Origin of the sequence: Blautia sp. MCC269 (genome assembly GCF_018785655.1) — a bacterium.
Classification (GTDB): domain Bacteria; phylum Bacillota; class Clostridia; order Lachnospirales; family Lachnospiraceae; genus Blautia_A.
Genome location: NZ_WQQE01000029.1, coordinates 1 through 57,671, shown reverse-complemented (window position 1 = coordinate 57,671; position 57,671 = coordinate 1). Strand labels below are relative to the sequence as shown.

The 57,671-nt window shown below is 45.9% G+C and carries 45 protein-coding genes and 2 tRNA genes (1 of these 47 running past the window's edge); 41 read left to right on the top strand and 6 right to left on the bottom strand.

Annotation, left to right across the window (positions count from 1 at the left end; genetic code table 11):
- From GPK88_RS10235 to GPK88_RS10220, 4 genes are all read left to right on the top strand, one after another.
- Window positions 1-129 carry the 3' portion of a putative Se/S carrier protein gene (locus GPK88_RS10235; protein WP_148448822.1) on the top strand. 108 nt of this gene lie to the left of the window's left edge, so the window shows 129 of its 237 coding nt (coding positions 109-237); the start codon falls outside the window, past its left edge; it ends in the stop codon at window positions 127-129.
- A 182-nt stretch (window positions 130-311) separates the two neighbouring features.
- Window positions 312-1,067, top strand: a complete 756-nt coding sequence (locus GPK88_RS10230) for a formate/nitrite transporter family protein (protein ID WP_021975775.1) — start codon at window positions 312-314, stop codon at window positions 1,065-1,067.
- A gap of 1 nt (window position 1,068) precedes the next feature.
- The gene (locus tag GPK88_RS10225; protein WP_174096111.1) at window positions 1,069-3,120 is read left to right on the top strand and encodes a DNA topoisomerase; all 2,052 of its coding nucleotides are present in this window, start codon (window positions 1,069-1,071) and stop codon (window positions 3,118-3,120) included.
- Window positions 3,117-3,785: an LbetaH domain-containing protein gene (locus GPK88_RS10220; protein ID WP_173762583.1), complete on the top strand. Its 669-nt coding sequence runs from the start codon at window positions 3,117-3,119 to the stop codon at window positions 3,783-3,785. The genes GPK88_RS10225 and GPK88_RS10220 overlap by 4 nt, the downstream gene beginning before the upstream one ends.
- A 203-nt stretch (window positions 3,786-3,988) precedes the next feature.
- Here GPK88_RS10220 and GPK88_RS10215 read toward each other — a convergent pair whose 3' ends face one another.
- Window positions 3,989-4,726 (bottom strand): TraX family protein, encoded by a 738-nt coding sequence (locus GPK88_RS10215; RefSeq protein WP_215707759.1) that lies wholly within the window; start codon window positions 4,724-4,726, stop codon window positions 3,989-3,991.
- A gap of 246 nt (window positions 4,727-4,972) precedes the next feature.
- Here GPK88_RS10215 and GPK88_RS10210 point away from each other — a divergent pair, with 246 nt between their 5' ends.
- The 4 genes from GPK88_RS10210 to GPK88_RS10195 all read left to right on the top strand — a co-directional run bounded on the left by GPK88_RS10210 (window position 4,973) and on the right by GPK88_RS10195 (window position 8,291).
- Window positions 4,973-5,665, top strand: a complete 693-nt coding sequence (locus tag GPK88_RS10210) for an iron-sulfur cluster assembly scaffold protein (protein WP_118071121.1) — start codon at window positions 4,973-4,975, stop codon at window positions 5,663-5,665.
- 40 nt (window positions 5,666-5,705) lie between these two features.
- Window positions 5,706-6,716: a GGGtGRT protein gene (locus tag GPK88_RS10205; RefSeq protein ID WP_015525727.1), complete on the top strand. Its 1,011-nt coding sequence runs from the start codon at window positions 5,706-5,708 to the stop codon at window positions 6,714-6,716.
- A gap of 475 nt (window positions 6,717-7,191) precedes the next feature.
- Window positions 7,192-7,485, top strand: a complete 294-nt coding sequence (locus GPK88_RS10200; RefSeq protein WP_021976274.1) for a phage holin family protein — start codon at window positions 7,192-7,194, stop codon at window positions 7,483-7,485.
- A gap of 41 nt (window positions 7,486-7,526) precedes the next feature.
- A complete protein-coding gene (locus GPK88_RS10195) occupies window positions 7,527-8,291 on the top strand; it encodes a peptidoglycan recognition protein family protein (RefSeq protein ID WP_021976273.1) in 765 nt (254 codons plus the stop codon).
- A 173-nt stretch (window positions 8,292-8,464) separates the two neighbouring features.
- On the opposite strand, the gene GPK88_RS10190 is transcribed toward GPK88_RS10195, so the two are convergent.
- Window positions 8,465-9,748 carry an O-acetylhomoserine aminocarboxypropyltransferase/cysteine synthase family protein gene (locus tag GPK88_RS10190; RefSeq protein WP_021976272.1) on the bottom strand — a complete coding sequence of 428 codons (1,284 nt, stop codon included), beginning with the start codon at window positions 9,746-9,748 and terminating at the stop codon, window positions 8,465-8,467.
- Window positions 9,749-10,273: 525 nt separating this feature from the next.
- Between GPK88_RS10190 and GPK88_RS10185 the strand changes: the two genes are divergently transcribed.
- From GPK88_RS10185 to GPK88_RS10135, 11 genes are all read left to right on the top strand, one after another.
- On the top strand, window positions 10,274-11,278 hold the full coding sequence (locus tag GPK88_RS10185; protein ID WP_021976271.1) for a Gfo/Idh/MocA family protein: 1,005 nt from the start codon (window positions 10,274-10,276) through the stop codon (window positions 11,276-11,278).
- Between the two features lie 508 nt (window positions 11,279-11,786).
- On the top strand, window positions 11,787-12,620 hold the full coding sequence (locus GPK88_RS10180) for a sugar phosphate isomerase/epimerase family protein (protein WP_118062631.1): 834 nt from the start codon (window positions 11,787-11,789) through the stop codon (window positions 12,618-12,620).
- Window positions 12,621-12,665: 45 nt separating this feature from the next.
- Entirely contained in the window at window positions 12,666-14,771 is a 2,106-nt protein-coding gene (locus GPK88_RS10175) for a cytidylate kinase family protein (protein WP_173762586.1), read from the top strand.
- Window positions 14,768-15,685, top strand: coding sequence for a sugar phosphate isomerase/epimerase family protein (locus GPK88_RS10170; RefSeq protein ID WP_215707758.1), 918 nt, complete (start codon window positions 14,768-14,770; stop codon window positions 15,683-15,685). Before GPK88_RS10175 ends, GPK88_RS10170 begins: the two co-directional genes overlap by 4 nt.
- A gap of 684 nt (window positions 15,686-16,369) precedes the next feature.
- Window positions 16,370-17,269 (top strand): DUF3737 family protein, encoded by a 900-nt coding sequence (locus GPK88_RS10165; RefSeq protein WP_148447546.1) that lies wholly within the window; start codon window positions 16,370-16,372, stop codon window positions 17,267-17,269.
- Between the two features lie 31 nt (window positions 17,270-17,300).
- A complete protein-coding gene (locus GPK88_RS10160; protein WP_215707757.1) occupies window positions 17,301-18,476 on the top strand; it encodes a MalY/PatB family protein in 1,176 nt (391 codons plus the stop codon).
- A 418-nt stretch (window positions 18,477-18,894) separates the two neighbouring features.
- Window positions 18,895-19,800: a quinolinate synthase NadA gene (nadA, locus tag GPK88_RS10155; protein ID WP_148447549.1), complete on the top strand. Its 906-nt coding sequence runs from the start codon at window positions 18,895-18,897 to the stop codon at window positions 19,798-19,800.
- A 19-nt stretch (window positions 19,801-19,819) separates the two neighbouring features.
- Window positions 19,820-21,079, top strand: a complete 1,260-nt coding sequence (locus tag GPK88_RS10150; RefSeq protein WP_118062626.1) for an FAD-binding protein — start codon at window positions 19,820-19,822, stop codon at window positions 21,077-21,079.
- 22 nt (window positions 21,080-21,101) lie between these two features.
- Window positions 21,102-21,956, top strand: a complete 855-nt coding sequence (nadC, locus tag GPK88_RS10145; RefSeq protein WP_148447553.1) for a carboxylating nicotinate-nucleotide diphosphorylase — start codon at window positions 21,102-21,104, stop codon at window positions 21,954-21,956.
- A gap of 136 nt (window positions 21,957-22,092) precedes the next feature.
- On the top strand, window positions 22,093-22,605 hold the full coding sequence (locus tag GPK88_RS10140) for a transcription repressor NadR (RefSeq protein WP_118062624.1): 513 nt from the start codon (window positions 22,093-22,095) through the stop codon (window positions 22,603-22,605).
- A 200-nt stretch (window positions 22,606-22,805) separates the two neighbouring features.
- Window positions 22,806-23,456: a trimeric intracellular cation channel family protein gene (locus GPK88_RS10135; protein ID WP_021976261.1), complete on the top strand. Its 651-nt coding sequence runs from the start codon at window positions 22,806-22,808 to the stop codon at window positions 23,454-23,456.
- Between the two features lie 118 nt (window positions 23,457-23,574).
- Here the strand turns inward: GPK88_RS10135 and GPK88_RS10130 are convergent, their stop codons facing one another.
- On the bottom strand, window positions 23,575-25,299 hold the full coding sequence (locus GPK88_RS10130; RefSeq protein ID WP_173772334.1) for an ammonium transporter: 1,725 nt from the start codon (window positions 25,297-25,299) through the stop codon (window positions 23,575-23,577).
- Between the two features lie 297 nt (window positions 25,300-25,596).
- Window positions 25,597-27,699 (bottom strand): glutamine synthetase III family protein, encoded by a 2,103-nt coding sequence (locus GPK88_RS10125; RefSeq protein ID WP_173772332.1) that lies wholly within the window; start codon window positions 27,697-27,699, stop codon window positions 25,597-25,599.
- 330 nt (window positions 27,700-28,029) lie between these two features.
- Here GPK88_RS10125 and purF point away from each other — a divergent pair, with 330 nt between their 5' ends.
- The 22 genes from purF (at window position 28,030) to selD (ending at window position 55,832) form a co-directional block, all read left to right on the top strand.
- A complete protein-coding gene (gene purF, locus GPK88_RS10120) occupies window positions 28,030-29,424 on the top strand; it encodes an amidophosphoribosyltransferase (RefSeq protein ID WP_148447565.1) in 1,395 nt (464 codons plus the stop codon).
- 282 nt (window positions 29,425-29,706) lie between these two features.
- Window positions 29,707-29,931 (top strand): HPr family phosphocarrier protein, encoded by a 225-nt coding sequence (locus tag GPK88_RS10115; protein WP_118071129.1) that lies wholly within the window; start codon window positions 29,707-29,709, stop codon window positions 29,929-29,931.
- A gap of 359 nt (window positions 29,932-30,290) precedes the next feature.
- Window positions 30,291-31,919, top strand: coding sequence for a CTP synthase (gene pyrG / locus GPK88_RS10110; protein WP_021977863.1), 1,629 nt, complete (start codon window positions 30,291-30,293; stop codon window positions 31,917-31,919).
- A gap of 5 nt (window positions 31,920-31,924) precedes the next feature.
- Entirely contained in the window at window positions 31,925-36,469 is a 4,545-nt protein-coding gene (gene gltB, locus GPK88_RS10105) for a glutamate synthase large subunit (protein ID WP_524536003.1), read from the top strand.
- A 13-nt stretch (window positions 36,470-36,482) separates the two neighbouring features.
- On the top strand, window positions 36,483-37,970 hold the full coding sequence (gene gltD, locus GPK88_RS10100) for a glutamate synthase subunit beta (RefSeq protein ID WP_118062617.1): 1,488 nt from the start codon (window positions 36,483-36,485) through the stop codon (window positions 37,968-37,970).
- Between the two features lie 200 nt (window positions 37,971-38,170).
- Complete coding sequence (glnA, locus tag GPK88_RS10095) at window positions 38,171-39,493, top strand: type I glutamate--ammonia ligase (protein ID WP_118062616.1); 1,323 nt, start codon at window positions 38,171-38,173, stop codon at window positions 39,491-39,493.
- 38 nt (window positions 39,494-39,531) lie between these two features.
- Window positions 39,532-40,086 carry an ANTAR domain-containing response regulator gene (locus GPK88_RS10090; RefSeq protein WP_021977859.1) on the top strand — a complete coding sequence of 185 codons (555 nt, stop codon included), beginning with the start codon at window positions 39,532-39,534 and terminating at the stop codon, window positions 40,084-40,086.
- 168 nt (window positions 40,087-40,254) lie between these two features.
- On the top strand, window positions 40,255-41,586 hold the full coding sequence (aspS, locus tag GPK88_RS10085) for an aspartate--tRNA(Asn) ligase (RefSeq protein WP_021977858.1): 1,332 nt from the start codon (window positions 40,255-40,257) through the stop codon (window positions 41,584-41,586).
- A 14-nt stretch (window positions 41,587-41,600) separates the two neighbouring features.
- On the top strand, window positions 41,601-41,894 hold the full coding sequence (gene gatC / locus GPK88_RS10080; RefSeq protein WP_021977857.1) for an Asp-tRNA(Asn)/Glu-tRNA(Gln) amidotransferase subunit GatC: 294 nt from the start codon (window positions 41,601-41,603) through the stop codon (window positions 41,892-41,894).
- A 15-nt stretch (window positions 41,895-41,909) separates the two neighbouring features.
- Window positions 41,910-43,382 (top strand): Asp-tRNA(Asn)/Glu-tRNA(Gln) amidotransferase subunit GatA, encoded by a 1,473-nt coding sequence (gene gatA / locus GPK88_RS10075; protein WP_173772329.1) that lies wholly within the window; start codon window positions 41,910-41,912, stop codon window positions 43,380-43,382.
- Window positions 43,379-44,818, top strand: coding sequence for an Asp-tRNA(Asn)/Glu-tRNA(Gln) amidotransferase subunit GatB (gatB, locus tag GPK88_RS10070; RefSeq protein ID WP_092069315.1), 1,440 nt, complete (start codon window positions 43,379-43,381; stop codon window positions 44,816-44,818). The genes gatA and gatB overlap by 4 nt, the downstream gene beginning before the upstream one ends.
- Before the next feature lie 6 nt (window positions 44,819-44,824).
- Window positions 44,825-46,048, top strand: coding sequence for an LL-diaminopimelate aminotransferase (locus tag GPK88_RS10065; protein ID WP_173772327.1), 1,224 nt, complete (start codon window positions 44,825-44,827; stop codon window positions 46,046-46,048).
- A gap of 211 nt (window positions 46,049-46,259) precedes the next feature.
- Entirely contained in the window at window positions 46,260-46,586 is a 327-nt protein-coding gene (locus tag GPK88_RS10060) for a cupin domain-containing protein (protein ID WP_118062612.1), read from the top strand.
- Between the two features lie 212 nt (window positions 46,587-46,798).
- A tRNA-Leu gene (locus GPK88_RS10055) sits at window positions 46,799-46,883 on the top strand.
- 190 nt (window positions 46,884-47,073) lie between these two features.
- Window positions 47,074-47,158: transfer RNA gene (locus GPK88_RS10050), tRNA-Leu, on the top strand.
- Between the two features lie 254 nt (window positions 47,159-47,412).
- Entirely contained in the window at window positions 47,413-48,423 is a 1,011-nt protein-coding gene (locus GPK88_RS10045; RefSeq protein ID WP_173763202.1) for a deoxyguanosinetriphosphate triphosphohydrolase, read from the top strand.
- A gap of 19 nt (window positions 48,424-48,442) precedes the next feature.
- Window positions 48,443-50,236 carry a DNA primase gene (dnaG, locus tag GPK88_RS10040; protein WP_173763203.1) on the top strand — a complete coding sequence of 598 codons (1,794 nt, stop codon included), beginning with the start codon at window positions 48,443-48,445 and terminating at the stop codon, window positions 50,234-50,236.
- A gap of 39 nt (window positions 50,237-50,275) precedes the next feature.
- Entirely contained in the window at window positions 50,276-51,403 is a 1,128-nt protein-coding gene (gene rpoD, locus GPK88_RS10035; protein ID WP_148447579.1) for an RNA polymerase sigma factor RpoD, read from the top strand.
- Window positions 51,396-52,133 carry a tRNA (adenine(22)-N(1))-methyltransferase gene (locus GPK88_RS10030; RefSeq protein ID WP_243279025.1) on the top strand — a complete coding sequence of 246 codons (738 nt, stop codon included), beginning with the start codon at window positions 51,396-51,398 and terminating at the stop codon, window positions 52,131-52,133. Before rpoD ends, GPK88_RS10030 begins: the two co-directional genes overlap by 8 nt.
- The gene (locus tag GPK88_RS10025; RefSeq protein ID WP_173763204.1) at window positions 52,120-52,902 is read left to right on the top strand and encodes a Nif3-like dinuclear metal center hexameric protein; all 783 of its coding nucleotides are present in this window, start codon (window positions 52,120-52,122) and stop codon (window positions 52,900-52,902) included. The genes GPK88_RS10030 and GPK88_RS10025 overlap by 14 nt, the downstream gene beginning before the upstream one ends.
- 25 nt (window positions 52,903-52,927) lie before the next feature.
- The gene (locus tag GPK88_RS10020) at window positions 52,928-54,595 is read left to right on the top strand and encodes a nucleoside kinase (protein WP_173763205.1); all 1,668 of its coding nucleotides are present in this window, start codon (window positions 52,928-52,930) and stop codon (window positions 54,593-54,595) included.
- A gap of 202 nt (window positions 54,596-54,797) precedes the next feature.
- Window positions 54,798-55,832, top strand: a complete 1,035-nt coding sequence (selD, locus tag GPK88_RS10015) for a selenide, water dikinase SelD (RefSeq protein WP_330384958.1) — start codon at window positions 54,798-54,800, stop codon at window positions 55,830-55,832.
- A 991-nt stretch (window positions 55,833-56,823) separates the two neighbouring features.
- On the opposite strand, the gene GPK88_RS10010 is transcribed toward selD, so the two are convergent.
- Complete coding sequence (locus tag GPK88_RS10010; protein WP_330626660.1) at window positions 56,824-57,177, bottom strand: transposase; 354 nt, start codon at window positions 57,175-57,177, stop codon at window positions 56,824-56,826.
- On the bottom strand, window positions 57,123-57,482 hold the full coding sequence (locus tag GPK88_RS19775) for a transposase (RefSeq protein ID WP_215707755.1): 360 nt from the start codon (window positions 57,480-57,482) through the stop codon (window positions 57,123-57,125). Before GPK88_RS19775 ends, GPK88_RS10010 begins: the two co-directional genes overlap by 55 nt.
- Window positions 57,483-57,671: the final 189 nt, after the last annotated feature.

Sequence of the window (57,671 nt, the reverse complement as noted above, 5' to 3'; positions counted from 1 at the left end):
ATCCCGTCGGAGATCAGCGCCCAGTGCGGGCTGGCCTGGAGATGTGTGGAACAGTCCGAGGAAGAAGCGGAAGTTTTTCTGAAAGAAAAAGAATTGACCTGGGATGGCATCTATCGTGTTTTAGCATAAAGTGGATATTGTTTGTTGTATATAACAAAACAGAAATTTCTGGAAATTTTCGCATTTTTATTGTGAAATAAATGGTAAAGTGTTACAATATAACAAGCAGATTTCCGGAAAGCGTGTTACTGTGAACAAAGAAGCAGTAACAAAGTGCCACGCTTGCTAAAAAATATGTGGAGGTGCTATTTATGAACAGGGAGGATGTAGAGAAACTGTCAACCGCTGCGAAAGGTAAGATTAATTTACTGAACAGCAATTTCGGAAAATACTTTATGCGGGCGATCATGGCCGGATTTTTTATTGATGTGGCGATGATCTATAGTAATGTAGTAGGAAATGTATTTTCCAAAACATTCCCGGAATGGGGGAAATTCCTCGGAGCCCTGGTGTTCTCTATTGCGGTTCTTCTGATCGTAATGGTAGGAGGAGAGCTGTTTACCGGTAACAATCTGGTAATGGCATTTGGTGCGTATGACAAGAGCGTATCATGGAAAGACGTGGGCAAGGTCTGGGGAATCAGTTACATCGGCAACTTTGTGGGATGCCTGATCCTGGCTCTGATCTTTGTTGGTGCCGGAGCGTCCGGTACAGCAGATTACTTTGCGGGATTTATAAACGGAAAACTCAGTATTCCGGCAGGACAGATGTTTTTCCGTGCGGTGCTCTGTAATTTCTTTGTCTGTCTTGCAGTTCTCTGCGGCATTAAGCTGAAGAGTGAGTCAGGCAAATTCCTGATGATCACGATCTGTATTTCAGGTTTCGTTGTCAGCGGATTTGAGCACTGTATTGCAAATATGGGTATCTTTACAGTTGCATTCTGTATGGTGCCTGGGTTGTCTGTCGGTGCTATGCTTAAGAGCATGGTGATCGTAACATTGGGAAATATAGTTGGCGGAGGCGTGCTTCTGGCATGGCCGCTTAGAAAGATGAGTGCAGATAAATAGTATGGCAAAGGCTTTATACATAGCGGAGAAGCCCAGCGTGGCACAGGAATTTGCGAAGGCTTTGAAGATCAACGGTCAGAGAAAAGACGGATATCTGGAATCAGCAGATTCTGTGGTAACCTGGTGTGTAGGACACCTGGTTACCATGAGTTATCCCGAAAAATATGATATCAAGTATAAAAGGTGGAGTTTTGATACCCTGCCTTTTTTGCCGCGCGAATTTAAGTACGAAGTGATCCCCGGAGTCAAAAAGCAGTTCGAGATCGTAAAAGGACTGCTGAACCGACCGGATGTGGATACCATTTATGTGTGTACCGACTCCGGACGTGAGGGTGAATATATTTACCGTCTGGTAGCCCAGATGGCAGGAGTGAAGGGGAAAGTCCAGAAACGAGTGTGGATCGATTCCCAGACAGAAGAAGAAATTTTAAGAGGGATCCGGGAAGCAAAAGATATCTCGGAGTATGATAATCTGGCAGCGTCTGCCTATCTCCGCGCAAAGGAAGACTATCTTATGGGAATCAATTTTTCCAGGGTGCTGACCTTGCGTTACGGAAGCAGTGTGACCAATTATCTTCATTCCAAATATCAGGCCATTGCGGTGGGCCGTGTAATGACCTGTGTCCTTGGTATGGTGGTGCGTAGAGAGCGGGAGATCCGTGTCTTTGTGAAGACACCGTTTTACCGAGTCTTAAGCAGCATTGCCCTTGCAGGTGAAAGTTTTGACGGTGAGTGGAGGGCTGTGGAAGGCAGCCGGTATTTCCAGTCCCCGTATCTTTATAAAGAAAATGGTTTCAAGAAAAAAGAACATGCCCAGATGCTGATCGATCAGCTGATGGTGAACCAGCCCCTTTCCTGTACCGTGGAGAAAGTGGAGCGAAAAAAAGAAAACAAGAATCCGCCCCTTCTTTTTAACCTGGCGGAGCTTCAGAACGTCTGCTCCAAGCTCTTTAAGATCAGTCCGGATGAAACACTCCGGATCGTGCAGGAGCTTTATGAGAAGAAACTGGTGACGTATCCGAGAACGGATGCCAGAGTGTTGTCTACAGCAGTTGCCAAGGAGATATACAAGAATATTTCCGGCCTTCGAAATTATCAGCAGGCAGGAGCTGCGGCAGCAGAGGTTCTGGGAATGGAATCCTGGAAAAACATTGCGAAGACCAGGTATGTGAATGACAAGCAGATCACAGACCATTATGCCATTATTCCTACCGGCCAGGGGCTGAATGCACTGGGAAGTGTGTCTCTTACCGCACAGAGAGTGTATGAGACGATCGTGAGGAGGTTTTTATGTATTTTTTATCCTCCGGCTGTTTATCAGAAAGTGAGCCTTGTGACGAAACTGGACGGGGAATCATTCTTTTCCTCTTTTAAAGTTCTGAAAGAAGAAGGCTATCTGAAGATCGCCACGAACTCTTTTGCCCGGAAAAAAGCTTCCGACAGTGAGAAAGGCAGCAACGGGGAAGAGGAGGAAGTTTCCTGTGATACCGTGCTTCTGGAGGCGTTGCAGAAGCTGAAAAAGGGTGATATACTTCCTGTGAACGGTTTAAGTATCAAGGAAGGCGAGACTTCGCCGCCCAAACGATACAATTCTGGTTCCATGATCCTTGCCATGGAAAATGCGGGACAGCTGATCGAGGATGAAGAGCTCCGTGCCCAGATCAAGGGAAGCGGGATCGGCACCAGTGCCACCCGTGCGGAGATCCTGAAGAAACTTTTTAACATCAAGTATCTGGCGTTGAATAAGAAAACCCAGGTGATCACGCCCACACTTCTGGGGGAGATGATCTTTGATGTGGTAAACTGTTCTATCCGGCAGCTTCTGAACCCGGAGCTTACGGCAAGCTGGGAAAAAGGCCTCACCTACGTGGCAGAGGGCAGCATCACGGAACAGGAATATATGGACAAACTGGAACATTTTGTGCGGGTGCGGACCCAGCAGGTGGAAGCAAGCAATTATCAGTACAACCTGCGGCAGTTCTTTGACGCGGCCGCTGTAAATTACAGGAAGCCGGAGCGTGCTTCCAGACAGGGAGGAAAAAAATCATCATGATGAAAGATTTTACCATCAGCAATATGCTGGATCTGAATGAGACCATCGCAGCAGAGCTTTTTGAAGGAAAGACTTATCCGTGGGAGGTTCTTCCGGAGATCGGAGATTTTATCATTAAACTTGGAAAAACACTGGATCCTTCTGAATATGAGGAGAAAAGTGAAAATGTATGGATCGCAAAATCAGCCACTGTAGCTCCGACTGCAAGTATTACCGGACCGGCTATCATTGGTAAGGATGCAGAGGTACGTCACTGTGCCTTTATCCGTGGTAAGGCCATTGTTGGCGAGGGAGCAGTTGTGGGAAACTCCACAGAGCTTAAGAATGCGGTGCTCTTTAATAAAGTACAGGTTCCGCATTATAATTATGTTGGAGATGCGGTACTTGGATATAAATCCCATATGGGTGCCGGATCAATCTGTTCTAACGTGAAATCAGATAAGAAGCTGGTTGTTGTGAAAGATGGGGATGAAAAGATCGAGACTGGTCTTAAGAAGTTTGGAGCAATGCTGGGAGACCATGTTGAGGTTGGATGCGGTTCCGTGCTGAATCCTGGGACTGTGATTGGACGGAATTCTAATATTTATCCGTTGTCACCGGTAAGGGGATGCGTTCCGGCGGATTCCATTTATAAAAATGCGAAAGAAATTGTGAAGAAAAAATAGTTTTTTTGTTTTTTGAAATAAGTTCTGCTTGGTAAACAGCGGAAGGTTCGAGGAGGGGAAGCACTCACAGTTGCGAAGGCTTCGCAACTTTGAGTGCTTTCTCCCCTCAGAACTCCCCGTTGGAAAAGTGCAGAACTGAAATCCACAAAAACATCCACATGCAACACACCCATCCACATAAGACAATAAGAAAAATAAAACAATTAAGATAGAAACAAAATCTGTCGAAGTATCACCAGTCCCATAATATGGACTGGATAAAACCAGTAAAAGAAATATTTCGCCGCTTTTCCGCGGATAAATCCCCTCTCCCCATTGTACAGGTTAATGGACAGAAAGGCGAAACAGGCTCTCCATTCATAGTAAAGCCAGCAGCTTCCAAGGATCGCCTGTCCGGGCTTATCGTTTCGCATATAGTACATGATCAGGAGAAAAATATATCCCCGCCATCCGTAATCTGCTTTCAGAAAAATGGAAACAACAAGCAGTCCCAGGATACAGAGAAGCTGTGTCAAGCGCTTATTCTTAAAATATTCGATGGCACAAAACGCCAGGTATCCCAGGAAAAGCGTGAAAAACACATTCTGTCTTTCATAATGCAGTGTGTTTGTGAACATCAGGTTCCAGGGAATCTCTGAGATCAGAGCAAAAAGAAGGAGATTCCGTCCATAACGGAACCGGCTCCTGGTATGTCGGAAACCTTCCAACAGGAGAAAGCAGAAGATGGGAAAAGCCACTCTACCGATATCGCGGAAAATAAGATACACACTGTATTCTCTTCCAAGAAGCGTAAACAGGACTTTCTGTGCAGGCGGATACATGCTTAAAAGCACAGCTCCGGTATGATCGATCAGCATGGTGATGATGGCAATCATCTTCAGGGCGCTTCCGCTGAGAATACGGTATTTTTCTGGAAAAACAGAATCCACAGATGCATTCATGAAAAATATACCTCCAGGGTTAAACTTGATAATATATTATCATATACATCGGACAGTTGCCAGAAATATTTGACAGTTAGGCATGCAATACTGCCAGAATAACTTCCAATATTATGCGTTTTATGGCAAAAATTTATCAAATATGACTGGACGAAACAAAGGTTTTGTGAGAAAATAGCCGTAGGGTGTTATCGAACTTTTTTTCTCAATAACATCGGTCAATCTATACTTGAAAGGAGTTTTAAAATGATTTATTCACGCGAAGTAGAAGAAATGTGTCCAGTGGCACAGGGCGTACATCATGGTGCCGCTCCGATCCCGGAAGAAGCAAAATGGGTTCAGGCAAAAGAAGTAAAGGATATCTCCGGATTCACACACGGTGTAGGCTGGTGTGCTCCACAGCAGGGTGCCTGTAAGCTGTCCCTTAACGTAAAAGAGGGAATCATTCAGGAGGCACTTGTTGAGACAATCGGATGTTCAGGAATGACTCATTCTGCTGCTATGGCTGCTGAGATCCTTCCAGGACTTACTGTAATGGAGGCACTGAACACAGACCTTGTATGTGATGCAATCAATACAGCTATGAGAGAGCTTTTCCTTCAGATCGTTTACGGACGTTCCCAGTCTGCATTCTCCGAGGACGGACTTGCAGTAGGAGCTGGTCTTGAGGACCTTGGAAAAGGACTTCGTTCTCAGGTTGGTACAATGTATGGAACTCTGAAAAAAGGACCTCGTTACCTTGAGATGGCTGAGGGTTATGTTACAGGTATCGCTCTTGATGAGGACGATGAGATCATCGGATACCAGTTCGTAAGCCTTGGAAAAATGACTGACTTCATTAAGAAAGGTGATGACCCGAACACAGCATGGGAGAAAGCAAAAGGTCAGTACGGCCGTGTTGCAGATGCTGTTAAGATCATCGACCCAAGAAAAGAGTAATTACACTTCGTAAGGTAAAAATATCAGGAGGTTACAGGAAATGGCTTTATTTGAATCATATGAGAGACGAATTGACAAGATCAATTCTGTTTTAAACAGCTATGGAATCGCTTCTATCGAAGAAGCTGAGAAAATCACTAAAGACGCAGGTCTGAACGTTTACGATCAGATCAAAGGCATTCAGCCGATCTGCTTCGAGAACGCTTGTTGGGCTTACACAGTAGGTGCAGCAATCGCAATCAAAAAAGGCTGCAGAAGAGCCGCTGACGCAGCAGCAGCTATCGGAGAAGGCCTTCAGGCATTCTGTATCCCAGGATCCGTTGCAGACACACGTAAAGTAGGTCTTGGACATGGAAATCTTGGAAAAATGCTTCTTGAGGAAGAGACAGACTGCTTCTGCTTCCTTGCAGGACATGAGTCTTTCGCAGCAGCTGAGGGTGCTATCGGTATCGCCGAGAAAGCAAACAAAGTTCGTAAAAAACCTCTTCGTGTTATCCTGAACGGTCTTGGAAAAGACGCAGCTCAGATCATCTCCCGTATCAACGGCTTTACATACGTAGAGACAGAGTATGATCCATATAAGAACGAGGTTAAAGAAGTATTCCGTAAATCCTATTCAGAGGGACTTCGTGCAAAAGTTAACTGCTACGGCGCTAACAGCGTTCCGGAAGGTGTTGCTATCATGTGGAAAGAGGGTGTTGACGTTTCCATCACAGGAAACTCCACAAACCCAACTCGTTTCCAGCATCCAGTAGCAGGAACATATAAAAAAGAGTGCAACGAGAAAGGCAAAAAATACTTCTCCGTTGCTTCCGGCGGTGGTACAGGACGTACACTTCACCCGGATAACATGGCAGCAGGTCCTGCTTCCTACGGTATGACTGATACACTTGGACGTATGCATTCTGACGCTCAGTTCGCAGGATCTTCTTCCGTACCGGCTCACGTAGAGATGATGGGTCTCATCGGCGCTGGAAACAACCCGATGGTTGGTATGACAGTAGCAGTAGCTGTTTCCGTACAGGAAGCTGCTGACGCTGGCAAATTCTAATTTCGAATAACGAAAAATATTGGAAAAGGCTGTAAACTCAAGGGTTTGCAGTCTTTTTCTTTTTGAGTGGAAATAAAATGTTCTCAAAAAGTGCGAAAAAACAGGAATAGCTAACATATATCTAACACGTAGCGAACACTCGTAGTTAATACTTTTAAAATATAAAAAAGATACCGTAAGGTCATCAGTCTTGATGAGTTTACGGTATCCTTTTTGAAGTGTAAAGCGGAATGGGAAAGACCGCTTTGTATTACAATTATATTTAAAAAGGAAGGAGACCGGGAGTTTTAACACTCCCGGTTAAAAGTATGAAAAAGAAAAAGTTGTTTAGCAGTTGCATTTACTTGCTTGCTGTTTACAGGTAATAATATATCGAAAAAATGTGAGCAAATCGTGATGCAATTTTGAAGAATCTGTGAAACAAATTTCGGAGCAGTTCATAAAATAAAACAAAGCTGCAAGGGGGAGAAGGTTTATGGAAGCGCTTGTGAATTATATTAAACCGGAACTGCTGATCACAGCAGTTGCTTTGTATTTTATGGGAATTGCGCTGAAGGAAGCCCAGGCTGTGAAGGATAAATATATTCCACTGATACTGGGAGGTGTGGGGATCCTTGTATGCGGGATCTATGTTTTTGCAACCTGTTCCTGTAATACGGCACAGGATATCGCAATGGCTGTATTTACTTCCATGACACAGGGAGTTCTGGTGGCGGGGCTTTCTACATATGTAAATCAGCTGATCAAACAGCTGGAAAAAGATGAATAGCTGCATAGAATAAAGAGAAGACAAAAAACAGGAAATTTTTTATGAATATCATAAAATTGATCAGCAAAAAGAATTGTTATATCGGCCAGAACCGGCCGGCATATATTGTAATTCATGAAACGGATAACTGGAGTAAGGGGGCAGATGCCAAAGCTCATGCCAATGCAATGAAGAATGGCAATCTGGCTGGTACCGTGCATTATTATGTAGATTCAAAATCCGTATATCAGACGTTGGACCACAGCGACGGGGCCTGGGCAGTAGGGGACGGAAAAGGAAAGTATGGAATCACGAACCGGAATTCTATCAATATCGAAATCTGTGTGAATCCGGAAACAGATTATTATACGGCGGTAGACAAGACAGAACAGCTGGCGGCTCTTTTGCTGAAACAGTACGGATGGGGGACAGACCGGCTGAAAAGACATTACGATGCGTCAAGAAAACACTGCCCGAGACGCCTCATGGATGAAGAAAAGTGGCCGGAATTTGTGAAAAAAACAGAATTATATATGAAAAACAAAAACTCACAAAATAAAAATGAAACAGCAGAAAGTAAAAGTACGAAAAAACCAGATACAACAGAGAAGCTGAATGTACAGCTTCCGATCATCAGAAAAAACAGTACCGGGTCTGCTGTTTCCATGTTACAGGCAATGCTGCAGGTAAAAGTGGACGGAATCTTTGGAACACAGACAGAAACTTCACTGAAAGCATTTCAGAAAAATGTAAAGATCACAGTCGATGGAATCTGCGGAGCAGAAACCTGGAAGAAAGTGGCTGAACACATGAATGCAAACCGCTGAAGTATTATAAATGAACTCTGTTTTGGAAATATTGGGCAATGGATTTTAACCAACTAAAATAATTCCAAATAAATTTCCTGTGGGATTGCGAATATCCGCTTAACTCATTTTACAAAAAAATCAAAGGGAAAATCCATAGATTATTTCATGGATTTTCCCTTACTGATTTTTATCTACGCATTTTTCAGTGCCTGATCCAGATCTTTGATAATATCGTCCACGTTTTCAATACCAATGGAGAGACGGATCATTCCAGGAGAAACTCCTGCTTCAACCAGCTGTTCATCGTTCATCTGGCGGTGTGTATGGCTGGCCGGATGAAGAACCATGGTAATGGAAGCAGCAACGTGCGTGGCGATGGTTGCAAGTTTCAGACTGTCCATAAAGCGGACTGCCGCATCACGACCGCCGGTCAGTTCAAAGGAGATAACACCGCAGGTACGGCCGTCCTTCATATATTTCTGAGCCAGTGCATGATATTTATCATCCGGAAGTCCGGCATAATTTACGTGAGAAACTTTTTCGTGTGCATTCAGGTATTCGGCGATCTTCTGGGCGTTGGAGCAGTGGCGTTCAACACGCAGCGGAAGTGTCTCCAGTCCAAGATTCAGAAGAAAACAGTTCATTGGAGACGGAATAGAACCCAGATCACGCATCAGCTGAGATGTAGCCTTGGTGATGTAGGCTTTTTTGCCAAACTGTTTGGTGTAGATCACGCCGTGGTAGGATTCATCCGGCTCGGTCAGGCCGTGATACTTATGGCCGTAAGCATCCCAGTCAAAGTTGCCGCTGTCAACAATGGCGCCGCCTACCTGAACGGCATGTCCATCCATATATTTGGTGGTAGAGTGAGTGACGATATCTGCACCCCACTCGAACGGGCGGCAGTTTACCGGTGTGGCAAAGGTGTTATCCACAATAAGAGGCACGCCATTTTTGTGTGCAACCCGTGCAAATTTCTCAATGTCCAGGACAACCAGTGCTGGATTGGCGATGGTCTCCGCAAAGAGAACTTTTGTGTTCGGTTTAAATGCAGCAGCAATCTCTTCCTCTGTTGCGTCGGTATCAACAAAGGTACAGTCAATGCCAAGTTTTTTGAAAGTAACGGCAAGAAGATTAAAGGTTCCTCCGTAGATCGTAGAAGCAGCAACAACATGGTCCCCTGCTTCACAGATATTAAATACTGCATAGAAGTTGGCTGCCTGTCCGGAAGAAGTCAGGATTGCCGCAACACCGCCCTCCAGATCTGCAATTTTTGCTGCAACGGCATCATTGGTCGGGTTCTGGAGACGGGTGTAAAAATATCCATCTGCTTTCAGATCAAATAACTGGCCCATTTCATCGGTGGTGTCATATTTGTAAGTGGTGCTCTGGCAGATTGGAAGCGCACAGGGCTCGCCTTTGGAAGGAGTGTATCCGGAATGGATACATTTGGTTTCTAAGCTGTAATCGTTCATATTTAAAAATCCTTTCTGTTGTGTTTTTGTATAGAAGTTTTGGATACAGATAAGAGAATATATTTATATACTTTATATAAAACCATATGTAATTATAACTCTTTGTGTGTGAAAATACAACAATATTCTCCATAAACCTTACCGGAGTATACGGGAAATAAAACATTGCGTTCTGGTGCACACATAAAAATGTTAGAAAATTAACAGATTAAAAAACAGAAAATATACTGGAAATGCATAGCTGCGATAAAGAAAAACCACGCATAAACGCTGTAAAATCAATAAAAACTTGTGAATAAAGTAACAAATCGTGAAAAACGCATAAAAACAAAATGGAAAATTTGTATAAAAAAGATATTGCGTTCACGTGCACAAAATGATAATATAACATCATCAAAAAGAACACGAAAACAGAAAACAATAAAAGGAGTCAAGCGGATATTCGCAATCCGCTTCGCTACTTGCTCATAACCGAATAACTGCTTCACAGTTGATTCGGTTAAAAAATGAACGGAGGAATTTAAAATGTTAAGAGTAGGAATTATCGGATGCGGCGGAATGGGAAGAGATCATATCAGAAGACTGACCGAGAAGATCCAGGGAGCAGAAGTAGTAGCTGTTTCAGATGTATTTGAGGAAAGTGCAAAGAAAGCAGCCGAGATCTGCGGCGCAAAAGTTTACACAGACAGCAGGGAACTGATCAACGCAGAGGACGTAGATGCAGTATTTATCGTATCTCCGGGCTTCGCACATGTAGATTCCCTTCTCCAGGCAATTGAAGCCGGCAAGAGGATTTTCTGTGAGAAACCATTATGTACCACTGCTGAGGACTGCCTGAAAGTAGTGAAAGCAGAGGAAGCAGCAGGCAAACATCTCATCCAGCTTGGATTTATGAGACGTTATGACAAAGGCTACCAGCAGATCAAGGAAGCCCTTGCAACCGGAGAGTACGGCGAGCCGCTGATTCTTCACTGTACACATAGAAACCCGGAAGTAGGAACCAATTATAATACTCCAATGGCTGTGCACGATACCGCAATCCATGAGATCGATGTTCTTCACTGGCTGGTAGATGACGAGTATGAATCTGCACAGGTTGTAATGCCAAGAGTGACCAAATATTCTCATTCTGAGCTGAAAGATCCGCAGATCATGATGCTCCGCACCAAAAAAGGCGTGTGCATTGATGTGGAAGTATTTGTAAACTGCAAGTTCGGATATGACATCAACTGTGAAGTGGTATGTGAGGATGGTGCACTGAAAATGGCACAGCCGGCTTACCCGTCCATCCGCAAAAACGCAGCTGTATCCAGTGCCATTGACACAGACTGCTTCGTAAGATTTAAAGATGCTTACGATAAAGAGGTTCAGGACTGGGTTGACAACGCAGAAGCAGGCGTGATCACAGGACCGAACGCATGGGACGGATACCTGGCAGCGATCACAGCGGACGCTCTTGTAAAAGCACAGGAAACCGGACAGATCGAGAAAATCGTTACAGCAGTTGAGAAACCGGAATTCTATAAATAAGTATATTACAGATAAGTAAACCCCACCTTTAAACAGGATCAAGTAAGATCCCAGGCAGGGACATACAAAGAAATAAGCAGCGAATGCGATTGACTTTATCCGCTTGATCCAATAATTTTACAGAACTCCACCTCATCAAGTGTGAGTTATCATACCAGCTTATTGTCGCAGGCTTTCCCAATGAGCCTGTGGCGGCATTCACCGGCAGAGTCCGATTCCGATACGGTTTTATCGAAACTGCAGCGGGAAATCTGCCGGTGAGAGTAACCAGAAAGATCAGGCTGAAAAGAAATGCCTGCATGCTGGCAAATCGAAAATACGGATAACAAAAATACAAAATAGCACAAACACAAAGCAACAGAAAAATAAAAAAGAAAATAAGAACCGGTAAAGTCTGCATGATCCAACAGAAACAGCAGAAACAGGGGCGTTTCCCCTGTACGCAGAAAACAGGACATAGGGATTCAGACAGAGTACACCGGTTCCAGACATATGGAGGGTATCGAAGATGAAATTAGGATTTAATGAAGCAACTGCACTGGAATGTAAAGGACAGTCTCTTATGGCAGATCTGGAGATGTGCGAGAAATATGGATTTGATTACATTGAGATCCGTTTTGACTGCGTAAAAGACTATCTCAAAGAACATACACTGGAAGAACTGGCAGACTGGTTTAAGAATCATCACCTGAAACCGTGGGCATACAACACCCTAATCTTTTTCAACCAGAGAGATGAGGCAGGGGAAAAAGAAATCGATGAAGAAGTAGATTTTATCCTGAAAGTTTCCAAAGCGATCGGAATGAAAATGCTGATAACAGTTCCAAGTTTTGATGTAAAAGACAAATCTGTCAGCGAGATCAAAGAAGAAGCAGTTGCACGTCTTCGCTACCTTTCTGACAAAGTGGGCGCAGATATGAAGATCTCCCTGGAGTTCTGTGGTGCACCGAACTGCTCTATCAACCAGTTTGGAACAGCATACGATGTAGTAAAAGCAGTAGACAGAGACAATGTTGGCGTTACCGTGGACACTTTCCATTTCCATGAGATGTGTTCCCGTCTGGAAGACCTGAAAGCAGCAGACGGTAAGAAGATTTTTGCATACCACTTAAACGATTGTGAGGATCTTCCACTTGGCTCCTGCGGAGACGACAAGAGACTCTGGCCGGGAGAAGGCGTGGTAGATCATGCTGGAATCGCGGCAGCACTGAAAGAGATCGGATTTGACGGTGTATGCACCATCGAAGAGTTCCGTCCGGAGTACTATGCAATGAGCCACGAGGACAATGTGAAAAAAGCAGCAGAAGTTACCAGAGATTTTGTACAGAAATATTTCGGATAATTCATTCAGAAAGGTCCGACCTTAAACCGATAGGAGGTAGATACTATGGCTGGTAAGGGAATCCCCGAATTGTTGAATTATAAGCAGAAGGGTAAAGACTTGAATGAATTCATCAAGGTTCCGGTGTCAGAAAAACTTGCGTACTGTTTTGGCGATCCGGCGCTGACTCTGATGTATACCATGACAACAACTCTGCTGATCTATTTTTATACCAATGTTGTTGGAATTTCAGCAGGAGCTGTTGGAATGATCATGCTTTTGTCCCGCATTTTTGATGGATTTTCCGATGTGTTGATGGGAACCATTATCGACAGGACTCATTCCAAATATGGAAAAGCCAGGATCTGGATCTTAAGACTTGCGGTTCCCTATGCGCTGGCAGCGGTGCTTCTTTTTACCATGCCGCCGCTTGGAAACATGGGAAAGATCATCTATGCTTTTGTGACCTATAACATTATGAACACGGTTGTATACACTGCCATCAGCCAGCCGTTCCACGCACTGGGATCTCTGATGAGCCGTGACCGCCGTGAGCGTGATGTGATCTGTAACATCCGTATGGTATTGTCTATCACGGCAAGTATGATCATTACCGCGTTCACGCTGCCGCTGATCAATATCGTGGCAAATGTTACCGGCAACCAGCAGATGGCCTGGATCCTGGTAACAGCAGGTTATGCGATCATTTCCGTCGGCGTGCTTGTGAACACTTACATGGTCTGTACAGAGCGTGTTTCTGCGGCAAAACAGGAAAAAGAAGATATTCCTTTTGTGGAAGCTTTTAAAGCAACCGTTACCAACCGGTATTTCCTTATCGCCCTGGGGCTGATGATCTTTTATACTGCATATCAGATCATCATTGGAACGGACCTTACCTATTATTGTCAGTATGTACTTGGAAATGTAGACCTTGTTATGCCTCTTTCAGCAGCGGAGAAACTGGCAACTGTGGCAGGAATTGCCCTCCTGCCAAAAGTGCTTCCCCGCTATGGAAAAAGAAATCTCATCTGTGCAGGCTGCATCCTGGGTGTTGCGGGACAGCTTCTGTTCCTGATGAATATTACCAGTGTTTCTCTTGGCGTTGTGACCTGTATCATGAGAGGAATCGGAATCGCACCGTTCTATGGCGTGCAGTATTCTCTTCCAAGTGATGCCATTGAGTATGGCCAGTGGAAAACAGGCAAACGTGTGGAAGGTCTGATGTTCTCATCTATGAGCATGGGCCAGAAAGCCGGTTCCGGACTGACTTCCGCTATCATGGGTGGAATCCTTTCCGCTGCATATTTTGATGGCACCAAGGCAACCGCAGCAGAGCAGTCTGCAGAAGCTATCCGTGTGATCAAAGGTTTTTATCTGTATGTTCCGGTAGCAATCTGGGTAGTGATGTTTGTGATCGCGGCCTGCTATCAGCTGGATAAAGTCTATGACAAGATGATGCGGGAACTGATCCAGAGAGAATCCGGAGAAGGAAACGTTTCTGTACCGGGAGAGATCCAGTCCATGCCAGCACCGGCAGTTTCCGGAAACAGGATCAATGTAGCGATTGGAAGACTGTACGGCAGCAGCGGAAGAAAAATCGCGGAGGATGTTGCAAAAGCATTGGACTGCAGGGTTTATGACCGTCAGATCATCTGTCTCATGGCAGAAAAATTCGGCATGGAAAAAGCAGATCTGGAAAGTGTGAGACAGTATCTGGATTCCTACAATTACGAAGATTCCGAGCTTACGTTTTCCCCGTACGGACATTCATCGGCAGGTGCGGCAGCAGATTATACAGGTGCCCAGATGTTTGAGGTGCAGAGCCGGATCATCCGTGAACTTTCAGAAAGGCGTCCTGGTGTATTCCTGGGAAGATGTGCCAACTATGTGCTTCGTGGAGAACCGCATACATACAGCTTTTTCGTATATGCAGATGATGATTACCGGGAAAAAGAAGGCCGGGAATATTATAAAGGCCAGTCTCTTGACGAGCTGAAGAAGCGTGACCAGATCCGAAATGAATACTATGAAAAATTTACCGGAATCCGCAGAGACGATCCCCATTATTATGATATGGTGATCAATGTTTCCAAAACAGGTGCAGCCGGAGCGGCCGGTCTGATCCTGGATTATATCAAAAATAAAGAAGAAAAAGGAGGGAATGCGTCATGAAGATCGCATTTGATGTAGATGTGCTTGCAAAACAGATGGATATCAATCGTATGGTCCATCAGGTGGCAGACTGGGGATATAAATATATCGAGCAGTCCCCGCATCCGAGGATCAATCCGTTCTATAAACATCCGCTGTTTTCCAAAGAGTGTGAACAGGAATACAGACAGGCTTTGCGGGAAACCGGCGTGGAGATTTCTTCCTTTATCGTTGTATACCGCTGGTCCGGCCCGACAGAGGAACAGAGACAGTTTGCAGTTGCCAACTGGAAACGGATGATCCAGATCGCCGGGGATATGGGCGTGAAGGTTATCAATACGGAGCTTTCCGGGGATCCCAACCAGCAGGAAATCTGCAATGGAATGTGGTTCAAATCCATGGAGGAGCTGCTTCCGCTGATCGAGCGTGAAGGTATCCGTGTGGAAATTCAGTCTCATCCTTATGATTTCTGCGAGTTGAATAATGAGACCTGTGATATGGTAAAATCTTTCCGGTCTCCGAACCTTGGTTATGTGTATTCTTCTCCTCATGGTTTTTTCTATGATGAGGGCAAGGGAGATGTGCGGTCTATGTTGAAATATGCGGGGGATGAGCTGACTCATGTGTTGTTTGCAGATACTTTTAATCAGACTATGGATTGTCGGTATATTTTAAATCCGCCGTGGCTGAATGGTCGTGGAAAAGCGGATGTGACGGTGCATCAGCATCTTGCCATGGGTGAGGGTGATGTGGATTTTGATGGTATTTTTGAAACCTTAAGAGAAATGGATTTTGCGAATAAACAGCTGAGGGCGGATGCGCCGAAGGCTGGTGGTGATAATATTGCCTGTGTTTCGATGTTTGGTTTTCCGGAGAAGATGGATAAGCAAGCACCGGAGGCTCGGGAGAGGATTGAACGGGAATTATTAAAATAGTGGTGGGGAAAAATCTGTCGTGCTGGGTGCGGCGGATTTTTTCTTTTTTGATTAGTAAAACGGACGCCCCGGGCAGCGGAATGGATCTGCGGCTGTTTCGGAGTCTAGTGCTGCTAAGCGTCTGAAAGATTGCTAAAAGCATTCAGAAAAATGCAGAACTCGCTGCGCTCAGACAGCTGACATTTTTCTGAATAACGCAATCTTCCAGGCGCTAAGCAGTACTACGGCTCCTGCAAAGGCCAGCAGATCCATTCCGCTGCCCGGGGCTGTGTGTTCAAAGTGGGAAGTTGGATGGGGGTGTGCGTCCGTACAGATTTTGGGAGGGGTAGGGTGGCTGTGTGACGGTGTGGGCGGAGGTATAGGGTTGTTGAGGATGATAAGTTGAGTGGCTGCTCGGTGGGGGGGGTGGGCCGTCGGGCGCTTCGCTGGACGGCTGCAATGGCTTAGTTTGTATGTGAGATGATGTGTGGGGTATAATGATAACGATTGTTTATATGAAGAGGCGATGTCCGTCCCCCCTAACGTCAGCTACCCAGAATTAAGTCTTACATTGCGGAATTAAACTTTATATTTAACACAATATAATAACGATAATAACAATTAGATACTTGACCTAAAGTAAACTTTAGATGTTAAAATATAAAAAGTAACGTGTGAATGACAGGAATGTAGAGAGGATAGAAAATGAGTGTAGAGAATATAAAAACAGATAAAGAATTAAAGGGTGCGTATCTTACAGGGGAGCGGCCTTTGTTTCATGGGAAGAAGTTGCATATTGAACAGACGATTTTTAATGATGGGGAGTCTCCGCTTAAGGAGAGTCGGGATATTGTATTGGAGAACAGTTCGTTTCAATGGAAATATCCGCTCTGGTACAGCAAAAATATAGAGGCGAGGGATTGTACCTGGCTGGAGATGGCGCGTTCTGGGGTGTGGTATACGGATCATATCCGGATCGAGGATACGTTGATTGAGGCGCCGAAAAATTTCCGCCGCTGTCATGATGTGACTCTTGATAATGTGTATCTTGCCAATGCGGCAGAGACGTTCTGGAACTGTGAGGGTATAAAACTTGCACATGTACAGGCCAGGGGTGATTATTTTGGCATGAACAGCACAGATATCACTATCGATGATTTTAAACTTGTTGGTAATTATGCTTTTGATGGTGCAAAAAATATGGAAGTCCATAATGCCAGAATGTTGTCAAAAGATGCTTTCTGGAACAGCGAAAATGTTACGGTATATGATTCTGTGATTCATGGAGAGTATCTGGGCTGGAATTCAAAAAATCTCACATTTATCAACTGTACCATAGAAAGTCTGCAGGGACTGTGTTATATTGAAAATCTGAAAATGATCAATTGTACCCTTTTGAATACAACTCTGGCTTTTGAGTATTCGAAAGGGATCAATGCACAGATCAACGGCAGGATCAAAAGTGTCATGAATCCGTCAGAAGGCAGGATCCAGGCAGATGAGATTGAAACACTGATTCTGGATCCGGAAAAGATCGATCCGGCTGAAACCGAAATTATCTGTCCCACAGTTGGGGAAAAGCTGGATAAAGCACCGGAAGCATAAAAGCGCTGACAGATAAAGAAAGGAAAAAGAAATGAGCATATTTGACGAAAAAACAGACCGCCGGCATACTGGCTCCATGAAATGGGATGTAACAGAAAAAGAACTTCCTATGTGGGTGGCTGACATGGACTTTCAGACAGCTCCACAGATAACGGAAGCCATTGTAAAAAGAGCACAGCACGGAGTATTTGGATATACCCTGATTGAAGATGAATGGTATGACGCCTATCAGAACTGGTGGAAAACACGCCATGAGTGGTCTATCGAAAAGGAATGGCTGATTTTCTGCACAGGCGTTGTACCTGCAATCTCCAGCATTGTGCGTAAGATGACAACCACAGCAGAAAAAGTTGTGGTCATGACTCCGGTATACAATATTTTCTTTAATTCCATCATCAACAACGGCCGGTTCATCCTGGAAAGCCCGCTGCATTACGAAAATGGTGCCTATGAGATCGACATCACAGACCTTGAGGAAAAACTTTCAGATCCGCAGGCATCCTTACTGATCCTCTGCAACCCACACAATCCCATAGGAAAGATCTGGGACAAAGAAACACTGGCAAAGATTGGCGAATTGTGTGCAAAACATCACGTGCTGGTATTATCTGATGAGATCCATTGCGACCTGACAAAACCAGGCAAAGACTATGTACCTTTTGCCTCAGTATCAGAGACATGCAGAGAAAACAGTATCACCTGCGTGGCGCCTACAAAAACTTTTAATCTGGCAGGTTTACAGACCGCAGCAGTGATCGTCTCGAATCCTGTACTTCGGCATCGGGTCAACCGTGGATTAAATACAGACGAAGTGGCAGAACCAAACGTATTTGCAGCCATCGCACCGGTAGCTGCATTTAACCACGGAGCAGAATGGCTGGACAGCTTAAGAGAATATCTCTGGGAAAACAGACGATATGCAGAAGACTTTATCACAAAAGAAATAAAAGGAATCCATGCAGTCAGAGGAGAAGCCACATACCTGCTCTGGCTGGACTGCCGCGAAGTAACCGACGATGCAACCAGATTCTGCACCTTCATCCGTCAGCACAGCGGACTCTACGTATGCGACGGCAATGAATACAAAAACGGACAAAGCTTCTTACGCGTAAACCTCGCCTGCCCCAAAGAAACAGTAATAGACGGCCTCAACCGCCTGAAAGACAGCACCCAGGCATACTTGGAACAGAAAAACAAAGCTGAATAGATAACAAAACAGAAGCAAATTCCAATAACCCCATCTAACTGAAAAAATCAAGAGACCTGGAGTTTACAGTAATTTCCCGGAATATACATTCCTGGTAATTGTTGTAAACACCAGGCCTTTTTTATTCAAAAAAATGTTAATCACTAAATTTACCAGGTAAAAAAATATCAAGTAATTAATTAACCAAAAATAAATACACACACGAATTCATTTTATTTAAAATTTGAACACCCCTTCGCCATCCATCCCCGTCCGTCTGCAACCAATCCATCCATTCCTTAACAAAAACTTTACAACAAATCAAACAACTGTCTTGTCACATGTAAAGAACTATGGTATTATGTGTAAGATATTTTGAAAAAACCACAAAACAAAAGCAGGAATAAAAGAAAAACCCCCTGCAGGAAAGGTGAAAATAATGACAGTAGCAGAAGAAATCCAGAAATTAAAAAAAGAAAAAGACGCCATCATCCTGGCACACTACTACGTGCGCCCCGAAGTACAGGACGTAGCAGACTATATAGGAGATTCCTTTTACCTCAGCAAAATCGCAGCCAGCGCAAAAGAAAAAACCATCGTATTCTGCGGCGTAGGCTTCATGGGAGAAAGCGCCAAGATCTTAAGCCCCGACAAAACTGTACTCATGCCCGCAATGGACGCAGACTGCCCCATGGCACACATGGCAACTGAAGAAGGAATCCGAAAAGTAAGAGAAGAATACGACGACGTAGCAGTTGTCTGTTACATCAACTCCACAGCAGCCTTAAAAGAACTCTCCGATGTCTGCGTAACCTCCGCAAACGCCGTAAAGATCGTAAAAGCACTCCCAAATAAAAATATCTTCTTCATCCCGGACAGAAACCTGGCCCACTTTATCGCAGAACAGGTACCGGAAAAACACTTCATCTATAACGAAGGCTTCTGCATCGTTCACGAATTTATGGATCCCGAAGAAGTAAAAGAAGCAAAAGAAGCCCATCCGGAAGCGCTTGTGCTGGCCCATCCGGAATGTCCTCAGACAGTCCTGAAACAGGCAGATTATATCGGAAGCACATCCGGGATCATCAAATACGCTCAGGACAGCAACAACAAAGAATTCATCATCTGCACAGAATGTGGCGTACAGTACAAACTGGAAACCACCTGCCCGGACAAAAAATTCTACTTCACAGAAACCGTACCGGTCTGCAAAAACATGAAAAAAGTATTTCTGGAAAAAGTACTTCACGTTCTGAAAACCGGTGAAAATGAAGTTTATGTGACCGATGAAACAAGAGAAAAAGCAAAGAAACCGCTGGAACGGATGCTGGAGCTTGCAAAATAGAGACAGAGAGGCGAAAACAATGAAAATCAAGACAGACGTAGTAATCGTAGGAACAGGCGTTGCGGGAATGTTCAGCGCACTGAAACTTCCAAGAGACAAGAAAATCGTGATTATCACAAAAGAAGATATGCGAAGCAGCGATTCCTTCCTGGCACAGGGCGGGATCTGTGTACTCCGTGATGAAAATGATTATGACAGCTATTTTGAAGACACCATGAAAGCAGGACATTACGAAAACAGAAAAGAATCCGTAGACATTATGATCCGGGGATCCAGAGATGTGATCAATGACTTGGTAGGTTACGGCGTGGACTTCAAAATGGATGGAGATGATTTTGCCTACACAAGAGAAGGTGCACATTCCAAACCGAGGATCCTTTATCATGAAGATATCACAGGAAAGGAAATCTCCGAAAAACTTCTGGGACAGGTCCTGAAACTTGAAAATGTAACTGTTCTGGAATATACTTCCATGCAGGACATCCTTGTAAAAAACGGCAAATGTATCGGATTGAAGGCAGTTTCTGCAGAAGCAAACAAAACACGTCTGGAAGCAATGGAAGCAGGAGAAAACGTAAAAATTCAGGAAGAAATTCAGCCAGGCGGAGAGCTTCCGGTAGAAATCTATGCGGAGGATACCATCCTTGCAAGCGGCGGAATCGGCGGAAGATATCAGCATTCCACCAACTATCCACACCTTACCGGTGATGCCCTGGATATTGCGAAAAAACACAATGTACGTCTGGAACATCTGGACTATGTACAGATCCACCCCACAACACTGTATTCCAAGAAACCTGGCCGCAGATTTCTGATCTCCGAGTCCGTCCGCGGGGAGGGTGCAGTGCTTTATAACAGCAAAAAAGAACGCTTTGTCAACGAACTGCTCCCAAGAGATGTGGTAACAAAGGCAATCCAGGAAGAGATGAAAAAAGAAGGAACCGACCATGTATGGCTTTCTATGGAAAACATTGACAAAGATACCATCCTTCATCATTTTCCGCATATTTACGAAAGATGCCTGGAGGAAGGCTACGATGTAACAAAAGAATGTATCCCGGTAGTTCCTGCCCAGCATTATTTTATGGGCGGTATCTGGGTTGATTCTGACAGCAAGACCAGTATGGACCAGCTGTATGCAGTAGGCGAAACCAGTTGCAATGGGGTACATGGAGCCAACCGCCTGGCAAGCAATTCCCTGCTGGAAAGTCTTGTATTTGCCAAACGTGCCGCAAAAGCAATCTCCACTGAAAAGAAAAGTGCTGCAGGAGCAGCGTGAAAGAAAGAGAAGGTACTGTATAATGAATAAGATCACAATGACACTCCAGGTAGACCACCTGATCCTGGAGGCTTTAAAAGAAGATATTTCAAGTGAAGACGTTACCACCAATTCCGTTATGAAAGAGGCGGTTCCGGGAGAAGTAGATCTGATCTGCAAAGAGGACGGAATCATTGCCGGACTGGAAATTTTCAGCCGTGTATTTACACTTCTGGATGCTGACACAAAAGTAGAATTATTCTGCAAGGATGGCGACGAAGTAAAAAAAGGCCAGAAGATGGGAAAAGTTACCGGTGATATCCGTGTACTTCTCTCCGGTGAGCGTGTAGCCCTCAATTATCTTCAGAGAATGAGCGGAATTGCAACTTATACCCATTCCGTTGCATCCCTTCTTGAAGGAACCGGCATCACCCTTCTGGATACAAGAAAAACCACACCGAACATGCGTATTTTTGAAAAATATGCAGTACGTGTAGGCGGCGGCCAGAACCACAGATATAATCTTTCTGACGGAGTCCTTCTGAAAGACAACCACATCGGAGCAGCAGGAAGCGTTGCGAAAGCTGTAAAAATGGCACAGGAGTATGCTCCTTTTGTCCGTAAGATCGAAGTGGAAGTAGAGAGCCTTGCCCAGGTAAAAGAGGCAGTTGAAGCAGGCGCAGATATCATCATGCTTGATAATATGACTCCGGAAATGATGAAAGAAGCCGTACAGCTGATCGACGGAAAAGCCAAAACCGAGTGTTCCGGAAATGTTACAAAAGAAAATATTGCAAAGATCAGGGATGTTGGTGTAGACTATGTATCAAGTGGTGCATTAACACATTCTGCACCGATCCTTGATATTTCCCTGAAGAACCTTCATCCGCTTTCCTGAAGATCACGGAATTTTACAGAATACCGAGTGCTGTGACAGAAAAATATCCGGAACATCAGAAAAGCAGAAGGATGTATTGCCGGAAGCAGATATCAGGACCAAAAGTACAGGCACAGCCAGGAAAGGGGAAGCTTAAATGACTGGTTCAGAACGCAGGACAGCGATCATGGATCAAATTAAAAACAGTGACCGGCCGGTCTCGGGAAGCGCTCTGGCCAAAACATTTCAGGTCAGCAGACAGGTGATCGTGCAGGATATTGCACTGATACGTGCAGAGGGGAATAATGTGATCTCCACCAACCGGGGATATATCCTCAACGCCCCGCATACAGTGAGCCGGATCTTTAAGGTGCATCATACAGATGCGGATCTGGAGAATGAACTCTGCGGAATTGTGGATCTTGGCGGAAAAGTGATCAACGTAATGGTCAATCACAGAGTTTACGGACACATCGAGGCAGAACTGAATATCGGTTCCAGGCGCCAGGTGGAGAATTTTATGGAGGACATTCGAAACGGTAAGTCCAGTCCTCTGAAGAATATTACATCGGATTACCATTACCATAAAGTAGAGGCAGAATCAGAAGAAATTCTGGATATGATCCAGGATATGCTGAAAAGACGAGGCTTTCTGATCGAAGCAGAATAATAGAAATCGGATACAAAAAGAAAAGATGTACAGAATAGGGAAATTCTGTTAGAATAAGAAAAGTGAAATGAAAGATAAGAGAAGGAATCCTGTATGAACAGGGTTCCTTCTTGCACCCTGTAAAAAATGCACAGGTGGGGGAAAACAGGCTGCAAATATGGGACGAGAAAGAACAGCAGCCGGATATGTATGGAGGGGAAATGGATTCTCAGAGTTTATTTACATTTATTCTGGAAATGGCGGGAACGATTGCATTCGCTGCTTCTGGAGCAATGGTAGGAGCACAGAGAGGAATGGATATTTTCGGGATCTGTGTTCTGGGCGTGGTGACAGCCGTGGGAGGTGGAGCGACCAGAGATATCATTCTGGGAATCGTGCCGCCGGGAATGTTTCAGAATCCCATATATACCATTGTGGCAACTGTGACATCCTGTATTGTGTTCGCCATAATGTACTGGAAACAGGAACTGCTGGAAGGAGAGAACCGGCTGGTCTATGATAAGATAATGCTGGTGATGGACTCTGTGGGCCTGGGTGTGTTTACAGTTATGGGAGTGGATAAAGGGATCACGGAAGGATATATGGGAAGGACGTTTTTTCTTGTATTCCTTGGAACGGTTACAGGCGTTGGCGGCGGACTGATCCGTGATATGATGGCAGGCGTGCCGCCGTATATTTTTGTGCGCCATATCTATGCCTGCGCTTCCATTGTAGGTGCCATTGTCTACGTGTGGATATACCGGTTGTGGGGCAGCGTTCCTGCCATGGTGATCGGAACTGTGGTGGTGATACTGATCCGGTATCTGGCAGCCCATTACCGGTGGAACTTGCCGAGGCTTCGGAGAGAATAAGAGTAGTAATACAGGAAAAGATCCGGAACATTTGAAAGATAATGTTCCGGATCTTTTCTGGCTTTCATTTGGTTTATATTGCGTAGAAAGATTTTTATATGTTTTTCTTATAAAAGGATCATGCGTCTGTATCCTGCAGAGCCAGGAAGCCTTCTTCACCGGTACGGATCTTGACAACGTTTTCGATGTCGTAAACGAAGACTTTACCATCACCGATCTGGCCGGTATGAAGAACTGCTTTTGCAGTGTCAATAACTTTCTGAACCGGTACAAGGCTTACAACGATCTCGATCTTAACCTTCGGGCGGAGGTTCATGTCTACTTCAACACCACGATAGTAGGTTGGAGCACCTTTCTGAACACCACATCCCATAACATTTGTAATAGTGATACCAGTTACCCCGATCTCGTTCATGGCCTGCATAAATTCGTCCAGCTTGTTCTGACGTGTGATGATAACAACTTTTGTCAGTTTGTGTACGCCGTCAGCAGGAATCTCAGGAACAGATTCAGCAGGAGCGGAAGGTGCGTGTTTGATAACCGGATCTTTTACGGAAGTTCCCATTGGAGCCGGAGCTTTTGTCATGGTATCCTGTACAAAGAATCCGTCGTATGCACTTGCAAGACCGTGCTCTTTCATATCCAGACCTGCGATCTCTTCCTCAGCGGAAACACGAAGGCCGATGGTGTGTTTGATCACCTGGAAGATGATTGTCATCGTAACAGCTACCCATGCGATGGTGATGGCCATACCAATGAACTGAACACCGAAGCCGTGGAAACCGCCGCCTGTGAGAAGACCTTTCCATTCTGTGCCAGCACCGTCTGAGAAAAGTCCTACAGCCAGTGTTCCGAAAGCACCGTTAAGGCCATGTACACCGACAGCACCAACCGGGTCATCAATTTTGAGAAATTTGTCAATAAACTCAATACCAAATACTACGATAAATCCGGAAATGATTCCGATGATAGCTGCAGAGGTAGGAGATACGGTATCGCAGCCTGCTGTGATCGCTACCAGTCCTGCAAGGGAACCATTGAGTGACATGGAAACATCTGGTTTTTTGTAGCGGATCCAGGTGATCAGCATAACGGTTACAGTTGCAACAGCAGCAGCAAGGTTGGTTGTCACGAAGATTTTTCCTGCGCTTACGATGGCATCGCCTTCCATGCTGACGGTAGATGCACCGTTGAAACCGAACCAGCAGAACCAGAGGATAAATACACCAAGTGCGCCGACAGTAAGGTTGTGGCCAGGAATGGCTCTGGATTTACCGGATTTGGAATACTTTCCGATACGAGGTCCAAGTATGATGGCACCGATCAGCGCGGCAACACCACCGACCATATGAACGGCACAGGAACCTGCGAAATCATGAAATCCCATCTGGCTGATAAAGCCGCCGCCCCAGATCCAGTGACCGGATACCGGATAAACAACAAGACTGATCAGAAGACTGTAGATACAGTAGGAGATGAACTTGGTACGTTCTGCCATGGCACCGGAGACGATGGTAGCAGAGGTAGCACAGAATACAGTCTGGAAGATGAGAAATGCCCAGAAAGGAACGCCATCCGGAAGCATTGCATTTCCATAGTTTGCCTCTGAGGCGATTCCTCCGATCTTACCGAAGAACCCGTTTCCTGCACCGAACATGATACCGAAACCAACCAGCCAGAAGACCGGGGTACCGATACAGAAGTCCATCAGGTTTTTCATAATGATGTTACCTGCGTTTTTTGCTCTTGTGAATCCTGTTTCGACCATTGCGAATCCGGCCTGCATGAAGAAGACCAGTGCCGCACCGACGAGGACCCAGATTGTGTTTACTGAAGAATACATAGTAACACTCCCTTTCCCAATTTTTTTCTTCCTATTATATAAGGCATATACAGGAAGGATTTTTACAATACCGGATCATAAAACAGATAGAATTTATCCAGTATCAGTATAACGAAAAAGCGCGGGAGAGAGGAAATTCCCTTCCGCGCCTTTACGAAACAAAATTAATATATGTAAAACAGGGGATATCTGTATCGTGTGATTAATGGATGAGGAAATCGATAATGAATTATGAAGTAGAGTTCATAAGGGATATCCCCTGTATTTACTGTATGAAATTGTTTATCTGATCAAGTATCAGATGGAGAATAACAGCTCGTCGTATGTCGGATATGGAAGTAACTCATCCGGGATCAGAGCTTCTGCCTCATCTGCAGATTTTCTTAAAGTATCCATGTCTTCAAGAACAGTTTCCTGATAAGCTTTTGCGCAGGCAAGTACATCGTCGGAAGCGGCGAGAGCTTTTGCTGTGTCAGCTTTTAGTGTCTCCAGATCTTTAGTCATGGTGTCAGCAAGTGTGCTCAATTTGGAGATCAGAGCAGCTTCGCTTGCTACAGAAACATCAGCTACTACGGATTTCTTTACAGCAGCAGTGTCAGCAAGTTTTTCAACATATGTAAATACGGAAGGAATTACCTGCTTCTGGATCATCTCAGCCAGAGTGTTGGACTCAATGTTGATGGTCTTGTAATAGTTCTCAAGCCAGATCTCATAACGGGAGAACAGTTCTTCCTTTGTAAAGATGCCATGTTTTGTGAACAGCTCGATGTTTTTCTCATCAACGAAGTGAGGAAGAGCATCCGGAGTTGTCTTCAGGTTGTAGAGACCGCGTTTTTCAGCTTCCTCAACCCACTCGTCTGTATAACCGTTGCCGTTGAAGATGATTCGTTTATGATCTTCGATGGTTTTCTTGAGAAGTGCATGTACTGCGCTTTCCATCTCTTCTTCCGGAACATCTTTAAGAGCTGCGCTGAACTCGGAGAGAACTTCTGCAACAGCAGTGTTCAGTACGATGTTCGGGTTTGCAACGGATGCTGCGGAACCAAGCATACGGAATTCGAATTTGTTTCCGGTGAATGCAAACGGTGAAGTACGGTTTCTGTCGGTGGTATCTTTTGTGAAGTGTGGAAGTACTTTTGCACCGATATCCATCTGTACGGCATGTTTGTTGTTAAAGAAGGTATCATTCTCAATGGATTTGAGGATATCTGTCAGCTCATCTCCAAGGAAGATGGATACGATTGCTGGCGGTGCCTCGTTTGCTCCAAGACGGTGATCGTTTCCTGCACTTGCAACAGATACACGGAGAAGATCTGCGTAATCGTCAACGGCTTTGATAACAGCTACCAAAAATACCAGGAACTGTGTATTCTCTGCCGGTGTTTTTCCAGGGTCAAGAAGGTTTACACCTGTGTCTGTGCTCATGGACCAGTTGTTGTGTTTACCGCTTCCGTTGATTCCCTCAAATGGTTTCTCATGAAGGAGGCAAACCATGTTGTGCTTGTCGGCAACTTTCTTCATGATCTCCATGGTCAGCTGGTTGTGGTCAACTGCAACGTTTGTGGTATCAAATACAGGAGCCAGCTCGTGCTGTGCAGGAGCAACCTCATTATGTTTTGTTTTGGCCGGAATACCAAGTTTCCAGAGCTCTTCGTCAAGTTCGTGCATGTAAGCGGCAACACGTGGTTTCAGGGCTCCGAAGTAATGATCTTCCATTTCCTGTCCTTTTGGTGCGGAAGCTCCCAGAAGTGTACGTCCGCAGAAGATCAGGTCTTTTCTCTTCTTATAGAGATCTTTGTCAACCAGGAAGTATTCCTGCTCAGGTCCTACCGTTGTATTGATGTGACGGACCTCTTTGTTTCCCAGGATGTGAAGAATACGAACCGCTTCTTTATTCAGAACATCCATGGAACGGAGAAGAGGAGTTTTCTTATCCAGTGCCTCTCCGCTGTAGGAACAGAATGCGGTAGGAATGTAAAGAGTTTTATCTTTGATGAATGCCGGTGAAGTAGGATCCCATGCTGTATATCCTCTTGCTTCGAAAGTAGCACGAAGTCCGCCTGACGGGAAGCTGGATGCATCCGGCTCACCTTTTACCAGTTCTTTACCGGAGAAATCCATGATCACCTGTCCGTCGCCGGTCGGGGAGATGAAACTGTCATGTTTCTCGGCGGTTACGTTTGTCATTGGCTGGAACCAGTGTGTGTAATGTGTCGCACCGTTTTCAGTAGCCCATTCTTTCATTGCAACTGCTACGGAATTTGCAACATCCAGTTCCAGATGTGTTCCGTTTTCAATTGTTTTCTTTAATGCTTTGTACATGTCCTTTGGCAGTTTGCTACGCATCACTTTATCGTTGAATACAAGGCTGCCATACATTTCCGGGATACTCTGTGCCATATAGGTACACTCCTTTCGATTTCACTCATTCATTATAATTTTTAATTATCTTATAAGGACCGTCCTGTTTCTCTTATAAGAAAAACAGACCGGAAAAACAAAAAAAGCGCTTCAGATACTTGTCGTATCCAAAGCGCCTTTGCTTTATGTGATGCAGTATACACCAAAATAAAATATTGTCAAGAGCTTTTTTGAAAAAATCTAAAAAATCGACCCGGGAGAGGGGAGTGTCGGAAAATGGGCAGGGTTGACAAATCTTGTCCTTTTATTATAATCTGATATCATAGTTAATGATTAATTTGACAATGGAAAAAACAGATGGAGGGAAATATGTCAGGAGTAAAGGAAGAATGTGGCGTATTCGGGATTTATGATCTGGATGGAGGAAATATTGCACCATCTATTTATTATGGTCTTACCTCGCTGCAGCACAGGGGACAGGAGTCCTGCGGAATGGCCGTTTCAAGGACGGACGGAGAGAGAGGAAACGTACAGTTTCATAAAGATCTCGGACTGGTAAGCGAAGTTTTGCGAAAAGATGTTGTACATAATATGAATGGTGACATCGGAATCGGACATGTTCGCTATTCCACCACCGGAGAATCTGTTGCGGAGAATGCACAGCCGCTGGTACTTTCTTATATCAAGGGAAGTCTGGCACTTGCACATAACGGAAACCTGGTCAATACAGAAGCCCTGAAATGGGAACTGATCCAGACCGGAGCGATCTTCCATACAACTACCGACTCTGAGGTTATTGCGTTCCATATCGCAAGGGAGCGCGTGCATTCTGCTACTGTAGAAGAAGCCGTACATAAAACCGTAGAGAAGATTCGCGGAGGATATGCCCTTGTGATCATGAGTCCCCGGAAACTGATCGGTGCCCGTGACCCTTACGGACTGAAACCCCTTTGTCTTGGAAAAAGAGACAATGCCTATGTTCTGGCGTCCGAGAGCTGTGCGCTCACATCTGTAGGTGCAGAATTCATCCGTGATATTGAGCCTGGTGAGATCGTCACCATCACCAAAGATGGCCTGAAATCCAGCAAACTGGACGTTCAGAAAAAACATGCCCATTGTGTCTTTGAATATATCTATTTTGCCAGACTGGACAGCACCATGGATGGAGTAAAGATCTATGATGCAAGAATCCGTGGGGGAAAATCTCTCGCAAAATCCTATCCGGTAGAAGCAGATCTGGTAACCGGTGTACCGGAATCCGGACTTCCGGCAGCCAAAGGTTATTCTGAGGAATCCGGAATCCCGTTTGGTTTTGCGTTCTATAAAAACAGTTACATTGGAAGAACTTTTATCAAACCGACCCAGCAGGAAAGAGAGTCCAGTGTTCATCTGAAGCTGAGCGTTCTGGAATCTGTAGTGAAGGGTAAGAGAATCGTTCTGGTAGATGACTCCATTGTCCGCGGAACTACTATTGCAAACCTGATTCATATGCTGAAAGAGGCTGGAGCAAAAGAAGTCCATGTACGTATCAGTTCCCCGCCATTTTTACATCCCTGCTATTTCGGTACCGATGTGCCGTCTAATGACCAGCTCATTGCTGCTCAGCACAGCACAGAGGAGATCCGTAAGATGATCGGTGCAGACTCTTTAGGTTACATGCAGATCGACTATCTGGAAGGCATGGCAGGCGGACTTCCGCTTTGCAAAGCATGTTTTGACGGCAATTATCCCATGGAGATACCGGAAGAAATCAAGCAGGATTAAATGATTATGTGGAATTAATCTCACAGTAAATGCTGGTAACTTTGAAATTTAAAATATGAAAAATAGACAATAAACAAGCGTAACCCCCCAATTTTGTTATATAAAATTCTGGTTTTTATAGGATAACCTTTAAAAATGATAAAAAACATCAACTTGACAAATTCGACAACATGAGACATAATGTGGGACAACCAGATGAGAAGTGACGAAAGCGTACGATAGAGATCTGACGTCACCAGTTTGCCGGCCTTTTTAAGACCGAGAGAAGAGAGGATGAAATTTATGTCTCAGAAAATCAGGTTAAATGCAACAGAAGATGTGAAAGAGTTTGTACAGGCTGCAAGCAAATGCGACTTTGATGTAGATATTTCATATAACAGAGTTATTATTGATGCGAAATCTATTCTTGGGATCCTCAGCATGGATCTGACCAGGGTTCTTACTGTAACCTGTCATGGAGAAGATCACGAGTTCAACCGTTTCCTTCAGAAGTTTGCGGTAGCGTGACGGGCAGGAAGTACAGAGGGAGATAAAGCGTAAAAGACATAAAAAGAAAAGATATAAAAAAAGACAGACGTGACTGCAGAGAGAGGACATCATATGGGAGTCCCTGGCAGGCGTCTGTTTTTTGTATCTACAGCACTATTTGCATCCGTATCACTATATCATAGGAAGAAATCCATCAGATTATATAGAAAAAATCTGTTATTGACAAATAAAAAAAAATAGTTTATAGTAAACCATATTTTATAAGAAAGATAACTGACAAAGGCGTCAGGAACGGATACCAGAGGGGCATTCTCACCTCTGAACACCGTTCCCGGCGCCTTTTCTTTTGCAGCACAACATGGAGGAGGAAATCGAAGATGGCAGTAAAGTATGTTTTTGTAACAGGCGGAGTTGTTTCCGGACTGGGAAAAGGAATTACCGCAGCGTCCCTGGGACGCCTTCTGAAAGCAAGAGGGTATCAGGTGACCATGCAGAAGTTTGATCCTTACATTAATATTGACCCGGGAACTATGAACCCCATTCAGCATGGAGAGGTTTTTGTAACCGATGACGGTACAGAGACAGACCTTGACCTTGGACATTATGAGCGTTTCATTGATGAAAGCCTTGACAAGAATTCCAATGTGACAACCGGTAAGATTTACTGGTCTGTTCTTCAGAAAGAGCGTCACGGTGATTTTGGCGGAGGTACTGTACAGGTAATCCCGCATATCACCAACGAGATCAAGAGCCGTTTTTACAGAGCAAAAACAGCGGATGAGGACAGAATTGCCATCATCGAGGTAGGCGGTACAGTTGGTGATATTGAGAGTCAGCCGTTCCTGGAATCCATCCGTCAGTTCCAGCATGATGTGGGACATGACAATGCCATTCTTATTCATGTTACCCTGATCCCGTACCTTCGTGCTTCCGGAGAGATGAAGACCAAACCGACCCAGGCCAGCGTAAAAGAACTCCAGGGAATGGGAATCCAGCCGGATGTTCTGGTATGCAGAAGCGAGTATCCTCTGACTGATGATATCCGTGGAAAGATCGCCCTGTTCTGTAACGTACCGGTAAGCCACGTACTTCAGAACCTGGATGTAGAATATTTATATGAAGCTCCTCTTGCAATGGAAAGAGAAAAACTGGCAGATGTAGTACTGCAGAGCTTAAGACTTGAGAACCGTAAACCGGATCTTACAGACTGGGAGAATATGGTAGAAAATCTCCGCCACCCGGACAAAACCGTGAAGATCGCCATGGTTGGTAAGTACACACAGCTTCATGATGCATACTTAAGTGTTGTGGAAGCCCTGAAACATGGTGGAATCTCCTGCCGTGCAAAAGTTGATATCGTCTGGGTAGACTCTGAAGAGCTCAATGAGAAAAACCTGGATCAGACCCTTCATTCTGTAGATGGAATTCTGGTTCCGGGAGGATTCGGAAACCGTGGTACTGAAGGAATGATCCTTGCAGCACAGTATGCGAGAGTTCATAAGATCCCGTACCTTGGCATCTGCCTTGGAATGCAGATGGCTATTGTAGAATTTGCCCGCCACGTACTTGGATATGAAGATGCCAACAGCATTGAGCTGGCACCGGAGACCACGCATCCGGTCATTGCTCTGATGCCGGATCAGGAAGATGTGGAAGACCTTGGCGGAACCCTTCGTCTTGGAAGCTATCCGTGTGTGCTGGCCGAAGGCTCCAAATCCTATGAGCTTTTTGGAAAGAAAGAGATCCAGGAGCGTCACAGACATCGTTATGAGGTAAACAATGCATTCCGTAAAGAATTAAGTGAAAAAGGAATGTCCATCGTAGGAACTTCCCCGGATGCACATATCGTTGAGATGATTGAAATTGCCGGACATCCGTTCTTTGTAGGAACACAGGGACATCCGGAATTCAAGTCCAGACCGAACCATGCACATCCGCTGTTCCGTGGATTTGTGCAGGCGGCAGTTGACAAAAAGACGGCAGAAGAAGCTGCAATGAAAGGATGAGAAAAATGAGAGAAGTAGGAAATCAGCAGCAGGGCCTCTACCGCCCTGAATTCGAACATGATAACTGCGGTATCGGAGCCGTTGTTAATATAAAAGGAAAGAAAACACATGATACTGTTGCAAATGCTCTTAAGATCGTAGAGAATCTGGAGCATCGTGCAGGTAAAGATGCAGAAGGAAAAACCGGCGATGGCGTCGGTATCCTTCTCCAGATCTCCCATAAATTCTTCAAAAAAGTCTGTAAGAAAGAGGGCTTTGAGATCGGCGGCGAGAGAGAATATGGTGTAGCCCAGCTCTTTTTCCCACAGCATGAGATCAAACGTGCCCAGGCAAAGAAGATGTTCGAGATCATCGTGGAAAAAGAAGGCCTGGAGCTTCTTGGATGGCGTACAGTGCCGGTATTCCCGGAGGTTCTTGGACATAAGGCAAGAGAGTGTATGCCATGCATCATGCAGGCATTCATCAAGAAACCGGAAGACGTGGAAAAAGGCCTTGCCTTTGACCGTATGCTTTACATTGCCCGCCGTGAGTTTGAACAGAGTAATGATAATACTTACGTAGTTTCCATGAGCAGCCGTACCATTGTATACAAAGGTATGTTCCTGGTAGGACAGCTCCGTACTTTCTTCGGAGATCTTCAGAGCCAGGATTACGAATCTGCCATTGCAGTGGTACATTCCCGTTTCAGTACCAACACAAACCCGAGCTGGGAGAGAGCACATCCGAACCGTTTCATCGTACATAACGGTGAGATCAACACCATCCGCGGCAACGCAGATAAGATGCTTGCCCGTGAGGAAAATATGGAGTCTCCATATCTGAAAGACGAGCTCCACAAAGTTCTTCCTGTAGTCAACCGCAATGGTTCTGACTCTGCAATGCTTGACAATACCTTGGAATTCCTGGTTATGAGTGGAATGGATCTTCCGCTTGCAGTGATGATCACAATTCCGGAGCCATGGGCAAACAATGATACCATTTCCCAGGAGAAACGTGATTTCTATCAGTACTATGCAACCATGATGGAGCCATGGGACGGACCTGCGTCCATTCTGTTCTCAGATGGTGATGTGATGGGAGCTGTTCTTGACAGAAACGGCCTTCGTCCATCCAGATATTATATTACCTCTGACGGATACATGATTCTTTCCTCTGAGGTTGGTGTCCTTCCGGTAGATGAGGAGAAGATCGTATTAAAAGAGCGTCTCCATCCTGGAAAAATGCTCCTGGTTGATACGGTTCAGGGCCGTGTCATCGATGACGATGAACTGAAAGAGAAATATGCGAAAAAACAGCCCTACGGCGAATGGCTGGACAGCAATCTGGTACAGCTCCGTGATATCAAGATCCCGAATCAGAGAGTTATCGAGTATACACCGGAGGAGAGAGCACGTCTCCAGAAAGCATTCGGATATACTTATGAGCAGTACCGTACTTCTATCCGAAACATGGCATTAAACGGCTCAGAGAGCATTGGAGCTATGGGACATGATACTCCTCTTGCAGTATTTTCCAAGGAACATTATCCGCTGTTCGATTACTTCAAACAGCTTTTTGCACAGGTAACAAACCCGCCGATCGATGCAATCCGTGAGGAGATCGTTACTTCCACAAGTGTATACGTAGGAAAAGACGGAAACCTTCTTGTTCAGAATCCGGAGAACTGCCAGGTTCTTAAAATCAACAACCCGATCCTGACAAACACCGATATGCTGAAGATCAAGAACATGAAAAAGGACGGCTTCAAGGTTGTGACCATTTCTACTTTGTATTATAAGAGTACAAAACTGGAACGTGCCATTGACCGCCTGTTCGTAGAGGTTGATAAGGCTTTCCGTGAGGGCGCAAATATCCTGGTCCTTTCTGACCGTGGCGTAGATGAGAACCATATGCCGATCCCGTCTCTTCTTGCTGTTTCCGCAGTGCATCAGCACCTTGTAAAAACAAAGAAGAGTACATCCCTTGCGCTGATCCTGGAGTCCGGTGAACCGAGAGAAGTACATCATTTCGCAACACTTCTTGGTTATGGCGCAAGTGCTGTCAATCCATACCTGGCACTGGATACCATCCATGAACTCATCGATACCCATATGTTGGACAAAGATTACTATGCAGCGGTTGATGATTACAATCATGCGGTTATCAGCGGTATCGTAAAGATCGCTTCCAAGATGGGCATTTCCACCATCCAGTCCTATCAGGGATCTCAGATCTTTGAGGCAATCGGAATTTCCCAGGATGTGATCGACCGCTACTTTACAGGAACAGTAAGCCGTGTAGGCGGAATCACACTGGAAGATATCGAGGATAACGTAGAAAAACTCCACTCTGAGGCATTTGACCCGCTGGGACTTGCCACAGACCTTACTTTAGACAGCGTAGGTGCTCACAAGATGAGAAGTCAGGGCGAGGAGCACAGATACAATCCACGTACCATCCATCTTCTTCAGCAGTCCACAAAGCAGGGCAGCTATGAGATGTTCAAAGAGTATACAAAACTGGTAGACGAAGAAGGCCATGGAAACCTAAGAGGACTTCTGGACTTCAAGTTTGCAAAAGAACCTCTTCCCATCGATCAGGTTGAGAGTGTTGACGACATTGTAAAACGATTTAAGACAGGTGCCATGTCCTACGGTTCCATTTCCCAGGAAGCACATGAGACACTGGCCATCGCCATGAACCATCTCCATGGAAAATCCAATACCGGTGAGGGTGGAGAGAGTGATGAGCGTCTGGATTCCGCAGGAACAGACAATGACCGTTGCTCCGCTATCAAACAGGTAGCCAGCGGACGTTTCGGTGTTACCAGCCGTTATCTGGTATCTGCAAGAGAAATTCAGATCAAGATGGCACAGGGTGCAAAACCTGGTGAAGGTGGACATCTTCCTGCAAAGAAAGTATATCCGTGGATCGCAAAGACCCGTCATTCCACACCAGGAGTCAGCCTGATCTCTCCGCCACCACACCACGATATCTACTCCATCGAGGACCTGGCAGAGCTGATCTATGACCTGAAAAATGCAAACAAATATGCAGATATTTCCGTAAAACTGGTTTCCGAGGCTGGTGTTGGTACGGTCGCTGCCGGTGTTGCAAAAGCCGGAGCACAGACTGTTCTGATCTCCGGATACGACGGAGGTACCGGAGCGGCACCGAGAAGTTCCATCCACAATGCAGGACTTCCGTGGGAGCTTGGACTTGCAGAGACACATCAGACACTGATCATGAACGGACTTCGTAACCGTGTACGTATCGAGACAGACGGTAAGCTGATGAGCGGCCGTGACGTTGCTATCGCAGCGCTTCTCGGTGCAGAGGAATTCGGTTTTGCAACTGCTCCCCTTGTAACTATGGGCTGCGTGATGATGAGAGTCTGCAACCTGGATACCTGCCCGGTTGGCGTTGCTACCCAGAATCCGGAACTCCGTAAGAGATTCCGTGGAAAACCGGAGTATGTGGAGAACTTCATGAGATTTATCGCACAGGAACTGAGAGAGTACATGGCACGTCTTGGCGTTGCAACCATCGACGAGATGGTAGGCTGTACAGATCTTCTTACCGTTTCTGACAGCGTACAGGAGCCACATAAGGGCAAAGTTGACTTAAGTGCGATCCTGAATAACCCATATGCAGGAAAAGGCAAAGTTACTTTTGATCCGAAAGCGGTATACAACTTCAACCTTGAGAAAACTCTGGATGAAAAAGTTCTGGTTAAGAAATGTGCGCCGGCGATCCAGAAAGGTGAGAAAGTTTCTGTAGATGTAAATGTTACCAACACAGACCGTGCATTCGGTACCATCCTTGGATCTGAGATCACGAGAAACCATAAAGAGGGCCTTCCGGAAGATACCGTAACTGTAAACTGTACAGGTGCAGGCGGACAGAGCTTCGGTGCATTTATCCCGAAAGGACTGACACTGAAATTGACCGGTGACAGCAATGACTACTTTGGAAAAGGCCTTTCCGGTGGTAAACTGATCGTCAAAGTTCCGGAAAAAGCCGGATACAAAGCAGAAGAGAACATCATTGTCGGAAACGTAGCACTCTATGGTGCCACAAGCGGAACTGCATTTATCAACGGTGTTGCAGGTGAACGTTTTGCAGTCCGTAACTCCGGTGCAGTGGCAGTAGTTGAGGGTGTTGGTGAGCATGGATGCGAGTACATGACCGGTGGCCGTGTGGTAGTTCTCGGAAAAACCGGAAAGAACTTCGCGGCAGGTATGAGTGGCGGTATCGCTTATGTTCTTGATGTGGACAACGTTCTTTACAAGAACCTTAACAAAGCAATGATCTCCATTGAAAAAGTGGATAATAAATATGATAAAAAAGAGCTTCGTGATCTCATCGAGGCTCATGTAGAAGCAACAGGCTCCGAGATCGGTAAGAAGGTGCTGGCTGATTTTGATTCCTATCTGCCTCACTTCAAAAAACTCATTCCGGATGAGTACAAGAGAATGATCACATTAAGTGCAAAGCTGGAAGAAAAAGGTCTGACCAGCCAGCAGGCACAGATGGAAGCATTCTATGAGAGCATCGGCGTGAAACATTAAGGAGGATGAGGAAATGGGAAAGCCAACTGGATTTTTAGATTATGAAAGAGAAACGGCAAAAGTTCTGCCGCCAAAAGAACGTATTCAGAATTTCAACGAATTTCGTATTCCGTTAAATAAAGAAAAACAGAAACTTCAGGGAGCACGCTGCATGGCCTGCGGCGTTCCCTTCTGCCAGGCAGGTATGATGATCGGCGGAATGGCTTCCGGCTGCCCGCTTCACAACCTGGTTCCTGAGACAAACGATCTTGTATACACAGGAAACTGGAAACAGGCATTTCTTCGTCTGAACAAGACCCACAGTTTTCCGGAGTTTACTTCAAGAGTATGCCCGGCACTCTGTGAAGCTGCCTGTACCTGCAACCTGAACGGAGATCCGGTCAGCACAAAGGAAAATGAGAAAGCCATTATCGAGACTGCCTATGCAGAAGGCTGGGTAAAACCACAGATCCCGCCTGTCCGCACAGGAAAGACAATCGCAGTCATCGGAAGCGGCCCTTCTGGACTGGCAGCAGCACAGCAGCTGAACCGCCGTGGTCACAGCGTAACCGTATTTGAAAGAAACGACCGTATCGGAGGACTTCTCCGCTATGGTATCCCGAATATGAAACTGGAGAAAAAAGTCATCGACCGCAGACTGAAACTGATGGAAGAGGAAGGCGTGAAGTTTGTCACCAACATCAACGTTGGTGTGGACATTACCGCGGAGCAGCTTCTGAAAGATTATGACCGTGTCCTTCTCTGCTGCGGAGCTTCCCATCCGAGAGATATCAAGGTTCCGGGAAGAGATGCAAAAGGAATCTACTTTGCAGTGGATTTCCTGAAACAGGTAACAAAAAGCCTTCTGGATACCGATTTTGCAAAATTCCCATATGAGCTTGCAAAAGGCAAACATGTTCTGGTCATCGGCGGTGGTGATACCGGAAATGACTGTGTGGGAACTTCCATCCGTCTTGGTGCAAAATCCGTAACACAGCTTGAGATGATGCCAAAGCCTCCGGTAACAAGAACACCGTCCAACCCGTGGCCGGAGTGGCCGAAGGTTTTGAAAACCGATTACGGCCAGGAAGAGGCTATTGCAGTATTTGGTCATGACCCGCGAATCTATCAGACAACCGTTACCGAATTTATCAAAGATAAAAAAGGAAATGTCTGCAAGGCAAAGATTGTCAAACTGAAAAGCGTAAAAGACGAAAAGACCGGAAGATTCAACATGGTTCCTATCGAAGGCAGCGAGGAAGTGATTCCTGCAGATGTGGTACTGATTGCAGCAGGTTTCCTCGGAAGCGAGAAATATGTAACCGATGCTTTCCATGTAGCACTGACACCAAGAACCAACGTGGAGACAAAACCGGAGCAGTACGCAACAAGCGTAGACCGTGTATTCACAGCAGGCGATATGCACCGTGGACAGTCACTTGTCGTATGGGCGATCCACGAGGGACGTGAGGCTGCGAAGGCAGTGGATGAATCTCTGATGAGTTATTCATATTTACAGTAAAAAAGTTAAAAATACCAGGGGCAAAGTTCTTTTTGCCCCTAATTTCCTTTAAAAAAAAGTTGACAAAGAATTGACCGATTGCTATAATTACGTCCATGAACAAGGGTGTTCTTCAGGAGCGAAAGCTCTCTGAAGTGCACCCTTTTTCTATTTTTTAGGGTAATTATTTTGTGTGATGAGGAAATAAAGGAGAGAATACTATGGGGAATTATACCAGAGAAGAGATTCTTGCAATGGCAGAGGAGGAAGACGTAGAGTTCATCCGCCTCCAGTTTACAGATATGTTTGGAACTCTGAAAAATATTGCGATCACAGCAAGAGAGCTTCCAAGAGCCCTGGATAACCAGTGCGTTGTATATGGCTCTCATATTGCGGGCATTGTGGGAGAAAAGGAGCCGGATCTGATCCTGTATCCGGATTACGATACTTTTTCAATTCTCCCATGGCGTCCTCAGCAGGGAAAGGTTGCAAGACTGATCTGTGATATGCGCCGTGCAGACGGATCTGAACATGAGATGAGCTCCAGATACATTCTGAAAAAAACAGCGCAGGCAGCAGAAGAGGCAGGATACACCTGCTATGTTGACCCGGAATGCGAGTTTTTCCTGTTTCATATTGATGACAACGGAATGCCTACAACGGTTTCTCACGAAAAAGCCGGATATCTGGATGTAAGTCCGGTGGACTTGGGTGAAAATGCAAGACGTGACATGGTACTGACTCTTGAGGATATGGGATTTGAGGTGGAATCCTCTCATCATGAGACAGCACCTGCACAGCATGAGATTGCCCTTCATTACGGGGAAGCACGTGAGATGGCAGACGCAGTTATGACCTTTAAGATGGCAGTAAGGACCGTAGCCAAACGCCATGGACTTCATGCAACCTTTATGCCGAAGCCAAGACGGGAAGTAAACGGCTCAGCCATGCATATCCATTTTTCGCTGTTTAAAAATGGAAGAAATATTTTTGTGGATCCGGATGATCCGTCCAAATTAAGTAATGAGGCATGCTATTTTATCGGAGGTCTTCTGGCACACAGCCGGGAGATGGCACTTATCACAAATCCGCTGGTAAACTCTTACAAGCGCCTTGTGCCTGGATTCGATGCACCGACAGAACTGACCTGGACGAGAAACAACCAGAATTCACTGGTAAGGATCCCGAGAGTCAATGGTAATGATACCAGAATCGAGCTTCGAAGCCCGGATGCTGCATCCAACCCATACCTTGTTTTTGCGGTATGCCTGGCAGCGGGCCTGGATGGAATCCAGAAGAAGATCTATCCGACAAAAGCTTCTGACCGTTCTCTTTCCGAGTCGGACCAGAAGGAACAGGGTATCGAGAATTTACCGGAGAATTTACGGGAAGCGATCACACTGTTTGAGGAAAGTGACTGGATGAAAGAGATCCTTGGAGAAGATTTCTGCAAACAGTACGCGCAGGCCAAGAGAAAAGAATGGCTGCGTTATTCCCAGGAGATTTCCGACTGGGAGATCGAGGAGTATCTGTATCGAATCTGATGATTGAGGCATAATGGGACGAAAGAGAGTGGCGGCTTATGAACACGAGTATCGTGATTGCATTACCGAAAATAGAAGATGCAAAAAAGATCCGCACAGTCCTTAACCGATATGGATTCACGGTGGCGGCGGTATGCAATTCAGGTGCAAATGCCCTTGCCAGTATCTCGGAACTTGATGGTGGCGTCCTGCTTTGCGGCTATCATCTTCAGGATATGTATTACCGTGATCTTCTGGACTATATGCCGGATTATTTTGAAATGCTGCTTATGGCTTCGCAGGGAGTGATCAGTGAAGCACCACCTTCTGTTTTGTGTGTGGGAATGCCTCTGAAAGCCGGAGATCTGGTAAATACAGTAAGCATGATCCTTTCCCAGATCGAAAGGCGCTGGAAAAAAGATAAGAAAAAACCGAAGCAGCGTTCATGGAAAGAGCAGAATTATATTTCAAATGCAAAGATGCTTTTAATGGAAAGAAATCATCTGAGTGAGGAAGACGCATACCGTTATATTCAGAAATGCAGTATGGATTCCGGGACCAATATGGTGGAGACAGCTCAGATGGTTCTGATGCTTTTATATGATTCTGTATAAACGAAAAATATAAACGAAAAATATAAACGAAAAATATAAAAGAAAAAGCAGAATTTGACAGAAAAAAGTGGCAGAGCGGGTTCGTAAGACCCGCTTATCAAAATACAGGCGCAAAGAAAAAAGGCTGAATGCCGAATGTTTTTTGCACCGGAATTGGAGGATGAGGGAATGGAATTTATGGATGGAATCTGTAAGACTAGAGAATGTGCCTGGGATGTGCTTCTTTCTGAAAGCATGAAAGACCAGGAAGCAACAGTGGAAGGAGCAATACACAGCATCCGTAATATGGGTGATGTGGCATTTGTGATACTTCGAAAAAAAGAGGGACTTTTTCAGACAGTATATGAGAACGACAAGACAAATGTTTCCATTCATGATCTGAAAGAGGCAATGTGTGTCCGCCTCACAGGAACTCTTCACGAGGAAGAAAGAGCACCTCACGGAAGAGAGCTTCGCATCAGCCATGTGGAGATCCTTTCCTCACCGGCAGAGCCACTTCCCCTGGCAATCGACAAATGGAAACTGAACACTTCTCTGGAGGCAAAACTGAACTATCGTCCCATCGCTCTGCGTAACGTGCAGGAGCGTGCAAAATTCAAGATCCAGGAAGCGCTGGTGCGTGCATTCCGTGATTATCTTTATGAAAAAGGATTCACTGAGATCCACACACCGAAGATCGGAGCTAGAGGTGCAGAGGGTGGCGCAAACCTGTTCAAACTGAGCTACTTCCACAAACCGGCTGTCCTGGCACAGAGCCCGCAGTTTTACAAACAGATGATGGTAGGCGTTTTTGACCGTGTATTTGAGACCGGCCCTGTATTCCGTGCAGAGAAACACAACACCAAACGTCATCTGAATGAATATACAAGCCTTGACTTTGAGATGGGCTACATCAACGGATTTGAGGATATCATGGAGATGGAAACCGGATTCCTTCAGTATGCGGTGGAGCTTCTGAAGAAAGACTACGCTCATGAACTTTCCATTCTGAAAGTGGAACTTCCGAAAGTAGACAAGATCCCGGCTGTACGTTTTGACAAAGCAAAAGAGCTGGTGGCTGAGAAATATAAACGTAAGATCCGCAACCCGTACGATCTGGAGCCGGAAGAAGAGGCGCTGATCGGAAGATATTTTAAAGAAGAATACGATGCGGATTTTGTTTTTGTCACACATTATCCGTCCAAGAAACGTCCGTTCTACGCAATGGATGATCCGGCAGATGAGAAATTTACATTAAGCTTTGACCTTCTGTTCAAAGGACTTGAGGTCACCACAGGCGGACAGCGTATCCATGATTATCAGATGCTGAAAGACAAGATCGCAGCCCGTGGCATGGACGAGGAAGGTATGGAACAGTACCTGGATACGTTCAAACATGGAATGCCGCCTCACGGAGGACTTGGAATCGGACTGGAACGTCTTACCATGCAGATCCTGGGAGAGGAAAATGTTCGTGAGACCTGCCTGTTCCCACGTGATATGAACAGACTTGAGCCGTAATAAGGAGAAAAAAGATGGCAAAGATAATCGATGATGAAACAATGGAAAATGTCTGCATCCTGGCGAAGCTTTCTCTGACAGAGGACGAGAAGGAAAAGGCAAAAGAGGATATGCAGAAGATGCTGGACTATGTAGATAAGTTAGACGAGCTTGACACTTCTTCCGTAGAGCCTATGTCCCATATTTTTGAGGACGAAAACGTATTCCGTGAAGACGTTGTGACAAACGGCGACAACCATGAGGCAATGCTTGCCAACGCGCCGAAGCAGAAAGAAGATCAGTATCAGGTTCCGAAAACAATTGGATAAGACAGGAGACAGGACATGGATTTGGGAAAATTAACCGCATTACAGCTTGCGGAAAAGATCAAACAGCATCAGATAAGCGTCCTGGACGGTGTGAAATACGTATTTGATCAGATCGAGGCAAAAGAGGACAAAGTCCACGCTTATCTTGATACCTATAAAAAAGAAGCCTATGCAAGAGCAAAAGAAGTACAGAAAGGCATTGAGGACGGAACTTATACCGGACCTCTTGCCGGTGTACCCATCGCTATCAAGGATAATATCTGCATCAAGGGAAAAACAACCACCTGTGCATCAAAGATCCTTGAAAACTTCGTTCCACAGTACAATGCAGAAGTCATTGACCGTCTGGAAGAAGCAGGACTTGTAATTATCGGAAAAACAAATATGGATGAGTTTGCCATGGGAAGTACTACAGAGACTTCTGCCTATGGCGTGACCAGAAACCCGTGGGATCTGGAACACGTTCCGGGAGGATCTTCCGGTGGTTCCTGTGCGGCAGTGGCAGCAGGGGAAACTTACCTGGCACTTGGTTCTGATACCGGCGGTTCTATCCGTCAGCCAAGTTCCTACTGTGGTGTTACCGGAATCAAGCCAACCTACGGTACCGTATCTCGTTACGGACTGGTTGCCTATGCATCCTCTCTGGACCAGATTGGACCGGTTGGAAAAGACGTTGCGGACTGTGCGGCACTTCTTGAGATCATTGCCGGACACGATGCAAAAGACAGCACTTCCATGAAGAGAGAGGATCTTGATTTCTCCTCTTCCATGACAGATAAGATCGTGGGAATGAAATTCGGTGTGCCCAAGGAATATCTTTCCGAAGGCCTGAACCCTGAGGTAAAAGAGGCATTTATGAATACACTGAAAAGCCTTACCGAGATGGGTGCAGTGGTAGAATTTTTCTCCATGAAGACAACAGAATATATGATCCCTGCCTACTACATCATCGCCAGCGCAGAGGCCAGCTCCAACCTGGAGCGTTTTGACGGCGTGAAGTACGGTTTCCGTGCAAAAGAGTACGAGGGACTTCATGATATGTACAAAAAGACAAGAACCGAAGGTTTCGGCGAGGAAGTAAAACGTCGTATCATGCTGGGATCTTTCGTATTAAGCTCCGGTTACTACGATGCTTACTACCTGAAAGCACTTCGCACAAAAGCCCTCATCAAAAAAGAATTCGACGAGGCCTTTTCCAAATATGATGTCCTTCTTGCTCCGGCATCTCCGTTTACCGCACCGAAGCTGGGAGAGAGCCTGAAAGACCCGCTTGCCATGTATCTTGGCGATATTTATACGGTAGCAGTAAACCTGTGCGGACTTCCCGGAATCACAGTTCCGTGTGGAAAAGACGCAGCAGGACTTCCGATCGGAATCCAGATGATTGGTGACTGCTTCAAAGAAAATAATCTGTTCCGCGCGGCACACGCATATGAGAAAAAACGCGGTGATTTCGGAACAGCAATGGAAGGGGGAGAAAAGGCATGAAACAGTATGAGACAGTCATAGGACTTGAGGTGCACGTGGAGCTTGCCACAAAAACAAAGATCTTCTGCGGATGCTCCACAGAATTCGGAGGTGCACCAAATACACATACCTGCCCGGTCTGCACCGGTATGCCGGGATCTCTTCCGGTCCTCAATAAAAAAGTGGTAGAGTTTGCCATCAAGGCAGGTCTTGCGGCAAACTGCCATATCCATCAGTACTGCAAGTTTGACCGTAAGAACTATTTTTACCCGGATAATCCCCAGAACTACCAGATCTCTCAGCTGTATCTGCCAATCTGCTACGACGGAGCCGTTGAGATCGAGACTTCCGCAGGCAAAAAGACCGTACGTATCCACGAGATGCACATGGAGGAAGATGCCGGTAAGCTGATCCATGATGAGTGGGAAGACTGCTCCCTGGTTGACTACAACCGAAGTGGCGTGCCACTTATCGAGATCGTATCCGAGCCGGATATGAGAAGCTCCGAGGAGGTTATCGCATATCTGGAAAAGCTCCGCTGCACCATGCAGTATCTTGGAGTTTCTGACTGCAAACTTCAGGAAGGTTCCATGCGTGCCGACGTCAACCTTTCTGTCCGTGAGGTGGGAAGCGAGACCTTCGGAACAAGAACCGAGATGAAGAACCTGAACTCCTTCAAGGCCATTGCGAGAGCAATCGAAGGAGAGAGAGAACGTCAGATCGAGCTTCTGGAAGAAGGAAGAGCCGTTGTACAGGAGACAAGAAGATGGGACGATAACAAAGAGTCTTCCCATGCTATGCGTTCCAAGGAGGATGCAAAGGATTACCGTTACTTCCCGGATCCGGATCTTCCGCCGATCCACATTTCCGATGCATGGATCGAAGAGCTGCGTACTTCCATTCCGGAGCTTCGTGAAGCCAAGATGGAGCGTTATCAGAAGGAGTATGAGCTTCCGGCTTATGATGCAGGGATCCTGACCGAATCCAGACATCTGGCAGGACTTTTTGAGGAGACAGCAGTTCTTCTCGGAAACCCGAAAAAGGTGGCAAACTGGTTTATGGTGGAGGTTCTCCGCCTGACAAAGGACAAGGGCCTTGATCCGGAAAGGGTAAGCTTTACCCCGAAGCATCTGGCAGACCTTCTTTCCATGGTGGAGAAAAAAGAGGTCAGCGCACAGAATGCCAAGAAAGTATTTGAAAAAGTGTTTGACGAGGATATTGATCCGGTTGTATATATAGAAGAGAATGGCCTTAAGATCGTAGAAGATACAGGCCTTCTCACCGAAACTGTGAAAAAGATCGTAGATGCAAACCCCGGACCGCTGGCAGAGCTTCTGGGCGGCAAGGATAAGGTTATGGGATTTTTTGTAGGACAGCTGATGAGAGAACTGAAAGGCAAGGCAAATCCTGACAGCGTCAGAAAAGCACTGGCAGAGGAAATTGAGAGAAGGAGATAAAATATTATGGTGACAGTAAATCAGAATTATTTAAAACTTCCGGGAAGCTATCTGTTTTCCAATATCGCAAAGAAGGTAAGCGCATATAAGGAGGCCAATCCGGAATTTAAGGATTCTGTGATCAGTCTTGGAATCGGTGATGTGACACAGCCTCTTGCACCGGCGATCATCGATGCCCTTCATAAATCCGTAGACGAGATGGCACACGCAGAAACCTTCCACGGATATGCTCCGGATCTCGGATATGAATTCTTAAGAAGTGCCATTGCAAAAAATGATTATCAGTCCAGAGGCTGCGACATCAGCGCAGACGAGATCTTTGTTTCCGATGGAGCAAAAAGTGATTCCGGAAACATCCAGGAGATCTTCGGACTGGATAACAAGGTTGCAGTTTGTGACCCGGTTTATCCTGTATACGTAGATACCAACGTTATGGCCGGACGTACAGGTCTTTATAACAAAGAGCGTGAGAACTTTGACGGTGTGATCTACATGCCATGTAAAGAGGATAACGGTTTCCTTCCGGAGATCCCGGCAGATGAAGTACCGGATCTTATTTATCTCTGCTTCCCGAACAACCCGACCGGTGGTGCCATCACAAAGGCTGCTCTTCAGGAGTGGGTTGATTACGCAAACAAAAACGGTTGCGTGATCATCTATGACGCAGCATATGAGGCATATATTTCCGAGGAAGATGTTCCGCACAGCATTTATGAGTGTGAGGGTGCGAGAACCTGTGCTATCGAGCTTCGAAGCTTTTCCAAGAATGCAGGTTTCACAGGCGTTCGTCTTGGTTTTACTGTAGTTCCGAAGGAACTGGTACGTGACGGCGTAGAGCTTCACAGCCTCTGGGCAAGACGTCACGGAACCAAGTTCAATGGTGCTCCGTATATCGTGCAGAGAGCAGGCGAGGCTGTTTACTCTCCGGAGGGAAAAGCACAGCTGAAAGAACAGATCGCTTACTACATGCGTAATGCAAAGACAATCCTCGACGGACTTTCCGCAGCAGGATTTTCCGTATCCGGTGGAAAAAATGCGCCATACATCTGGCTGAAAACACCGGATCAGATGACTTCCTGGGAGTTCTTCGACTATCTCCTTGAGAAAGCACACATCGTAGGAACACCAGGTTCAGGCTTTGGTGCACATGGTGAGGGATACTTCCGTCTGACTGCATTCGGAAGCTATGAGAATACACTGGAAGCGATTGAGAGAATTAAAAATCTGTAATACAGGTGTAAGTTGCGAGGCAGGTCTTTGTAAAAGGTCTGCTTCGTTTTCGTTTATAAGAAATTTTTTGAGCAAATTCAGGAAATTGGCAATGAGGATTGCGAAAATTTATCATATCGTTTATAATTGTACAGGAAGTGAAACGCAGAACACAAAGAGGCTGTGTTTATGAAATTCACAAATTTACGCAATCACGAAAGGGGATTTTATCATGGGTATCAGAAGAGTAGAAAATATGTGCGGCGGTAAAGGCCATGTGATCATCAAAGACATTCTTGAGGGAGACGAGCTGAAAGGAAAATGCGGACTTTACGCACAGGTTACCATCGAGAAGGGCTGTTCCCTCGGATACCATGAGCATCATGGTGAGACAGAAACCTACTATATCTTAAGCGGTGAAGGCGAGTACGACGATAACGGTGTGAAACGCCCGGTAAAAGCCGGTGATATCACCATCACTCCAGATGGAAAAGGACACGGCCTTACAAATACAGGAGAAACAGATCTTGTATTTATGGCACTGATCATTTTTGACTGATCCATATAGACGAAATAGAGAAAACAGAAGTATGACAGGGGCGGCTTTTTTTGGAAAGGCTGCCTCTTTTAATTGAACGAAATGTGCCAATTGTATAAATAAAAAATATTTTTCATTTTTTTTAGAAAAAAGTGTTGACAGATAGAGACGGCTTTGCTATACTATCATTTGTCGCGAGGGAGAAAATAAAAAATCCCGAAGAAATGCGATATGCGGAAGTGTCGGAACTGGCAGACGAGCAAGACTAAGGATCTTGTGAGCATTGCGCTCGTGTGGGTTCAAGTCCCATCTTCCGCATGACTTTAAGACGGAACTGTGAATTACAGTTCCGTCTTTTTTGTGATTTTATAAGCAAAAATCAGTCAGATTTTGCCGGCGAAAAAAAGAAAAAACTTTTGAAAAAAAGTGTTGACAGATAGAGACGGCTTTGCTATACTATCACTTGTCGCGAGGGAGAAAATAAAAAATCCCAAGGAAATGCGGTCATGCGGAAGTGTCGGAACTGGCAGACGAGCAAGACTAAGGATCTTGTGAGCATTGCGCTCGTGTGGGTTCAAGTCCCATCTTCCGCATGACTTTAAGGCAGAGCTGTGAATAGCAGCTCTGTTTTTGGCTATATGAAAGTAAATCGAAGAGCGGTTTGTATATTTGTTCTCGTTTCATATACAATATGAGAATTTTGGACACCTTCAGGTCGGAACAGACGATAAAATCAATATTTTTTGAATTTTTTTTTCAGAAAAGAGGAATTTGCGGTTTTGTGTAGAATATAATTAACAGAGGGTATTTTATCGCCGCTGTTTGTCAGACTGTGGAGGAAGTGCTTATGAACATCAGAGAGAATATGGAACAGAGAGAACGGGAACTGTTAAGTCCCTATGCGTCTCACAGCGCAGATACCAGAGGCAGAGACCGGCCGGAAGAGGAATGCGATGTGCGTACCGCATATCAGCGGGACAGGGACAGGATCCTTCACTGCAAGGCTTTTCGGCGCATGAAAGATAAAACGCAGGTGTTTCTGGCACCGCAGGGAGATCATTACCGTACCAGGCTGACGCATACACTGGAGGTATCACAGATCGCCCGTACCATTGCCAAGGCACTCCGGCTTAATGAAGATCTGGTGGAAGCCATTGCGCTGGGACATGATCTGGGGCACACGCCTTTCGGACATGCCGGGGAAAGAGCGCTGGATCAGATACATCCTGGGGGTTTTGCCCACTATAAACAGAGCGTCCGGGTTGTGGAAGTACTGGAGAAGAACGGGAACGGACTGAATCTTACCTGGGAAGTCCGTAACGGGATCATGAATCACCGTACCAGTGGAAATCCTTCTACTCTGGAAGGCCAGGTCGTGCGTTTTTCTGACAAGATCGCCTATATCCATCACGATATGGACGATGCTCAGCGTGCGGGAATCATCACAGAAGATGATATTCCTGTTACGATGAGAACTTTTCTCGGATATACCACGAGAGAAAGGCTGAATACTTTCGTACATAATATTATAGAGAACAGTATGGAGAAAGACAGCATCTCCATGTCGCCGGATGTTTTTGAGGCGATGATGGAACTTCGGGTCCTGATGTTCCGGAATGTCTATGAGAATCCGGTTGCCAAGAAGGAAGAAGATAAAGCCATCAAGATGCTGAGTGAACTATACGAATATTATACAGATCATCCGGAGGTAATGTCCAGAGAATACAGAGAACTGGTGGAATACCGGGGCGTACCGAAGGAACAGGCAGTATGTGACTACATTTCGGGGATGACAGATCAGTATTCCATGGAGAAATTCAGGGAGATCTACATACCGAAGTCCTGGGAGGTCTATTAAATGGAAAAGAGGGATAAACATGCGCTATTCAGATGACATCATAGAAGAAGTCCGAATGAAAAATGACATTGTAGACGTGATATCCCAGTATGTGAAACTGACACGGAAGGGAAGTTCCTATTTCGGACTGTGTCCCTTCCATAATGAGAAAACACCTTCCTTTTCCGTGACGCCGTCCAAGCAGATGTATTACTGCTTTGGCTGCGGGGCAGGAGGAAACGTATACAATTTTATCATGGAATATGAGAATTATTCTTTTGGCGAGGCATTATCCCATCTTGCTGACCGGGCAGGGGTGGAGCTTCCGAAGATCGAATATTCCAGAGAAGCAAGAGAAAAAGCAGAAGAGAGGGCCACGCTCCTTGAGATCAACAAGCTGGCGGCTCAGTATTTTTACTATCAGCTCCGGCGAGAAGGCGGAAAAACTGCCTACGGGTATCTGACAGGCAGAGGACTTTCTGAGGAAACCATCCGGAAATTCGGCCTTGGATATTCGGACAAGTACAGCGATGACCTGTACAAATATCTTAAGAGTAAAGGATACAGTGATGAACTTCTCCGGGAATCCGGGCTGTTCAATGTGGATGAACGGCGGGGAATGTATGACAAGTTCTGGAACCGTGTGATCTTCCCGATCATGGATGTAAATAACCGGGTCATTGGTTTCGGAGGCCGTGTCATGGGAGATGGCAAGCCCAAGTACCTGAACTCACCGGAGACGAAGATCTTTGACAAGAGCCGGAATCTTTACGGACTGAACGTGGCCAGGACCACCAGGAAGAATTATCTGATCCTCTGCGAGGGATATATGGATGTGATTGCCATGCATCAGGCAGGTTTTACCAATGCGGTGGCATCTCTTGGAACTGCGCTGACATCCGGACACGCGAGCCTTGTGAAACGTTACACCAAGGAAGTCCTGCTTCTTTATGACAGTGACGGCGCAGGTATCCGGGCGGCCCTCCGTGCAATCCCGATCCTTCGGGAGGCAGGGGTTACATCCAGGGTGGTAAGCCTGAAACCATGGAAGGATCCGGATGAGTTTATTAAAAATGAGGGTGCGGAGGCTTTTGAAGAGCGTCTGAACCAGGCGATGGACAGTTTTATGTTCCGTGTGCATATTGCAGAACAGGAATTTGCGATGGATGCGCCCCAGGGACAGAATCAGTTTTTTGAGCGGTGTGCCGAAATGCTGCTGGAACTTTCCGACGAACTGGAGAGGAATCTTTATATAGAAGCAATTGTGAAGGAATATGGCCGTTACGGAGTGGGCACGGAGGATATCCGAAAAAGAGTCAACACACTGGCTCTGAAAGGAACGCCTGCAGAGAAACGGATCCAGCCGAAATCCGGGACTCCAGAAACAAAGAAAAAAGAATCCGCCGCAGATAAGGCCCAGAAGCTGATGCTTACCTGGCTTGTGAATTATCCGGGGATCTTTGAACAGGTGGAGAAATATATTTCACCGTCAGATTTTGTGGTGCCGCTGTATAAAGAAGTGGCCCAGATGCTGTTTGACCAGCATAAGGAGGGAGAGACCAATCCGGGAAAACTTCTCAATGTATTTACAGACAGCGAGGAACAGAGAGAAGTGGCATCACTTTTTAATGCCACCATCCATCTGGAAAACGAAGGAGAACAGCAGAGAGCCTTTTCTGATACGCTGCTGCGGATCAAGGAAGAGAGCCTCAAAGAAAAAAACCGTACCTGGGACCCGTCAGACATGGCAGGGCTTCAGGAACTGATAAAAGCAAAAAAAGAACTGGAAGACCTTGGAAGAAAGAGGCAGCAGCTGCATATTTCTTTCAATTAAGGATAAAATATAAACACTATATGGAGGTATAGAGCACCTATGGAAATGAATATGGCAAAATTCAGCGAGAAACTTGTAGAGCTTCTTGAACTTGCGAAAAAGAAAAAGAATGTGCTGGAATATCAGGAGATCAGTGACTTCTTCAAGGACTCTCCACTGGAAGTAGATCAGATGGAGAAAGTCTTTGATTTCCTGGAGGCCAGCGGTGTGGACGTTCTCCGTATCACAGACAACAGCGGTGACGAACTCCTCCTTGATAATGATATGGATATGGATGGAATCGAAGATGAAGAAGAGGTAGAGCTTGACAAGATCGATCTCTCTGTGCCGGAAGGTGTCAGCATCGAAGATCCGGTTCGTATGTACCTGAAAGAAATCGGTAAAGTCAGTCTGTTAAGTGCGGATGAGGAGATCGAGCTTGCAAAAAGAATGGAGAAAGGTGATGAAGCTGCCAAGAAGCGTCTGGCAGAAGCGAACCTCCGTCTTGTTGTCAGCATCGCGAAGCGTTATGTGGGACGTGGAATGCTGTTCCTTGATCTGATCCAGGAAGGTAACCTTGGTCTTATCAAAGCCGTTGAGAAATTTGATTACAGAAAAGGCTACAAGTTCAGTACCTATGCAACCTGGTGGATCCGTCAGGCCATCACAAGAGCCATTGCGGATCAGGCGCGTACTATCCGTATCCCGGTGCATATGGTTGAGACGATCAACAAGCTGATCCGTGTTTCCCGTCAGCTGCTTCAGGAGCTTGGACGTGAACCTACGCCGGAAGAGATCGCTGAGGAGATGGACATGCCGGTAGACCGTGTACGTGAGATCCTTAAGATCTCCCAGGAACCGGTATCTCTGGAAACTCCGATCGGTGAGGAGGAAGACAGCCATCTTGGGGATTTTATCCAGGATGATAATGTTCCGGTACCTGCAGATGCAGCTGCATTTACACTTCTGAAAGAGCAGCTGGTAGAGGTTTTGAGTACTCTTACTGACCGTGAGCAGAAAGTTCTCCGCCTCCGTTTCGGTCTGGACGACGGACGTGCCAGAACTCTGGAGGAAGTTGGTAAAGAGTTTAACGTTACAAGAGAGCGTATCCGTCAGATCGAAGCGAAAGCTCTGCGTAAACTGCGTCATCCCAGCCGCAGCCGCAAGCTGAAGGATTACCTTGACTGATAAAAATATATCCGTACAGCTTTCCATGCGTCTTCGTGCCATTGCCGGTATGGTAACAAAAGGAAACCGGCTGGCAGACGTAGGATGTGACCATGGCTATCTGTCTATCTATCTTGTTGGTGAAAGAATAGTTCCGTCAGCCATTGCCATGGATGTACGTCCGGGACCGCTTTCAAGAGCCAGGGAGAATATTTCCCGCTATGGCCTTGAAGATTACATAGAGACCCGTTTAAGTGATGGTCTTACAAAGCTTGAGCCGGGGGAAGGTGATACCCTGGTGATCGCGGGAATGGGCGGTCCTCTGATGGAAAGGATATTAAATGAGGGAGCGAAGGTCCGGGAGGGGTTTCAGGAACTGATCCTGCAGCCTCAGTCGGACCTTCCTCATTTCCGGCATTTTCTCTCTGAGATCGGCTGGGAGATCGTAAGAGAGGAAATGATAAAAGAAGACGGAAAGTTTTATCCTATGATGAAAGCGGTACGAAATAAAACCGGTAAAAAGATCATGTATACAGAGGCAGAAGCCTGGTTCGGGCCTCTCCTTCTGGAAAAATGCCATCCGGTTCTGAAGGAATATCTTCTCCGGGAGGCATCCATCCGTAAAAAAATACTGGCAGATCTTTTTTCCGGGGCAGGGACTTCATCTGCCTCTGCAAAAGACCGTCTTGCAGAAGTAAAGGAGGAAATGGAGCTGATAAAGTTAGCTCTTGGACGATATGAAAGCATATGAACTGATCGAATGGCTGAATGAACATCATCCGCAGAAATTTGCGGAGGAATGGGATAATGTGGGACTTCTGGTGGGAGATGATCAGAAAGAAATCTCCCATGTATTTCTTGCACTGGACCTCACAGAACCGGTGCTGGATGAGGCAGTGACAGCTGGTGCGGATATGATCCTTACCCATCATCCCATGATCTTTTCCGGGATCAAGAAGATCAACAATCATACCTTTACCGGAAGGAAGATCTTACGTCTGATCCGGGAGGATATCCCGTACTTTGCCATGCATACCAATTATGATGTGATCGGTATGGCAGATTTAAGCGCAGATTATCTGAAACTTCAGGATACAAAGGTGCTTACAGTTACCGATGAGTCCGGGGAGCAGCCGGAGGGATTCGGCCGCGTGGGAAAACTTCCCCGTGCCATGACTCTTGGCGAGTTTGGAAAATATGTAAAAGAATGCAATTGCCTTCCAGATGTGCGGGTTTACGGCGATCTGGATCAGAGGATCGAGACTGTGGCAATCTGTACAGGAAGCGGAAAGAGCATGATCCGTGATGTGATGGCAGCCGGTGCGGATGTGTATGTGACCGGAGATATTGATTATCATACTGCCATTGATACCATGGCGGATGGACTGGCGATCGTAGATGCGGGACATTATGGCACGGAGTATATTTTTGCGGAAGCCATGGAGAGGGAACTGAATGAAGCGTTCCCGGATCTTAAGACGACCTGCGCCAGTGTGAAAAATCCATATATTGTTTTATAAGTATAAGCCTGTGGAGGTGAGTGTTATGGAACAGACGATGATAAAAGTGACCATAAACGGAGAAACAAGGGAATACCCCAAGATGACCCCATATTCCGAGATTGTAAAGGATTATGAGGGAGAAACAGAGTATCCGGTGATTCTTGTAACTGAGAACGGAAAACTCCGAGAACTTCACAAGAAGCTGCGGCATGACTGTACCCTGGGATTTATAACCACAAAGGACAGTGCCGGCCGTAAAACCTACCGGCGAAGTGCGATCTTTATCCTTCTGAAAGCAATTTTTGATGTGGCCGGAAAGGAAAATGTGGATCATGTGGTAATCCATTATTCTCTGGGGAATGGTCTTTATTTTACCATGAAAGGCAGTGCAACCCTGGATCAGGAGCTTCTTGACCAGGTGAAAGTGCGGATGCGGGAGCTGGTAGATCAGAAAATTCCGATCTACAAACGCAGTGTCAGCACGGATGATGCCATTTCCATGTTTCGCAGGCATCATATGTATGACAAAGAAAAACTGTTCCGTTACCGCCGTGTTTCCAGGGTAAATATTTACAGTCTGGAGAATTTTGAGGATTATTTTTACGGTTTTATGGCACCGGATACCAGTTATGTGCAGTATTTTGACCTGCAGCTTTATGACGAAGGTTTTGTACTGATCCTTCCGCGTCAGAAAACACCGGATGTTCTGGAGGATTTTGAGCCGCAGGATAAGATCTTTCATGTGCAGAAGGAATCGGAAGAATGGGGCGACAAGCTGGATGTTGCCACTGTGGGGGACCTCAATGACCGGATCACCAGAGAGGGTGTTCAGAGCCTGATGCTGATCCAGGAGGCGCTTCACGAGGCGAAGATTTCTTCCATTGCCGAGGAGATCCAGAGAAGAGGAAATGTGAAGTTTGTAATGATCGCAGGTCCTTCTTCTTCAGGAAAGACCAGTTTTTCCCACAGGTTGTCCATTCAGCTTGCAGCTCATGGCCTGAAGCCTCACCCCATCGGTGTGGATAATTATTTCGTGAACCGGGAGCATACCCCGCTTGATGAATTCGGGGAAAAGAATTTTGAGTGCCTGGAAGCCATTGATATCAAGCAGTTTAATGAGGATATGCTGAATCTTCTTGCTGGAAAGAAAGTGGATCTTCCTACTTTTAATTTTAAGACCGGATACAGGGAATACCGGGGAGATCAACTTCAGCTTGGAAAAGATGATATCCTGGTGATCGAGGGAATCCACGGGCTTAATGACAAACTGAGCTATGCCCTTCCAAAAGAGAGCAAGTTTAAGATTTATATCAGTGCTCTGACACAGCTGAATATTGATGAACATAACCGGATCCCGACTACAGATGGCAGGCTGATCCGCCGGATTGTCCGTGATGCGCGTACACGAGGAACTTCTGCAAAGGATACCATTGCAAGATGGCCGTCTGTACGGCGTGGTGAGGAGCAGAATATTTTTCCATTCCAGGAGGAGGCGGATGTGATGTTTAATTCCGCTCTTGTGTATGAGCTTGCCTGCCTGAAGGTTTATGCGGAGCCACTGCTTTTTGGAATTGATAAGAGTGAGCCGGAGTATCAGGAGGCGAAGAGGCTTCTGAAGTTCCTGGATTATTTTGTGCCGGTGCCCTGTGAGGGGGTTCCGTTTAACTCGCTTCTGAGGGAGTTTATCGGTGGCAGCTGTTTTAATGTATAATAAATAAAGATATGTGTAGATAGAAGGCTCTGTGCAGTGCAGATATCGGTTGGCGCAAAGATGGGATTGTTCTGATTTTCTCTGTGCGTAGGATCTGTGGTGTATGGAGTCTTTTGGGTGTGGATCAAAAAAAGTTAAAGTTCTTTGCGGCGTATAGATGTCGGCTAGAGTTTACAGGACTTAAAGGAAAGGGAAAATGATCATGAGAGAGAAAGTGCAACTGACAAAATTGGCTCCAAACTGTGGCTGTGCGGCAAAAGTGGGACCGGGAACCCTAGCAGGGGTTCTTGGCGGACTGCCGAAGTTCTGCGATCCGGATCTTCTGGTGGGGACGGATACTTCGGATGATGCGGCGGTTTACCGGGTGTCCTCTGATCTGGCGCTGATTCAGACACTGGATTTTTTTACGCCTGTGGCGGATGATCCTTATGATTTCGGTCAGATCGCGGCGGCGAATGCGTTGAGTGATGTGTATGCCATGGGTGGAACTCCGAAGACGGCTTTGAATATTGTGGCGTTTCCCAAACATATGGATGTGGAGATCCTGGGGGAGATTTTGCGTGGTGGTGCGGATAAGGTGATGGAGGCTGGCGCGGTTCTTGCCGGTGGCCATACGATCCAGGATGATACGCCGAAGTATGGGCTTAGTGTGACGGGTTTTGTGGATCCGAGGAAGTTTTGGAAGAATTTTGGGGCGCAGACGGGGGATAAGCTGATTTTGACGAAGCCGCTGGGTGCGGGGATCGTGAATACGGCGATCAAGGCAGATCTGGTGACGGAAGGTGCCCGTAGGGCGGTGTTGGATTCCATGAAGAGGTTGAACCGGGATGCCTGTGAGATTTTGAAAGAGTTTGAGGTTCATGCCTGTACGGATGTGACGGGGTTTGGTCTTGGAGGGCATGCCACGGAGATGGCTGTGGCCAGTGAGCGGACGATCGTGATTGATACGGAGAAGTTGCCGGTGCTTCCGGATGTGGAGAAGTTTGCTTCTATGGGCCTGATCCCGGGTGGGGCTTACCGGAATCGGGAGTTTGCTGAAAAAACTGGTGTGAAAAGCCAGGCGGTGCTCTGGAGGGAGGATGTGGTGTTTGATCCGCAGACTTCCGGGGGACTGTTGGCGGCGGTGCCGGAGAGAGAGGCAGCGGAGATTATGAAAAGAATGGGTGAGGCTGGATTGGAGGCTGGAATGATCGGTGAGGTTGTGGATAGACGGGAGTGGACGTTGGAGATTTGGTAGGTGGCCGGACGCCAGAGGGAGCTGGCATCGATCCGGATAGGGATTTTGTGAGATGGCTAAAAGTGTTGGTGGGCAGAGGGACGCCAGAGGGAGAGGATATCGGCCCGGGCAGGGACTCCATCGGGAGATGCTGCTGGTTTCGTGAGAGGGATGGAAAACCTAACGCCAGAGGGAGAGGATATCGTTCCGGGCAAGGACTCCGTCGGGGGATACAACTAAGATTCCGGAAGGTGGCTAAAACCATTGCGGCAGGGCCAGAACTCGCCGTTGGCTCAAACAGCTGACCCTGCCGCAATAACGCCCCCTCCCGCAACCTAAGTTGTATCCCCCCTCCTCCGCAACAGCCCGAACCGATATCCTCTCCCTCAGGCTGGCATTTCCGGCCGGTAGGAAAAAACATAAAATACGTGGCGGGGACGGAAGCGGACGCGGGGCGTCCTGTCCTGGGAGTGTGAAAGTGTGGCTGTATCGGCACAGCCTCCCAGCATAAATATCGAAGAATCCAGGAACTAGTTCGGCACAGCGTTCCACTTTGAATTCCGTAGCATACAGACAAAAGTCAGCAACTATACACTTGCAACAACGAAGAACTCCTTCCGTGCCCAACGGGGTGGGAGCGCGAGGGAGGGCGTTCGGGCCAATGCCATTTAGTTAGAACATTTTGTATATGAACCTTTATATTACATTCTTTAATGTTTTGAATTTTAAATCCTTTAAGGTAAAAAATGCACAGACTCTCCCCCTGGGCAGAAACCTTCTTTTTATCCTTTAAATATCTTGTGTTTTTATTCAAAAAAAGTTATAGTATTTTTATATTAAAACACCCGGTATACAAAGCTTACAAAACCTTTCCTCTTTTTGGTGCGGGGGAACTTCCGGCTGGGCTTGACCGGAACCAGGTAATGTAACAGGAGTGTCTCGATATGAGGCGGAATGGTAGGACTGCTTTTTTGAAGGAAAGCTTTACAGATATGTACAGCCATGGTGAAATTCACCTGGTAAGTGTATTTTGTTTTTTTTTCTGATGGGTGCTTACATGTGGGGTAATGGATTCACAGAAATTATACATGATAACACGTGCGTATATCTCCTGTTCTACATATTCCGCCTTTTTTGAATGAAAGCAGGAGAGTCCAACGCTGTATTTCAGTTTTCGGAACGATGTTTCGATCCCCCATCTCAAATGGTATAATTCCTTAATCCTCCACGGAGGAAATGCATCTCTTTTAAGATTCGTAACGATACATTCGTATTCACCGGTATCCAATAAAAACCGTACTATTCTTAATTTCATAGGATAAACTGCCTGTTTTCCATCTTTTTCCAGATCCAGGAAATCAAACACGGATCTTGGGGAAAGCTTTTTATATCGGACAGGATCTTTTTTCGAATGCACCGTACTCCGCGTGATAAAGAATTATATCCCCGGTCAGCCAGTATGATCGTTTTCGCAGGGGAGTCGATATTTCCCAGCATCTGGACCAGGGCACGTGATTCATTGCTGACCATTGTTTTTTCAATCCGTATATCTGTATACTTTTTATTGCAAAGATCATACAGTGCATGGAGATGGAGCTGATTGGAACCTCTCTTTCCATAGAGAGAGGATCGTATCCTGAAAGGATATCTTACGTTTTCTTGAAAAATCAATACCAGGGCGAAGGACAAAAGAATCCTTCTGAAGTTCTAATTCAGAAATAGAAGATAGAAGTAATTTATAACTGGAAGCAAAAGCAGAATTCATAAGCGGACCTCCTTTTGTATAGTCAAGACCACCCGCTTAGCGGGTGGCTTGCTCTGTCCCTATAAGGGACTATTCCCTGCTTGCGCCCGGAAGGC

Coding starts and splice junctions, on each gene's coding strand:
- GPK88_RS10230 (WP_021975775.1), top strand. CDS start 312: ATGAACAGGGAGGATGTAGAGAAACTGTCAACCGCTGCGAAAGGTAAG.
- GPK88_RS10225 (WP_174096111.1), top strand. CDS start 1,069: ATGGCAAAGGCTTTATACATAGCGGAGAAGCCCAGCGTGGCACAGGAA.
- GPK88_RS10220 (WP_173762583.1), top strand. CDS start 3,117: ATGATGAAAGATTTTACCATCAGCAATATGCTGGATCTGAATGAGACC.
- GPK88_RS10215 (WP_215707759.1), bottom strand. CDS start 4,726: ATGAATGCATCTGTGGATTCTGTTTTTCCAGAAAAATACCGTATTCTC.
- GPK88_RS10210 (WP_118071121.1), top strand. CDS start 4,973: ATGATTTATTCACGCGAAGTAGAAGAAATGTGTCCAGTGGCACAGGGC.
- GPK88_RS10205 (WP_015525727.1), top strand. CDS start 5,706: ATGGCTTTATTTGAATCATATGAGAGACGAATTGACAAGATCAATTCT.
- GPK88_RS10200 (WP_021976274.1), top strand. CDS start 7,192: ATGGAAGCGCTTGTGAATTATATTAAACCGGAACTGCTGATCACAGCA.
- GPK88_RS10195 (WP_021976273.1), top strand. CDS start 7,527: ATGAATATCATAAAATTGATCAGCAAAAAGAATTGTTATATCGGCCAG.
- GPK88_RS10190 (WP_021976272.1), bottom strand. CDS start 9,748: ATGAACGATTACAGCTTAGAAACCAAATGTATCCATTCCGGATACACT.
- GPK88_RS10185 (WP_021976271.1), top strand. CDS start 10,274: ATGTTAAGAGTAGGAATTATCGGATGCGGCGGAATGGGAAGAGATCAT.
- GPK88_RS10180 (WP_118062631.1), top strand. CDS start 11,787: ATGAAATTAGGATTTAATGAAGCAACTGCACTGGAATGTAAAGGACAG.
- GPK88_RS10175 (WP_173762586.1), top strand. CDS start 12,666: ATGGCTGGTAAGGGAATCCCCGAATTGTTGAATTATAAGCAGAAGGGT.
- GPK88_RS10170 (WP_215707758.1), top strand. CDS start 14,768: ATGAAGATCGCATTTGATGTAGATGTGCTTGCAAAACAGATGGATATC.
- GPK88_RS10165 (WP_148447546.1), top strand. CDS start 16,370: ATGAGTGTAGAGAATATAAAAACAGATAAAGAATTAAAGGGTGCGTAT.
- GPK88_RS10160 (WP_215707757.1), top strand. CDS start 17,301: ATGAGCATATTTGACGAAAAAACAGACCGCCGGCATACTGGCTCCATG.
- nadA (WP_148447549.1), top strand. CDS start 18,895: ATGACAGTAGCAGAAGAAATCCAGAAATTAAAAAAAGAAAAAGACGCC.
- GPK88_RS10150 (WP_118062626.1), top strand. CDS start 19,820: ATGAAAATCAAGACAGACGTAGTAATCGTAGGAACAGGCGTTGCGGGA.
- nadC (WP_148447553.1), top strand. CDS start 21,102: ATGAATAAGATCACAATGACACTCCAGGTAGACCACCTGATCCTGGAG.
- GPK88_RS10140 (WP_118062624.1), top strand. CDS start 22,093: ATGACTGGTTCAGAACGCAGGACAGCGATCATGGATCAAATTAAAAAC.
- GPK88_RS10135 (WP_021976261.1), top strand. CDS start 22,806: ATGGATTCTCAGAGTTTATTTACATTTATTCTGGAAATGGCGGGAACG.
- GPK88_RS10130 (WP_173772334.1), bottom strand. CDS start 25,299: ATGTATTCTTCAGTAAACACAATCTGGGTCCTCGTCGGTGCGGCACTG.
- GPK88_RS10125 (WP_173772332.1), bottom strand. CDS start 27,699: ATGGCACAGAGTATCCCGGAAATGTATGGCAGCCTTGTATTCAACGAT.
- purF (WP_148447565.1), top strand. CDS start 28,030: ATGTCAGGAGTAAAGGAAGAATGTGGCGTATTCGGGATTTATGATCTG.
- GPK88_RS10115 (WP_118071129.1), top strand. CDS start 29,707: ATGTCTCAGAAAATCAGGTTAAATGCAACAGAAGATGTGAAAGAGTTT.
- pyrG (WP_021977863.1), top strand. CDS start 30,291: ATGGCAGTAAAGTATGTTTTTGTAACAGGCGGAGTTGTTTCCGGACTG.
- gltB (WP_524536003.1), top strand. CDS start 31,925: ATGAGAGAAGTAGGAAATCAGCAGCAGGGCCTCTACCGCCCTGAATTC.
- gltD (WP_118062617.1), top strand. CDS start 36,483: ATGGGAAAGCCAACTGGATTTTTAGATTATGAAAGAGAAACGGCAAAA.
- glnA (WP_118062616.1), top strand. CDS start 38,171: ATGGGGAATTATACCAGAGAAGAGATTCTTGCAATGGCAGAGGAGGAA.
- GPK88_RS10090 (WP_021977859.1), top strand. CDS start 39,532: ATGAACACGAGTATCGTGATTGCATTACCGAAAATAGAAGATGCAAAA.
- aspS (WP_021977858.1), top strand. CDS start 40,255: ATGGAATTTATGGATGGAATCTGTAAGACTAGAGAATGTGCCTGGGAT.
- gatC (WP_021977857.1), top strand. CDS start 41,601: ATGGCAAAGATAATCGATGATGAAACAATGGAAAATGTCTGCATCCTG.
- gatA (WP_173772329.1), top strand. CDS start 41,910: ATGGATTTGGGAAAATTAACCGCATTACAGCTTGCGGAAAAGATCAAA.
- gatB (WP_092069315.1), top strand. CDS start 43,379: ATGAAACAGTATGAGACAGTCATAGGACTTGAGGTGCACGTGGAGCTT.
- GPK88_RS10065 (WP_173772327.1), top strand. CDS start 44,825: ATGGTGACAGTAAATCAGAATTATTTAAAACTTCCGGGAAGCTATCTG.
- GPK88_RS10060 (WP_118062612.1), top strand. CDS start 46,260: ATGGGTATCAGAAGAGTAGAAAATATGTGCGGCGGTAAAGGCCATGTG.
- GPK88_RS10045 (WP_173763202.1), top strand. CDS start 47,413: ATGAACATCAGAGAGAATATGGAACAGAGAGAACGGGAACTGTTAAGT.
- dnaG (WP_173763203.1), top strand. CDS start 48,443: ATGCGCTATTCAGATGACATCATAGAAGAAGTCCGAATGAAAAATGAC.
- rpoD (WP_148447579.1), top strand. CDS start 50,276: ATGGAAATGAATATGGCAAAATTCAGCGAGAAACTTGTAGAGCTTCTT.
- GPK88_RS10025 (WP_173763204.1), top strand. CDS start 52,120: ATGAAAGCATATGAACTGATCGAATGGCTGAATGAACATCATCCGCAG.
- GPK88_RS10020 (WP_173763205.1), top strand. CDS start 52,928: ATGGAACAGACGATGATAAAAGTGACCATAAACGGAGAAACAAGGGAA.
- selD (WP_330384958.1), top strand. CDS start 54,798: ATGAGAGAGAAAGTGCAACTGACAAAATTGGCTCCAAACTGTGGCTGT.